The sequence below is a fragment of the Flavobacterium ustbae genome, assembly GCF_003946915.1.
GTDB lineage: Bacteria > Bacteroidota > Bacteroidia > Flavobacteriales > Flavobacteriaceae > Flavobacterium > Flavobacterium ustbae.
In genome coordinates this window covers 1-44,468 of sequence record NZ_RPOC01000025.1, presented here as the reverse complement: position 1 = coordinate 44,468, position 44,468 = coordinate 1, and the positions used below count along the sequence as shown (strand labels likewise).

Genomic DNA, 44,468 nt, shown 5'->3' with positions numbered 1-44,468 from the left:
AAAGCTGGCTGAAATGCTCGCAAAGTCACGAAGTCGCAAAGTTTGTTTCACGCAGATTCTGCAGATTTAAGCAGATCTAAAAGGATTTTTATAATAATCTGCGTAGATCTGCTCAGGTCTTTTCAAATCTGCGTGAAATATCTATGAACACATTTTAAGTTCGCAAAGCTTTAGGTAAAGCTGGCTGAAATGCTCGCAAAGTCACGAAGTCGCAAAGTTTGTTTCACGCAGATTCTGCAGATTTAAGCAGATCTAAAAGGATTTTTATAATAATCTGCGTAGATCTGATCAGATCTTTTCAAATCTGCGTGAAATATTTATGAACACATTTTAAGTTCGCAAAGCTTTGGGTAAAGCTGGCTGAAATGCTCGCAAAGTCACGAAAGTCGCGAAGTTTGTTTCACGCAGATTCTGCAGATTTAGGCAGATCTAAAAGGATTTTTATAATAATCTGCGTAGATCTGATCAGATCTTTTCAAATCTGCGTGAAATATCTATGAACACATTTTAAGTTCGCAAAGCTTTGGGCAAAGCTGGCTGAAATGCTCGCAAAGTCACGAAGTCGCAAAGTTTGTTTCACGCAGATTCTGCAGATTTAGGCAGATCTAAAAGGATTTTTATAATAATCTGCGTAGATCTGCTCAGATCTTTTCAAATCTGCGTGAAATATCTATGGACACATTTTAAGTTCGCAAAGCTTTGGGTAAAGCTGGCTGAAATGCTCGCAAAGTCACGAAAGTCGCGAAGTTTGTTTCACGTAGATTCTGCAGATTTAGGCAGATCTAAAAGGCTTTTAAATAATCTGCGTAGATCTGCTCAGATCTTTTCAAATCTGCGTGAAATATATTAGCTTTCTAAAAAGAACTTTGTGCCTTCGCGACTTTGCGCGATTAAAACTCTGCGTATTCTGCGTTAAAAAATAAGCACAAAGCTTTGCGAACTTTGCGTTTAAAATAAAAAAATCAGGTTTAGTATTGCTACTATTCCTGATTTTCTGAATTATAATTACCCTTTCTCTTTTATCATTTATCTTCTTCCTCTAAAGCCACCGCCGCCTCTAAAGCCGCCTCCGCCAAAGCCTCCTCCTCCGCCTCTTTGGACGTTTTGAAAGTGACGGCTTTGCGTTTCTCCTCGGTCTCTAGAAAAAGCAGAACGATCTAAATCGTGTGTTATGTCCGAATGTCCAGCTTCTCCAAGCGGTTTATCAGGATGTCCTAAAGTTTGATCTCCTTTCGGGAAATTATCTCTTTGGATTCCGTCACCAATTCTAGTTTCGCCACCTAAATTTTGGTTTGTTCTCGGCTGAATACGTTCTCCCGCCCCATTTGCTCCAAGTCCTTGATTCGGTTTATCGTGCTGAATTCTTTCTCCTGCTCCATCTGTACCAAGTCGCTGATTGCCTCTATTTTGAATTCCTTCTCCTGATTTTTTTGACGAACCTAAAGTTCCTGCCTGCGTCCAACCACCGTTTCCGTTGTTATAATGACTCCAGTTTCCGTTAGCATCTCTTTTGTACACATGTCCGTCGTGCCCTGCATAGAGATTGTTATTGGTATGAATAGTAGTTCCTCCGCCATGACGATGCGTAATTACACCTTCTTTTCCGCCAGAAGTCTCATAACCAATTGCAGTTCCTCGTCGCGTAGTAATATGCCCCGTCTGCGCCCATTGATTTCCGTTTGTAGCCGCAGAATGTCCCCATTGGGCATAGGCATTATGTCCTTGATTGGTTCTGGCATAATTTCCTGTCCACGGATTATAAGTGCTTGCCGCAGTACGGCCTCCATACCAGCCTTGCACACTTGCAGAACGTCCGTATCTTCCTGTTGCTGGATTATACCAAGCCGAAGTTCCTGCAGCACCATAAGGCCCATAAACGCGTCTTCCTGCTGCATAACCGCCAGTCCACGGATTGTAAACTGCTCCTCCTCCATATGCATAAGGCCAAGGTCGGTAAATTGGATACATTCCGCCGTAATACATATAAGGCGGATAATACCATCCTGTACCATACGTTAATATCGCACCAAATGTTGCGCCTATAATAAAAGCACCTAAATAACCCGCTGTCGAACTGCTTTCAACCGTTGTATCGGTCGTGGTCTGCGTTACATATGTCACATTGTATACAGGCGAACTTGGCGGAATTGTATAAATTTCTTTCGGAACAGAATCGGCTGTTTTCCAAGGTCCATTCGGACTAGTCGACATAAACCAAACGGCCTGAAAACATAAATAATACAAATCGCCTACTTTTACAATTTTCTCCTGAGTATTGCTTGCATATTGCATTTTAGTTCCTTCAATAGGTTTAAATTGAGGAGTTCCTCCATCATAAGTTACATTTACTTTTGCTTCGGCGTCCGATTTTTTCAAGATAGCAGTTGTTGGAACTTGAGATAACATTACAGCATCATTGGCTTCTTGCGTTCCAGGTACAGACGACAATACATTCGCACGTGGAGAATCTTTAGGTATTTTAGCAAAATCAGCAGGAAGGCTATTACTTGCGTACGTCCAAGGCCCTGTTAAGGCTTTAGATTTAAACCATCTTCCTGATAATAAAACATAATATTGCCCATCGGCTTCATCTGCAAAAACATCATTTTCGGTATTGTCAATATACATTAGTTTAGTTCCGTCAATTTTTACAAATTTCGGGTTTCCATTTACCGCAATCAATTCTGCTGGTTTATTGCTGTAGAAAACTTGTGGCGCTCCTCCAGAAGAAGGTGGCGGAATCATTTTAATTACATCATCAAAATTCTGTCCAGACGGCAAATTGCTAAAACCAGCGGGCAGTTTGGTCGTTTTTGTCCATTTGCCTTCAACACTTTTAGAAGTCAGCCAGATATTATCAACCAATAAATAATAATCTTTTCCTGCTTTATCAAAAAACAAATCCCAGTTGGTATTTACCACATATTGTATATCCGATTTATCAATAGGAACCAAAACAGGCTCGCCTTGCACAATAAGCAAAATCGACGGATTGGTGCTGTAAAAAATAGCAGGCGGATCATTTTTACCCGCAATTCCTTTAGCTGGGATTTTGTTATGGCTTAAATCGGCCAAAATGCGATCTACCGAAATAGGATCTCCGCTTTGAGGCAGTGTTTCTTTAAACAATTTTTCCATTTCAGGAACTTTCTTTTTGTCCAGAGCAGGAAAACGCACATCGGTTACCTGAAGATTTTTAATAAAAGCAGTTCGATTGTCCTTATCTACCAGTGTTTCAACCTTTATAGAAGCCACACCCAAAACCTGTTTCCCATCTTTTGGAGTCAGCGAAAAAGCCACACGAGCCATCAGTTCTTTAAAATCTTTCCAGTCGTCTACCTGAGGCTGATAATAAACCAGTTTTGTACCGTTATTTTCAGCTTCGCGAGGCCAGCCCCTGTCAGCGATCAATGCAGTGTCGGCACTATCAGATTTTTCCGTTTCTGTATTCAATTGATCTTTATCTTTTTTGCAGGAGAACAAAATGGTACTCAGACAAACTGCAATTAGTAGAAAAGCATTTCTCATAAATTTAAAAGTTAGATTATTCATTAAAAATTTATTCTTCCGGTCGTCTTATAAAATTGTTTTCTATAAAATTAAATTCATGGCATAAAAAAAACTAGTATTCAGTCGGTTACTTTGTTTCAGATTGTAATTTGAAACCAAATTGTGTGTAACTCCTCTTTTTTTTGTGCAGAATATTGATGTGCTATTGATATTTCTATACAGAAAATGTGACTTTACTAATTGCTCAGCGATCGAAGAAATGATCAAATGGAAAAATCTTATTGAAAGGAAATCATTCGGAATTCATAAAAAACCAATTATTTTCCTTTGACAAATTTCTAAATATAGCAGACAGACAAACTTAAAAAGTCCTTAAAAATATATTTTTCAAAAGTTTTTTATCCATAAAAACCTTATCTTACAGAACTGGAGCCGGTTCTGTTGGCCGTATCGGTATCTGCAATTAATTTTAAAAGCTAGCAAATGAAACACTTATTACAATGGACCATCATAATTCCGATTCTATCGTGGGCGCTGCTATTTACAGGATGGATTGAAAACAGCACTGTTTTTCAAATTATAGCAAGCATACTGCTTATTTTGAGCGTTATGTCAGCTGTTCATCATTCTGAAATTATTGCAGAACGTGTAGGAGAACCTTATGGAACTATTATTTTGGCTATTTCAATTACTGTAATTGAGGTTTCTATCATTATTTCGCTCATGCTTTCAGAAGGTACAAATGCTGTTTCTCTTGCGAGAGATACTGTTTACGCTGCAACAATGCTTATTCTAAACGGAATTATTGGTTTATGTCTTCTTATTGGAAGTCTCAAACATTACGAACAGAATTTTTCTACTTCTTCGGTAACGATTGGTTTGGTTTCTTTGATTTCTATTATTGTATTTACTTTAGTTTTTCCAACTTTTACAGAAAGTGTTCACGGTTCTTATTATTCAACACCACAACTTATTTTTGCTTCGATTGCTTGTTTGGTCATTTACGGTTCATTTTTATTTGCGCAAACCAAAGGCTATAGACAATATTTCTTAACTAATGGAGATGATGCAACCGAAAAATTGCATCCGATAGAAATTAACAATAAAACTTTTTATACCAGTTTAGTGTTTCTTCTTGTAAGTCTAGGAATCGTCGTTTTATTGGCAAAAACGCTATCACCTACTATAGAAACGATTATTGTAGGGTATAATCTTCCGAAATCTTTAGTTGGGGTAATTATTGCGATTATTATTTTATTGCCAGAAGCTATTGCCGCTATTATAGCCGCGCAGAAAAACAGACTGCAAACAAGCTTAAATTTGGCTCTAGGATCTGCCTTAGCCAGTATCGGATTAACAATTCCGAGTGTTGCTGCTGTCTGCATCGTTATGAAAATGCCTATTGTTTTAGGTCTCGACATTAAATCTATTGTATTATTGGCTTTGTCTGTTTTTACGGTTATGCTGTCTTTAAGCAAAGGCAAATCGAATATTGTGTATGGTGTTGTGCTTTTGGTGAATCTGTTTGCATTTATGTTTTTGATGATTTATCCTTAGCTCTAACATTTCTTTTTAAACACATAGAAACATAAATTTTATTCACTTCAAAAAAGAATAAAAAAAGAAACTCATTTCTAACACATAGCTACTATGTGAATTTATGTGAGTGAAACGCCTTATATGCAATCTAAATCTATGTTTCTATGTGTTAAATCATTCCGCTCAAAAAACTTTGTCAAAGTTTGAAACTTTGACAAAGTAGAACAAATTATATAAAACAAATCATAGATAAATTCGTTAATTGCCATTACTAGTATTATAACGATATAGCTTTATAAAGAGCTAAAAACAAACTAAATAAATGTATTTTCAACACATAAAAAAGTTTCACAATAAAGACCAAAAGTGAACTATTTTACTCCACCTTTTTCAGCATTTTTGCCTAACTTAGCGCTCTGCATTTTGAAATGTAAAAATTAAAACAACCATTGTTTTTCTGCAAAACATTGAACGAAAAAGCATTACTGTACTTTCTCTTACTTTTTTCTGCAAAAAACAGCTTTCTAATAATTTAGTTAATTAAAAACTATGAGCAAATTTGATTTTGGAATTGTAGGACTTGGTGTAATGGGCCGTAACCTACTTTTAAATATCGCCAGCAATAACTTCGCGGCTGCAGGTTTAGACTTAGACACCGAAAAGGTTAATTCTCTTCAACAAGAAGCCGATGCCAACCACACCATTGAAGCGACTACAGATGTAAAACATTTCGTTGAACTTATTCAGCAGCCAAGAGCGATTATGTTATTGGTTCCTGCGGGAAAACCTGTAGACAGCGCTATTGCTAGCTTACTGCCTCATTTAGATAAAGGAGACATTATTATTGACGGTGGAAACACTTATTTTACGGATACTGACAGAAGATTTTTAGAATTGTCTGAAAAGGGAATTCACTTCTTCGGAATGGGTATTTCGGGCGGTGAAAAAGGTGCAAGACGCGGACCAGCAATGATGCCGGGCGGCGATCAAAAAGCATACGAGAGACTTCGTCCTATTTTTGAAGCGATTGCGGCAAAAGTTGACGGAGAACCTTGCGTTGAATATCTTGGAAATGGTTCTGCTGGAAACTATGTAAAAATGGTTCATAACGGAATTGAATACGGAATCATGCAGTTAATTTCTGAGATTTATGATCTTATGAAAAGAGGTTATAATCTAGATGACGAAACGATTCAGAAAACTTTTGCTGAATGGAACGAAACGGATGATTTGAGATCGTATCTGATCGAAATCACTGGAAATATCTTAAAACAAAAAGACGAAGACGGAAGTCTTTTAATCAATAAAATTTCGGATTGGGCAAGATCTAAAGGTACAGGAAAATGGACTTCGCAAAACGCGATGGACTTACAAGTTCCGGTTCCAACAATCGACGCGGCAGTGAACATGCGCGATATGTCTAAAACTAAACCAGAAAGAATTGAAGCGGCTAAGAAATTAGTTTGGAATGCTAATGAAAGCAGTGTAAACGAAAGTGAAGCGATTGCGGCTCTAAAATCGGCTTTATACTTTTCTATTGTAGTGACTTACGCTCAAGGATTGGCTCAGCTTCACACAGCTTCTAAAGAATATAACTACGGATTAAACTTGGAAACGGTTGCTAAAATCTGGCGTGGCGGATGCATTATTCGTGCAACAATTTTAGAAGATTTTAGAAAAGCTTACGTTGCAAAAGCAGATTTACCAAACTTACTTTTAGACAGCGGAATTGCTTCAAAATTAACAGATAACCAAGCTGGAATGAGAGCTGTAATTCAGTTTGCTGTTCTGAAAGGATTACCAGTTGCAGGTTTAATGAATTCACTAGCTTATTTTGATGCTTACCGATCTGCTCAGTTACCAACCAATATGATTCAGGCACAACGTGATTATTTTGGAGCGCATACGTACGAGCGTATAGACAAAGAAGGCGTTTTCCATACACTATGGGCTGAATAAAAATACCAGAAAACAACACAACCACACAATGACTAAAAATAAAGTAAAGAATCCAACAATCATTGTTATTTTTGGAGGAACCGGAGATTTGGCAAAGAGAAAACTCTTTCCCGCTTTTCAAAATCTGTACCTTGACGGACGTATGTCTGAACAGTTCCAGATTATTGCTCTTGGAAGAGCAGAAAAAACCAATGAGGATTTTCGCAGTTATGTTTTAGAAAATCTAAACCTCTTTTCAAGAAAAAAAGGAATTGCTGACTCAGAAACAGAAAAATTCCTTTCGCATATCACGTATCACAGTCTTGATATTGACAAAGAGGAATCGTATATCGGGTTAAACGAAAAAATCAACAATTTTGATCTGGCTTTTGGCGAACGTGCCAACCGTCTTTTCTATCTTTCGATTACACCTTCTTTTATTTCCACAATTTCGAGTAATATCAAGAAGATTGGACTTGCGGCAAATCCGAAACAGGATCGTATTATTATCGAAAAACCTTTCGGTTACGATAAAGCTTCTGCAATTGAATTGAATGAAATGCTTTCACAGACTTTCAAAGAAGAACAGATTTATAGAATCGATCATTATTTAGGAAAAGAAACCGTTCAGAATATTTTGGCTTTCCGTTTTGGAAATTCGATGTTTGAGCCTTTATGGAGCCGTAATTTTATTGATTTCGTGCAAATTACCGTTGCAGAAGAAGTCGGCGTTGAAGAAAGAGGCGGATTCTACGAAGGTGTTGGTGCTTTGAAAGATATGATTCAGAATCACTTGCTTCAGATTTTATGTATGACGGCTATGGAAGCGCCTGCTTCTTTAAACGCTGATGACATTCGTAACAGGAAAGCAGATGTTTTAAAGTCAATTCGCCGTATCAAGCCAGAAGAAGTGTATCACTATATTGTGAGAGGTCAGTACGATGCTGGCGCAATAAAAGGCGTTCCGGTTCCGGGATACCGTCAAGACAAAGGCATTGCACCAGATTCTAATACAGAAACTTACGTAGCAATGAAAATCTATTTAGACAACTGGAGATGGCAGGGAATTCCGTTCTATTTGCGTTCAGGAAAAAGAATGGAAGAAAAACAGTCTTCGATTATAATTCAGTTTAAACCAGTGCCTCATTCTTCATTTTCTTATGGAAAAGAAGGCATGACACCAAACAGATTGATTATCAACATTCAGCCTTCTATGGACATTAAACTGCAGTTTATGACCAAAAAGCCAGGTTTGTCCATGTCTCTAAGACCTGCTGAAATGATTTTTGATTATTTCGCTTGTTCAACAATGTCACCAGAGGCCTACGAAACATTGATTGCAGATGCTTTATTAGGAGATCCTACTCTATTTATGCGTTGGGATCAGGTAGAAGAAGCCTGGGATGCAATTGATACGATTCAGCAAGTTTGGAAAACCGTTGCTCCAACCAATTTCCCAAATTACAAAGCAGGAAGCTGGGGACCTGAAGAAGCTGACGAATTGTTAGCGCGCCAAGGCCACAAATGGATTCCGAATACACAAACAAAAGAAGAAGTTTTAAATGATACAGATTTATAATAATACAGAACAAATTAATACTACAGCGGCAGATCTTTTTGTAGCAGTTGCAGAAAAAGCTATTGCTGCAAAAGGCAAATTTACAGCTGTTCTTACAGGAGGTTCTTCTCCTGCAGGAATTTATAAACTATTAGCATCCGATCACTACAAAAACAAAATTGACTGGAGTAAAGTGTATATTTTTTGGGGAGACGAAAGATGGGTTCCGCTTACTGATGATCTGAGTAATGCTAAAATGTCGTATTCAACCTTATTGAGCCACGTCCCTATTCCGCAGGAAAATATCTTCGAAATGTACAAAGACGGCGTTACGCCAGAAGAATATGCGGCAACTTACGAACAGACTATCAGAAAGATTCTGGGCGAAGAGGGAAAATTTGACCTGATTCTTTTAGGCATGGGCGACGACGGACACACGGCTTCTCTTTTCCCAGGCGAAGCAGTTTTAGAAGAACAAACCAAATGGGTTGACGCTTATTATTTAGCTCCACAGAAAATGTATCGCATCACGCTTACTGCACCATTAATCAACAAAGCAGAAAAAATTGTGGTTGTGGCTTTTGGAGAAAAGAAAATACATGCTTTGAAAGAAGTTACAAAAGGAGAATACAATCCGACTCTTTACCCAATGCAATTGATTAAACCAGTATCTGGCGAATTATTGTTTTTAGTAGACAAAGCTGCTGCGGGAACAAACTAAGAAATATTTTTATAATTATAGAAATTAAGGTTTATGCTGAAAAGTGTAAACCTTTTTTATTGTTGCAATTATAGTTTCACACAGATTTAAAAGATTGAAGCAGATTAAATTAGATAAATCAGCTAAATCTGCTAGATCTGCGGGAAACTCTTTCAGCCAAAGTTATGCGGAAAGTATAAGCATTTTTATCTTATTTTTTCTCTCGCAGATTTAGCAGATCTGGCAGATTAATTTTTAAAAAATCTGTGCTAATCTGCTTCAATCTTTCTAAAATCTGCGTGAAATAAAAAACACACAACACTGAAAAAAAAATATTTACAAAGAATATATTTCTTTTTATCTAAATTTGCATAATACCTCCTGTTCAAATCTATTGGCTATTCTCCCTTAACAGACTTTTATACGAATTATATAATTTCAAATCCAATTTTGCAATGAAATATAATTACTTCCTAATTGCTGTTTTTCTTCTTTTTGTTTGCTGCAAAGAAAAAAACACAAAACCCAAATCTGTTAAAGTTAATGCAACGCAAGGCTGCTACATTCCAAAAACGAATGACAAAGATTGGTATACACAAAATAAAAAAGCACCAAAATTTAAAGGACTTGATGGCATTTCGTTTAAAATTTCTACGAATAATCCAGAAGCGCAGAAATACTTCAGTCAGGGATTGATGCTGGCTTACGGTTTCAATCACGCCGAAGCCGCAAGATCATTTTACGAAGCCAGCCGTTTAGATCCGAACTGTGCTATGGCGCATTGGGGTTTTGCGTATGTTTTAGATCCGAATTATAATGGCGGAATGGAAGAAGATAATTTTCAGCGCGCTTATGATGCGGCTCAAAAAGCCAAAAAACTTGCTGCAAAATGCACGCCGAAAGAAATTGCTATGATTGATGCTTTGTCTGTACGTTACACAAAAAATCCCCCTGCAAACAGAAAACCTTTAGATACTGCTTATGCCGCTGCAATGAAAAAGGTACATCTCAAATTCTCTTCAGATCCTGATATTGGAACGCTTTACGCCGAATCTCTTATGAATCTTCATCCTTGGGATTTGTATGAAAAAGATACGGAGATTCCGAAAAAATGGACACCGCAAATATTAGCTATTTTAAACGAATTAATTAAAAAGAATCCGAAACATCCCAGTGCGCATCATTTTTTAGTTCACGCTGTAGAAGCTTCTGCACATCCAGAAAACGGACTCAAAAGTGCTAAATTGCTAGAAACATTGGTTCCGGGTTCGGGACATTTGGTACACATGCCTTCTCATATTTACATTCGCACAGGAGATTATCACGAAGGCACACTTTCCAATATTGAAGCCGTGAGAATTGATAGTCTTTACTCCACTACTTGTAATGCGCAAGGCGCTTATCCTCTAGCTTATTATCCGCATAACTATCATTTTTTAACGGCAACAGCAGCTTTAGAAGGAAATTCACAATTGGCTTGGAAATCGGCACTGACATTACAGCAACATATTTCGCCTAAAATTATGCGTGAAGCGGGCTGGGGAACTTTGCAGCATTATTATAGCATTCCGTATTATATAGCCGTAAAATTCTCAATGTGGGATAAGATTATGAAAATTCCACAACCTGAAAAAGATCTTGTTTATCCAAACTCAATCTGGCATTACGCCAAAGGAATGGCTTATCTTGGAAAAAAAGATATTGCTAATGCCGAAAAACAACTGGTTTTTCTTAACGAATTAGCCAAAGATCAAACTTTAAAAGAGATAACAATCTGGAATATCAACACTACGTACGATTTGGTTCAGATTGCCAATAACGTTCTCTCAGCAGGAATTGAAGCAAAAAAGAACAATTTAGATAAAGCAATTGCACTTTTAAACAAAGCATTAGAAATTGAAGATCGCTTAAATTACAACGAACCTCCCGATTGGTTTTTCTCTGTAAGACACTATTTAGGAGTCGTTTTGCTGAAAGCAGAAAAATATGCCGAAGCAGAAAAAATCTACAGACAAGATTTACAAACATTCCCAAAAAATGGCTTCGCCTTAATCGGACTTTACAATGCTCTATCTCAGCAGAAAAAAGAAAAAGAGGCTTTAAAAATTAAAACCTCTTTTGATGATTCTTGGCAATATGCGGATGTGAATATTGTGAGTTCTTCTAGTATTTTGGAGTGACAGCTTTTTACTTCTTTGATATCGCCACAATGCTTTATAAGAATATTTTTGCTGTATTAGAAACGATTGTTTGGTAATAAGGAATAAATCCTTTCTTTTTCAATGAATCTCGCTTTCTAATTGGCACATCATTTTCTAATATTTCTTTTGTCATCTTGAATTCAATTTTGAGTTCATTTTTTTTAAGTTTTTTTAAGTCATAACGATTAGTTGAAAAACATGTCTTAAAATTTAAAGAAAATGGTATGGTTACAACCCTTGAAGTCTTACTTTTTAAAAAAATAGCATTTTTTAAAGTTACATAATTTTTATAAAACTCATCAGATTTAATAAGCTCATCTTCTATACATTTGTTTTTTCTTGTTCCAATTGTTTTACTTACGAATCTCTCCCCTTTTAGTGACACTAATTTCCCATCATTATATATCAATGGTTTTAAAATCACACTTTTATTAAACTTTTCATTAAATGCAGAATAATTATAAGTTCTATTTGTATCAAGCGTGATATAATAATTTTTATGCGAATTATTTATTAGTCTAATATTTAACACTGAATCTTTCCCAGCATAAAAATCTTCTATGGCAAATTGAACATCGTCAACATTTTGCAATTTATTATCACAACTTATAAACAATAAACTAAAAAATAATATTATTAGTAATTTAAAATCCATTATTTACCTGTATTAAATGTTTGATAAGTCGAATTTAAGATTCCGTAACTTGGAGCCCCCCACGTTACGCAAAGTATTCACTTAATATCGTTGCGCAAATGTCTCCGACTTTGCGCTATTTTTCTTGACTTCTTAAACATTATCACTTCTAAAGTCTCTGACTTTAAACGATTCTAACTTGAGTTTATAAACAAATATTTATACCTATCTCAAAACCCAATACAAAAAACAGTCTCGCCTTTATTTACAGGCGGCGTACCAATTTTATACAAAATAATTCCAGTTGATGGTGATTTTACTTCCATTAAAACCTTTCCAAATTCGTCAGAAACAAAACCAATTTTATCGCCTTTTTTAATGTAATCTCCGCTTTTTAAAGTGCTATGAAAAATTCCGGAAATTTCTGCTTTTACATATCCCTGATTATCTAAATAAACAGCTGAAGGATTTTTTACAGAAGCTGTTCCGTTGCTATACATTTCCATGTAATTCAGCATATTATAAACTGCTTTTTTTATCAAATGCACCGATTCTGTCTGTACATTACCAAGTTTTCCGGCTTCGATGCTTAGCGCGGTTTTTCCGTTTTGTGAGGCTTGTTTAAACGCATATTTGGCAGGTTCTGTTTTCGTAATTGTGTACGGGTACGAAACAATATGATTAATTCCTGAAATCTCGGAAAGTTTAGCACTTAAAAGTGTCTTCTTTTCTTCTTCTGTATTGTTGTAATAGCAAACAAACGGAAGCAGATCTTCGTTGGCATCGCCTCCATGAATGTCTAGAAAAACATCTGATTGCGGAATAATCTCTTTGGTTATATAATTGGCAATCTGCTCTGTAATTGTCCCCGTTTCTGAACCTGGAAAAGCATTATTCAGGTTTTTATGATCTGCAGGATTTACAAATGGCGTTCTTCTATAAAACGACCCCACATTGGCGATTGGAACCACAACCAAAGTTCCATTTAATTTTTTCGGATCAATTTCTTTAAGTAATTCCTGCACGGCTGAAATTGGAGGATATTCATAACCGTGTATGCCAGCAATAATGGTAAAAACGGGCCCTTTTTCTTTTCCTGAGATAATAGTTACAGGCATATAATTATAAGGCGAGTCAGTTTTGAACTGAACCAAAGTATCTGTCCTTTTTCCGATATTTTCTTTTATGATTTTGTCTAGATTTTGTCCATAACCAATTATGGATAGCATTAGCATTAATTTTGTTCCGAAAAGCTTTAAGTGATTCACGCGGTATTATTTTTATTATAGGAAACAAAGTTCGTTTCCTTGCATTCTTGAAACGCAAAGATAAGGCTTTAACTAAAAAGAATCTCTAATATAAAAATTACACTAAAACAATTAGTCTATTCATTATGCTTGCAACTAATTCTCGACTAATTCAATATCCATGGTTTTAATCAAGCCTTCTTGAAAAGTATAAACGTGTTTCACCAATCCGTCAAACATCACATTTCCTTGCAAGTCTTTTACATTTTGATGAACTCGAACTTCAAGGCTTCCATTTTCTCTTTCGTCAAAACCAACTGGCTCTACTTTTGGATTAATCTCCGACCATTGCCTTGTCCAATATTGTCTTATTTCGTCGTGTCCAACAATGTATCCGCCTTCCCAAGCTTTAGACCATTGCACATCTTCCTGCATCGTAGCTAAACAATTATCGATATTTCTTTCGTTAAAAGCATTGTATGCTTTTGCGATTACTTCGTGAAATTGATTTGACATTTTGTAGTTTTAAATTATTGTACTAAGATAGTAATACTAACTTATTAATTAGAAAGTCAGTAAAAAATCAAAACCATAAAAACGAGCTCCAAATATTATCAAATTTTTAATTTTCATAGTTTTTAAAACAATTTTAAGAAACCTTACTTTTCAAATTACTATATTTGGCGCACTTTAAACAAAATAAATCCGCTTTTTAAGGAACAAAATTATAATTCCGTTGCACTGAATGAAATCTAAGAAGTTCATATATATCGTCTTATTATCGCTGCTTTGCTTTTTCAGAGGCACCGAGACTTATCAGCCGATTTATCACTTCAGCAACTGTATTACCTTAGATAGCGTTGCAGCAGACGATACTCAGATTTTTTCTTCCGATTGTTCTTCTACAAAAAATCTGGAAGTACATTATAAACTTAAAAAGAAAATAAAATCAAGAGCAACTACTTTAGAACAAAGTACGATCAAAGCTCCTTATTTTAGCAATTTAGTCAACTTTACACTTTACAAAAAAAGTTTAATATATGGTATAGCTTCTATATACCACATAGAAAGACATCCTCATCTTCATTTGTACCAGCTTTTCTAGGCTACAGGACTTAGTCGTTTTTATATTTCTAATTTTAGAACAATACCTCATTTGCTGATGCGATTGAGCAGTTATTGCTATAAAAACATTTTTTATTGCGGTACTTTTTCCAAAAACGAGTATTCGTAATCCTTTTATTTTCTAAATCCAAATTCATACTCCCTGTATTCACCAAGCAAGGGAGAATATCTATTTATTCAAAAATTCACCTAATGATGAGCATTTATAAAAATCCATTTCTTTTATGCACTTTGGCTTTATTCGTTTTAGTCTCGTGCGGAGATAAATTAAAAAAAGATTCTAACAACATAAAAACAGTACCTGTTTACAAGGTAACTTTAAAAGACACCATAGTTTCGAGCAAATTTGTTGCCGATGTGCATGCTAAAAACAATGTAGAAATTCACGTTCGTATTCCTGGTTTATTAGACAAAGTATACGTTAGCGAGGGACAAAAAGTAAAAAAAGGACAAGTTCTTTTCAAAATAAGTGACGTGGAGCTTCAAATTCAGCTTCTAAAGGCCGAAGCCGTTTACAAAAGCGCTAAAGCTGACTTAAGAATTGCAACTGTCGAATTGGAACAAGCACAAACGCTTTTCAATAAAAAAGTAATTGCAGACAAAGAATTAGAATTGTCTAAAGCAAAATATGAAGCCGCTTCTGCGAAAGTTGCCCATGCACTTGCAGAGAAAAAAGCAATAGATCAGCAGATTGGTTTTACCACAATCCGCGCGCCATTTGACGGAACTGTTGATAGAATTCCGTTTAAAGAAGGAAGTTTAGTTGAAAACGGTTCTTTACTGACAACTGTTTCTCAATTAGATGATGTGTATGCCTATTTCTCTATTCCAGAGAATACCTATTTCCAAATGATGGAAGACAAAACCTTAAACAAGCATGGAGATATTAAACTGGTATTGCCAAATGGAATGGTTTACGACCAAAAAGGAGAACTAAAAACGGCTGACGGAGAAATCGACAGGCAGACTGGTTCTATCCAATACAAAGCAAAATTTCACAATCCGCAAGGATTTATCAAACACGGAACTTCTGGAAAACTCATTATTTCAGAACCAAAAACCAATGCAATTTTAATTCCGCAGAAAGCTGTTTTTTCTATTCAAGACAAACAATATGTTTTTCGCGTGAACAAAGATGGAGTAGTTAAAATGACAAATGTTACAATTGAAACCACTCTAGATGATGTGTACATCTTAAATGACGGTCTAAAAAGCGACGACCTAATTGTACAAGAGGGTACACAATCATTGAGAGACGGCGATAAAATCAATATGAAACAAATATAGGTTTATCGACTTGTAAAACAGTTATTTAATTATTTATCTAAAAAATTTAAAATGATAGAGCTATTTATCAGAAGGAAAATATTGTCATTAATCATCTCGGTTATGATAGTCCTTTTGGGATTGCTGGCGTTGTTTCAGCTTCCCATCACCCAGTTCCCAGACATTGTACCACCGTCTGTAACCGTTACAGCAAAATATACAGGAGCAAATGCAGAGGTTTCGGCCAATGCCGTTGCCCTTCCGCTAGAAAGAGCCATAAATGGAGTTCCAGGAATGACGTATATGTCAACCGTAACTTCCAACGATGGTTTAACTTTAATTCAGGTTTTCTTTGAAGTAGGAACCGATCCCGATCTTGCCGCCGTAAACGTGCAAAACAGGGTAACGACAATTCTGGACGAACTTCCAGAAGAGGTTATTCGTGCTGGTGTTACGACCGAAAAAGAGGTAAACAGTATGTTGATGTACTTGAATATTACGAGTACCGACAAAACTCAGGATGAGCAGTTTATCTTCAACTTTACGGATATTAATATTCTTCAGGAATTAAAACGTATTGATGGTGTAGGTCGTGCCGAAATCATGGGGCAGAAAGAATATTCGATGCGTGTCTGGCTGGATCCAGAAAAGATGCTTTCGTATAATATTTCGGCTAATGAAGTGATTAATTCACTTCAAAAACAAAACATTTCTGCTGCACCCGGTAAAGTGGGTGAAGGTTCAGGACAAATGAACAATCAGCTTCAGTACGTAATTAAGTATGGGGGAAAATTCTTTGAACCAGAGCAGTATGAACAAATTCCGTTAAGATCTAATTCAGATGGAACAATTTTAAGATTAGTAGATATTTCTAAAATTGAATTTGGTGCGATGAGTTACGGAATGGTTTCTAAAACCGACGGAAAACCTTCTGCATCGATCATGTTGAAACAGCGTCCAGGTTCTAACGCTTCTGAAGTAATTGCAAGCGTAAAAGAAAAAATGGCCGAGCTGAAAGGATCTTCTTTCCCTCCAGGAATGGAATACAATATTGCGTATGACGTATCACGTTTCCTTGACGCTTCGATTCATGAAGTATTAAGAACTTTGGTAGAAGCCTTTATTTTAGTGGCATTTGTCGTTTTCCTTTTCCTTCAAGATTGGAGATCGACTTTGATTCCAGTTTTAGCGGTTCCTGTTGCGCTTATTGGTGCATTTACCTTTATGTCGATGATGGGATTCTCGATCAACTTATTGACGCTTTTCGCCTTAGTACTTTCGATCGGAATTGTGGTCGATAACGCGATTGTCGTTGTCGAAGCCGTTCACGTAAAAATATCCGAAGAACATATGTCACCAATGGACGCGACCATTAGTGCAATGAAAGAAATTACAGGTGCCGTTATTGCAATTACCATCGTAATGGCTGCAGTGTTTATTCCGGTAGCTTTCTTGAGCGGTCCGGTTGGAGTTTTCTACCGACAGTTCTCTTTAACGATGGCAATTAGTATCGTAATTTCAGGTATAAACGCTCTTACCCTTACTCCTGCCCTTTGTGCTATTATGCTGAAAGCGCACGACCCAAATAAAGAGAAAAAATCACTTTTAGACCGATTCTTCAACAGATTTAATCATTGGTTTGATAATATTACGTCAAAATACATCAAAGTATTAGTAAAATTTGCCGATCGAAACACGGTTACTGTTGGATTATTAGTGCTATTTTGTATCTTAACTTGGGGTACAACTCGATTTTTAGCATCTGGATTTATCCCAACAGAAGATCAGGGAATGGTGTATGTAAGTGTTACAACTCCGCAAGGAGCAACGGTAGAACGTACCGAAAAAGCTTTAGACGAAGTAACTAGAATTGCCAAAGGAATTCAAGGCGTTGATAATGTTACAACACTTGCCGGTTACAGCATTGTAACTGAAATCGCCGGAGCTTCGTACGGTATGGGAATGATCAATTTAAAAGATTGGAGCGAGCGTGATATTTCGGTAACCGAATTTATGGCCGAGCTTACAGAAAAAACAAAAAATATTAGCGATGCACAAATCGAGATTTTTGCTCCGCCAACCGTTCCTGGTTTTGGTAATACGAGTGGTTTCGAGCTTCGTTTATTGGACAAATCTGGAGGAAGCATTACCAATACCGATAAAGTAACGAAAGAATTTCTTAAAGAATTAAATGCTTCGCCAGAAATTCAGAACTCATTTTCGAGTTTTGATGCCACTTTCCCGCAATATTTAATTCATATCGATTACGATTTGGCGGCCAAAAAAGGCATTTCTGTAGACAATGCCATGAGTACTTTACAGACTATGTTAGGTTCTTTTTATGCGACCAATTTTATCCGTTTCTCTCAAATGTATAAAGTAATGGTTCAGGCAAGTCCGCAGTTTCGTCAAAATCCTGAAAGCATTTTGGATATGTATTTGAAAAATGATGCAGGCGAAATGGTTCCGTTTTCTACTTTCATTAGATTAGAAAGAGTTTACGGTCCAGAGGTTCTAACACGTTACAATATGTACATGTCGGCTATGATTAACGGTGAACCAGCTGAAGGTTATAGTTCAGGTGACGCGATTGCTGCTGTAGAAAGAATTGCTGCAGAAAAACTGCCAAGCCGTTTTGAATTGGAATGGTCTGGTATGACGCGTGAAGAGATTCTTTCGGGTAACCAAACGATATACATTTTTGGGCTGTGTATACTTTTTGTATACTTATTATTGGCCGCACAATACGAAAGTTTACTGCTTCCGTTCCCAGTATTGTTGAGTCTTCCAGTTGGAGTATTTGGGTCTTACCTAGCCCTTTTAATGGTCGGATTAGACAATAATATTTACGCGCAAGTAGCACTCGTCATGCTGATTGGTCTGCTCGCCAAAAATGCCATTCTGATTGTAGAATTTGCCATGGCGCAAAACAAACTCGGCCGAGATATTGTCGAAGCCGCTATTGAAGGAGCTAGACTACGTTTCCGTCCTATTTTGATGACTTCGTTCGCTTTCATTTCAGGATTGATTCCACTTTGTATTGCCTCTGGAGCGGGTGCAATTGGTAACCGTTCTATCGGAACAGCAGCTGCGGGAGGAATGTTAATCGGGACAGTATTTGGTCTTTTGATTATTCCTGGACTTTATATACTGTTTGCAAAATTGGAAAAACGAATGAGCAAATCTTAATGAGTTTTTATTTAAACACATAGAATCATAGGATATAGAAACCGTATAAAGGCGTTTCACTTAGTTTTAATTCACATAGCTACACTTTGTAAAAAACTTTGTAAAAGTTTGAAACTTTGACAAAGTTGATTGCGCAAAGCATGTGTAAAAAAATGATTTCAACGTTACAAACCCGACAGGTTTTAAAAACCTGTCGGGTTTAAAAACGCAAAGCTTTGACAAAGTTTATTCCACAAAGCTATGTGTTAGAAACGAGTTTCTTTCTAAACTCTTTTTGAGATAAAAAAATCTATGTTTCTATGTGTTTCAAAAAAATTTAGCAGACAAAACAAATAAATTGAAAAAATGAAAAACATACTAAATCAATATAAAAATACTGATGCGATAAGGACAACCAAAAGTGCCGTTATAATTACGGGAATTTTACTTTTGACTGCTTGTTCTGCACCAAAAGTCAGTGACAAATTAGACGCAGCAAAGCTTCCAGAAAATTTTGACACAAAAACAAAAGAAGCTGTAAGTGGGACTACGCCTTTTATTCCGTTAAAAACAGAAACTTTTTTCAAGGATGAGAAATTAGACGCATTGCTAAAAAAAGCAGTTGCCAAGAATCCTGATTATTTAATTATGCAAGAAAGAATTTTAATTGCCAATTCGCATTTAAAAGTGGCCAAACTGGCTCTTCTTCCTTCTTTAGATCTTGTGGCTGATGCTTCTGGAACGCACTACGGAAAATATACAATGGACGGAGTTGGTAATTATGACACTAATTTTTCTCAGAATATTACCGAAAGACAGAGAATTAACGAAGATGTTACACCTAACTTGTTTTTAGGAGCTAAAGTTTCTTGGGAAGCTGACATTTGGGGAAAATTGAGCAATCGTAAAAAAGCCGCGCAACAGCGATTTTTTGCTTCTCAGCAAGGAATGCGTTTGTTACAGACACGCCTTTTAGGAGATGTTGCCGATTTGTATTTCAAATTAATTGCTTTAGACAAACAAGCTGCCATTTACGATGATAACTTAAAAACGCAGGAAAGAGCATTAGATATCGTTTCTGCTCAAAGATCTGTTGGAAAAGCAACTGAATTGGCTGTACAACAATTTAATGCGCAAAACAGTAACATTCATGCAGAGGCTTCAGAGTTAAAACTAAGCATCGATCAGACCGAAAAAGCTTTATTGACACTTTTGGGCGAATACGGCGGAAAAATCGACAGAAGCGGTGATTTCTTGTCTGGACGTTTAGAAGTTTTAAACCAAAAAATAAGCGTAGATTCTATTATTCACAAAAGACCAGATGTATCTGAAGCGTATTTCGAATTATTGGCAAGTAACGCCGATGCAAAATCGGCGCGTGCGGCATTTTTCCCAACTGTAAATTTGGGCGGATATGCAGGTTTTAATTCGTTTTCGTTCAATACTTTATTTGATGCAGGATCGTTCGCTTGGCAATTATTGGGCGGATTGACAGCGCCTGTTTTCAACAAAGGTCAAATCAAACAGGATTTTTTTGTTTCAAATAAAAGACAGGAAATCTCATTTATTCAATATCAAAATACAGTTACAACAGCTTTTAACGAATTAAGTGCTTTACTGCACAGAAATCAAGCTTATCAAGATGTTTTAAAACATAAATTGGATGAAATTGACCATCTCGAAATTGCCGTAAATGTCTCAAATGATCTGTATTTGAGCGGTTATGCCAATTACTTGGAAATCATTAACGCGCAAAAAAATAAATTGGAGGCCGAACTGGACTTTGTAGACATCCAGCTTCGAAATGCAAACTCACAAGTATTGCTGTATAAAGCTCTAGGCGGAGGAATAAATTAGTTTATATGTTGGTCAAAAATCGCTTCTGTTTATAATAGCTCATCGCAGAGGTTGTTTTATATCCCATTTCTTAATCGAAATGGGATTTTTTTATTAAAATAACTCTCATTTCCCGTTTACTTTTTACCTTTATTCTAAAATACTAAAATTCCATTGATGGATATTTCCAAAATTCTTGACCTTATTTACGAACTTCCCGATCAATCCAAATTGGCGTTGCAAAATAATGTTTCCGAAATTGCTTTCCCGAAAGGGCATATTTTGTTAAAAGCTAACAAAATAGAATCGAATATTTATTTTATAAAAAAAGGATTGGTAAGAGCGTATGTGGAGCGAGATAATGAAGTTACTTTTTGGTTTGGAAAAGAAGGCGAAACTATTATTTCTATGAAGAGTTATGTAGAAGATCAGCCTGGATATGAAAACATTGAACTTTTGGAAGATTGCGAATTGTACGAACTCAAAACGGAAAACCTAAGAAAACTTTTTAATGAAGATGTGCATATAGCCAATTGGGGAAGAAAATTTGCAGAAAAAGAATTGATTAAAACCGAAGAACGTTTGATCTCCAAACAATTTAAAAATGCTTCTGAAAGATACTTAGAATTAATGAAAGATCATCCTGTACTGCTTCAAAGGGTACAATTAGGGCATATTGCTTCTTATTTGGGAATTACACAAGTCAGTTTGAGCAGAATACGTGCTGAGTTAAAATAACCAATTGAGAAATCTTCCTTCAATCCTACCTTTCAGATTATTTTAATCTTAGCAAATCTGCTTTAATCTGTGTAAATCTGCGTGAAAAATCTATACGCAAAAAATATTTCACGCTCCCGATAGCTATCGGGAATAAAAAATTTTAGCAGACTAAATTGGATTTTGCTATTGATTGAAACTGACTAAAATAATTTCATTTTTTATCATTTGTTAAATTATTTTAGATTTCCATAAAAGAACTTTGCACCATAAAATTTTAACTATATGAACTGGATTATCTTAATCATTGCAGGCTTGTTCGAAGTTGCCTTCGCCTCATGTCTCGGAAAAGCAAAAGAAACAACAGGAACCGAAATGTACTATTGGTATATTGGTTTCTTCATATCACTAACGGTTAGTATGCTGTTACTAATGAAAGCTACAGAAACGCTTCCGCTTGGAACTGCTTATGCTGTCTGGACTGGAATTGGAGCTGTCGGAACCGTTCTGGTCGGAATCTTTGTTTTTAAAGAACCTGCTGCTTTCTGGAGATTGTTCTTCTTAGCAACTCTAGTTGGTTCTATTGTTGGTTTAAAAGCGGTTTCGCACTAAAAATATATTTTTATTTCAGGTTTCAAGTTTCACGTTACTCAACTTAACTTGAAACTTTTAAAATTGTTACATTCAACTTTGTCAAAGTTAAAACCTTTGACAAAGTTTTTTTGTTTTTAAACACATAGAAACATAGATTATTCTCTCCAAAAAAAGGAAATTGAAAGAAACTAGTTTCTAACACATAGCTGTTGGCTTTTCAGAACTTTGACAAAGCTTATCCACTGCATATAGAACATAGCCCAAGGTTTCAACCTTGGGTACGTTAAGATCATAAATATCGTTATTGATATTCATTGCGTACCCAAGGTTGAAACCTTGGGCTATGTTTAAAAATTGGGAGTAATAATACAATTTCTATTCTCTATTCTCTATTCTCTATTCTCTATTCTCTATTCTCTATTCTCTATTCTCTATTTTCTATTTTCTATTTTCTATTTTCTATTTTCCTAATTATCTAATTCAAAAACAACTAATGCATTTTACGCATCACATGATAAAAAAATAGCATTTTATCACATTATTTCCTCTTCTATCTTTGTCAAAAATTAAAGCCTAAAATTAAAATGACATTCAGCCATTCCATTAAATCTTTTGACGAATTAACCAATCACGAAATGTACAATATGCTTCGTTTAAGAAGCGATGTTTTTGTTGTAGAGCAAAACTGCCCTTATCTTGATTTAGACAATAAAGACCAAAAAGGTTTTCATTTATTGTATTTTGTTGATAATGAATTAGCAGGCGTGACGCGTTTGCTTCCTTCTGGAATTTCTTATAATGAAATTTCTATTGGAAGAGTAGTTATTGCGCGAACTCACCGCGGATTGGGTTTAGGCAAAAAACTGATGGAAGCTTCTATAGCAGGCTGTGAAGAAAAGTTTGGAAAAGCACCAATCAGAATCAGTGCGCAATATCATTTATCTCAATTTTATCAATCGCTCGGATTTGCCGAACAAGGAGAAGTTTATGATGAAGACGGAATTCCGCATATCGAAATGTTACGTGCATAAGTTTAGGGAATAATCAGTTTCAAAACATTGGCCAACACAGGATTATGGTCTTCGGTTCTCCAATTAATGTACAAATCGGTTTCTAAAGGAAGTTTGATAAATCGGATTCCCGGAATCTCATGAAAAAGATACGAATCGGGTAAAATTCCAATTCCGAGCCCTTTTCGAACCAAAGCAATAATAGAAGAGCCAAATTCAGAATGAAGATATACTTCTGGAGCATTTTCTAAAGAATGGAATAACCTTCTGATGAGATCGCTGTAACTGCTTCCTTCATCATTAGTTGGCAAAATAAACTTTTGCGATCCAAGTGTTTCTTTCGTCAGATCTTCTGGAGTTTGATACGGATGATCTTCGGGAACCACAATAGCTAAATGATCGGTATAGATTTTTTTAGACTGAATATCTTTGGCATTATTAATATCTCTGGTTATGGCTAGATCTATTTTATAGTTACGGAGAAAATCCTGCTGGTTTTCGTAAAGAACTTGAACCAATTTGATTTTAAGTTTCGGAAAAGCATCAGAAATACGGGATAAAATATCGGGCATAAGAGAGGCCGAAATAGAATCAGGATGAGAAATGGTAATCGTACCGCTCTCCCCTAACTGAATCTGGCGGGCAGATTGATGAATAAATTCTAATTTACTCAATTCTACCTCCCATTTTTCTTTTAAGAATTGACCAGCCGCCGTAAGTTTGACATTGCGTTTATTCCGTTCAAAAAGTTGGACGCCAAGCTGATTCTCCAAAGATTGAATCTGACGACTAAGTGCTGATTGTGTAATATTCATTTTTCCGGCAGTATTCCAGAAATGAAGTTCGCGTGATAACGCTAGAAAATATTTAATCTGCTGTAAATCCATTGATGCAATTTACGCATTTATTAAGAATGAAAAAGAGCTTTTAATGCATTAAAGCTTAATTTTTTTAACACATAGAATCATAGGATATTGAACACGCAGATAGGCGTTTCACTTATTTAAAAAAACATAGCAAACTTGCAAACCTGTCAGGTTTTGTAACTAAAAATAAATACGATGAACAATCTAAAAATAACCAAAGCAGCAATTGATGACGTTTTAAAACTTCAATCGATTGGCAGACAAACTTTTTCTGAGACCTTTGCCGATGTAAACAGCGAAGAAAACATGAAAAAATATCTAGACGAAAGCTTTGCTACAGCAAAACTGAGTGCCGAATTAAATAATGCTTCTTCCTATTTTTATTTAGCCGTTTTAGATGAAAAAATCGTTGGCTATTTGAAATTGAATACAGGAAATGCCCAAACGGAAAAAGAAGATTTAAACGCCTTAGAAATTGAACGCATTTATGTAGCAAAGGAATTTCACGGCAAAAAAGTTGCGCAGACTTTGTACGCACAAGCAGAAAAAATCGCCGAAGAAATTAAAGCAAAATATATGTGGTTGGGCGTTTGGGAAAAGAATTTCAGAGCGGTAAGTTTCTATACTAAAAATGGTTTTGTGCAATTTGACACGCATATTTTTAGATTAGGAGACGACGAGCAAACCGATTTAATGATGAAAAAAACATTGCTTTAAAATACAATTTTCAAAATGGAAAAAAGACGGCTTTTATTGTTTTTATTAATTCTTGGAACAGCATTTTGGGGAGTTTCTTACTCGGTTACCAAAATGGCTATTGGCGATTATTCTCTTAATATCTTTTTATTTTATCGGTTCCTGCTGGCTGTAGCGGTACTGAGCATTGTTTTTTGGAAATACGTTAAAAATATCAATCGAGAAGCCATCAAAACAGGTTTTGTATTGGCGGTTCCTATGTTTTTGGGCATTCAGTTGCAGACTACTGCCCTCAAATATACAGATGCTTCGCAATGTTCTTTTATTGCAGGGCTGACGGTAATTATTATTCCGATGCTGAAATTAGCCGTTTATAGAACCAATACACCGCTAAAGATCTGGATTGCGGCTCTGACTGCTTTAACAGGATTATTTATTATTGCCATAACAGATAAATTTACCATAAATATTGGCGATTTATTTACGATTTCTGGCGCATTTGCCTTTGCCGTTTATCTGATTTCGGTCGAAAAACATTCGGCTGCTAAAAATCTTTTGTATTCTATCGTTCCAATGTTTGCTTTTTGTGCCTTATTTACTTTTTGTATTGCACTTACGGATTCGCAGGCGGTTTGGTTCCCTAAAAATGATACGTTTTGGCTTGGTGCCGTTTATTGCGGTTTGTTTTCTACGGCTTTTATGTATACGGTTTCCAATATTTCTCAGCGTTACTTATCTGCAGAACGTGTGGCGGTAATTTATTTGTTCGAACCAGTATTTGGTGCAATTGGAGCTTTCTTTATTTTGGGAGAAAATCTTTCTTGGCGCTTGCTTTTGGGAGGAACTTTGATTTTTTCGGCCACTATTATTTCAGAAGTGAATTTTAAAAGCCGAAAGATTAAAACTGTTGAATAAAAATCATATTTTCTTTCTCGCAGATTTTTTTAAAACATAGAAACATAGTTTACTGGACGTACCATAAGCTCCCAAAGTTAAAACTTTGGGCTATGTTCTATATGACATGTGAAAACTTTGTCAAAGTTCTAACGAAGAAATCGTCAACTACAGCTATGTGTTAGAAACTAGTTTCTTTCAACTTACTTTTCGAGAACAAAAAAATCTATGTTTCTATGTGTTTAAAAAAAATCTATTTTCTATTTTCTATTTTCTATTTTCTATTTTCTATTTTCTATAAAATAAAAAACTCTATCAATGTTTGTTCTGATAGAGTTTTTTTTGTCTTTTAGATTGGTAAAAGCTTGTCTTGGGGATCACAAGGAAAATAGACAATAATATCGGTACCTTTACCAGGTTTTCCTTGCGCATAAATATCTCCACCAATAGCCTGCATAATTTTTTTACACAAAGCAAGTCCTATTCCCGAACCTGTATATTGTTCTTGAGGATGGAGTTTGGTAAAGATTTTAAAAATCGATTTTTCATACTGGGCTTCAAAACCAATTCCGTTATCCGAAAAGCGAACCCAATGACAATAGACTTTAAAAAGATTGCTAATGATTACTGGTTCCTGAGAAGCCGTAATAGTAATTTTTGGCGTTCTCTCTGGAGAAGCATATTTTAAAGAATTCTGAATAATATTGGTAAACAGTTGTTTCATCAGAAAAACTACAGCATGAACCTCTGGTAGTTTTTGGTATTCTACTACAGCATTACTTTCTGCAATAGTTTCACTCATTTCCTTAAGAACAGCCTGCAGCGCTTCATTTAAATCTACAGTGTCCAATGTATCTCTGTTATTTTTTATACGAGTATATTTTAGAATATCTTCTAATAATCCGCTCATTCTATTGGCAGATTTTGAAACTCGTTCTAAAGAATTGGAAATCGATTCTGTAGAAATAACATCTAACTCAGAAAGCATTTTTGAAGTAATCAGCTGAATTTTACGCAAAGGTTCTTGCAAATCATGTGTACTAATCCAGTTGATATTTTCTAGTTCAGAATTTGTTTCTTTTAATATTTCGCTTTGGTTTCGGTACTTTTCTTCTTCTTCGCTCAACATAATCAGAATAAGCTGATTTTGTAGCGTATGAGCATACTGAGCTGCTGCATTAATTTCGTACGACCTCCAGATATTACTTTGATTGTTTACAATCTGTTTCCAAATATTAAATGAATTTCTAGGATGAAGCCCTTTATCGTCTTTTACAATGCTTTTTTCAGGATCTCCTCCCCAATGAATTTCAGATATAGTTTCTGGTCTATACCACACAATATGATCATTATTGCCAAGTGAGTGATAAATAATTCCAGCAAAATTTTCATCTGAAGCAAATTCTGGAAAATGATCGCTTATTTTATTGGTATAGAATACTTCAGTTGTATTCTTTTCAACAATCTTTTCAATTAATTTAAAAATTTGCTCATCAGATGGTGTCAAACCATTTTTATAGATTTTATTTCTAGAAATGATGGACACTCCTGCAGCATTAGCAATTTCTAATAGCTGTGGCGAACCAATTATAGTCTCTATCGATTTTTGTAAAATAGGCAAGTCTAATGCATTTAATTGCTCTAATGCCAAAATGGTTTTCTGAGCGCTTAAATATTCATCATTAGATTGTCTAATATCAATTTGAGAAGTTATAAACTGACCTTGAAGTTTGGCTGCCAATCTAATTTCTGGCGAAATATTTTTTTCAGAATAATGATGACAGGCTATTAAGCCCCACAATTTGTCATGATGAATAAGAGAAATTGTCAATGTTGCGCCAACTCCAATATTTTTTAGATATTCTACGTGAATTGGAGAAGTGCTTCTAAGAATTGAAAGGCTTAAATCGAGATTTTTTCCTTCCTTATCATCTACGGTATAAATTGGAACTGGTTCATAATTAATATCCACAATCAATCTAAGCTGATTTCTAATATACAATTCGCGCGCTTGAGCTGGAATATCGGTATGCGGATAATGCAGTCCTAAAAAAGGTTCCAAATCTTCTCGGCAATCTTCTGCAAATACTTCTCCATTATATTGCTCGTCAAAACGGTAAATCATTACACGGTCATAACCCGTTATTTCGCGCGTTCCCTTTGCCACAAGAGCGCATAAATCTTTAAGTGATTTAGTTTTATTCATCTGGCTTACAAACTGAATCGTCTGTTTATAAGCGTCAGCTAATTTCTCTCTATCAGCAAACAATAATTCGGCTTCGAGAATATATATAGTATTACTGAGATGGATATTAATTTGGAATAATTTTCCAAGTATTTCGATCTCAAGCGGAAAAGCATCCTGAACTTCGTCTCCAGTTATATAAGCTAATATTTCGTTCTGAGCGACAAAACCAAAAATTTCAGAAAAGGGTTTTCCTAACATCTGAGTGTGGGAAATATCAAAATAAACAGAAACATTTTCTGTGCAAAAATCTATTTTCCAAGATTGGGTTATACCAAGCAAAAATCCATGCGGCTGAATTTTTCCTGGAATGTGTATGGGTTCGTGTTCACAATTGGTCAAAGTAACCAAGTCACGATTAACAATGTCTTTTATTTTCATTTTCTACCTGCGGTCAAAATGCTTATATATGCTATCAAAAGCAAATACAGCGCCTTCTATAATTTCATCTCCACAATTATTTTCCTGTTCGTAAGTGGCTACGAAATTCAAAAATAATTTCCAAAAACTTCCTGTTCTATCTCCGTAACCATTAAAGTACGAAACGCCTTTATCTCCTGAAAGTTCAGGAAACTTAGAAACATTTTTCAGGATAAAGCGTCCTCCAAGTGTTGAACCTTCAACAACATATAAAATTCCCAATGCAAAAGGTGTTGAGATTTTTTCTGTTTGAAAAACTTTCTCCGAATTTATTTTTTTTGAATTTAAAAATAAAAGATCGTCTTCTATAAGATGTTTCTTTCTTCTTTGTTCCAAATCTTCAATTAATTCAGAAAAAAAAGGAAATATAAGTCCCTCTGTATCGTTGTGCACATCGTGCATTAAACTCAAATAATAACTGTAATCTTCTATTTTCATGTCTGGCGACATAATTGACATTGAGACTGGAAGCTCTTCTAATCTCCTATGAGAATCAGATGTTTGTGTTTTTAAATCACTAAGAAAATTAGAAGCAATACTAGAAGCTGAATCTATATTCATTTGTTGTACTATTATTTATCTACGAGAGTCAATTGGCAACTTCTCATTCACAAATTTAAAAAAAAAATAATAACAGTATGTTAAAACGTATTTCCAATAAAATTCAATTAATTTTCCATTAATTTTCAATCAGACAAATCTCAAAAACAGTTTTATTATTTTCATTTTTATGCGAAATATAGCCGCCGTGTGCTTCTATGATATTTTTAGATAAAGTCAATCCAATTCCAGCTCCTTCGGTTCTTGTAGTGTAAAAAGGAAGGAAAATTTTATCTTCAATTTCTTTTTCAATCCCTTTTCCGTTGTCGGTAATTCGAATAAAAATGCGGTTATTTTTGGCTTCTGCCGAAATCGAAATTTGTTTCAAAGCATTGTTTTCTACTGCATAAATCGAATTTGTAAATAAATTAATCAGCACTTGTTCTGTCTGTTGCGAGTCAATATTTATAAAATAATTTTGAGAAACGGTATTCATTACTTCAATATTATTTTTCTTAAAAAGCGGATTCATAATTAGAATACTGTTTTCAATCAGTTGCTGTAGATCTGCTTTTTCTTTTTTGGGAGACGGAAGCATGGCCAGCTTTCGATAACCTTCGACAAATTTCTGCAAATGATCGCTTCGTCTCAGCATCGTTTGCACGCTGTGTTTGATATCTTCTAAATCTTCTGTCGAAAGCGCATCTTGTTCTACCAAATCTTCAAGATTCTGGCAAATGGAACGAATTGGCGTTATAGAATTCAGTAATTCATGCGAAATCACTTTCATCAAATTAATCCACGCATCTTTTTCTTTTTTCTCAACCACATTCTGAATCGAATCTAACAGAACAATAAAATAATCCTGTCCAAAAATCTCGGTTCGCGAAGCCTGCAAAACAAATGTCTGTTTGCTCTGTTCATCTATACTGATTTCGATTGACGTTTTGATTTCATGAAAATCATCTTCTTCAATAATTTCGCATAATGCTGGCAATTGATTTTTAAGATATTTCCATTTTGAAACTTTCGATACATTAAAATGGCTCGAAAAATAGTCATTCATCAAAAAAATGCTCCAATCGGCTTCTTGTTTCTGCAAAATAACGACGCCCGATTCTATATTATTTAAAATAGAACGATAAATTATATCTCTCGTAACCTGTTCATTTTGTTTGCTTTTCAATGTTTCATACAAAGTAAACAAATCATTATAAGTGCTATTAAATTTGTGTTTCGAAAAATCGGAACTAAAATCATCCTGCAAAATCGAAGAAATGGTTTTATTGTAAACCAAAACTAGATTTCGAACATAAAAATACATTTCGCGCGCGAGCAGAAAAACCATGCAAAGGCCAAATATTCCGGTAAACAGCAAACCGATTCGAAAGAAATAAAGCGACAATTCAATTCCGACAACGATAAAAATCAGCCTCAGAAAAAGAAGTTTATAAGTTTGTAAAGTCCTCAACATATTAGCCAATATTGATATTAAATTTTTCTAAACGTCTGTACAGCGCACCTCTTGATAAGCCTAATTCTTCAGCCGTTTTGCTAATATTATTATTGTTTTTAAGAAGTGCTTTTTCAACCGCCGCTTTTTCGACAGAAGAAAGCTGAATATCATCTGGATTTTCGTCGTAAGGCGTTATGATTTCCAAATCCAAATCAGAAACGGTGATTGTGTTGTTTTCGCAAAGAATAACAGCGCGTTCAATCTTATTTTCCATTTCTCGAATGTTTCCATTCCAAGCGTGTTTTTCAATTTGTTCCAAGACTTTTTTATCAAAAGTAATTTCGTCTCGGCTGTATTTTTCAATCATTTTATCCAAAAGATATTCGGCAAGCGGAATTTTATCTCCATGTCTTTCTCTTAATGGAGGCAAAATAATTTCCATCGTGTTTATGCGATAATACAAGTCTTCGCGGAAGTTTTTGTCTGCAACTTCTAGTTTAAGATTCAAATTGGTTGCAGTAATAATACGCACATTCAAAGGTCTTGCTTTTGTTTCTCCCAATCTCGTAACTGTTTTCGTTTGAATAACCTGCAATAATTTTGATTGTAAATGAAGTGGAACATTTCCTATTTCGTCTAAGAAAATAGTTCCATTCTGCGACATTTCAAAACGTCCAGCAGTATCAGTTTTCGCGTCGGTAAAAGCACCTTTGGCGTAGCCAAACAATTCACTTTCGAAAATATTCGAGTTTAAAGAACCTAAATCGACCGCAACAAACGGCTGATTTTTCCTTTCGGATTGTGTGTGAATATGATGTGCGAGAACAAATTTTCCAGTTCCATTTTCACCCAAAATCAAAACATTAGCATCGGTCTTCGCTACTTTATCGGCTAGAGAATAGGCTTTTTTAATAATCTCAGAATTGCCAATAAAAAATTCATCTTTTATTTCGACTTCCTTATTTTTCTTCTGTTCTTTTCTCGCTTTATATACTGCTTGTTTTACAGATTCTAGGAGTTTTTTATTTTCCCAAGGTTTCAAAATATAATCAAAAGCGCCCGATTTTAAGCCTTCTACAGCTGTTTCTACTTTTCCAAAAGCCGTCATTAAAATCACAACTGTTTTTGGCGAAAGCGTTTTAATTTCTTTCAGCAGATATAAGCCTTCTCTCCCATCTTCAAAACCCAATCTATAATTCATGTCTAACAAAACGACATCGATGGCATTTTTCGACAATAATTCCACAATATTTTTCGGATTATTGAGCGTAAAAATGTTCTCAAAATACTTTTTCAAATAGACTTTTGATGCAAAAAGAATGTCTTCCTGATCGTCGATGATTAAAATTGAGGCGTTGGTCTTTTTCATTATTGTTCAGTTTTGGACGAAAGGTGTCCATTAATGGACAGTTCAATTTTATTTCGAAAAACAAACCCTTAAAAACAAGCCGTTTAGAAGGTTTAATTTATTGGCACGAAAATCACATTAGAACTTGTAAATCATTAATAATTAACAGCTTTCGGAAGTAAAAATAACAAAATAAATAGCGATTACACATTGTTAACATTTTAAAACCTAAAAAATAAAACAACTAAAATTATTCTTTTTTATGTCATCCAATTATCCAACAATTAAATCTAACTGGTTATCAAAATTTTATTTAAGTTTCCTCGCAATCGTAGGCGGAGTAAACGCTTTGCTTTTTGTGATACTACCAATTTTACCTTACCGCCTTACAAAGTTTATAAATACCACTGGAATGCTTGCTTTGCTATTCGCAATTCTATTCTCTCTTATATTTTCATTTTATTGGAATTACAAAGAAAAAAATAGAACCATAAATTCTGAGAAATACAAAACTATACTGATAACATTATTGCGTTTTTGGATTGCTTTTCATGTCTGCATTTTTGGTTTTGAAAAGATAATCGATGTTAATTTCTCCTTTTCTTATCATATAAATGATTCTTTAGCCAATACACTTACAGGTCAAGAACTTACTTGGAAATATTATGGATATTCATACGGACTTTCGGTTATAGTCGCAATACTGCAAATTGCTGGAGGTATTGCATTATTATTCAAACGATCTATTTTACTCGGATTATTGCTACTAATGCCCGTAATGTTCAATATTTTACTAATTAATCTATTTTATAATATTGGCCCAATTACTTGTTTTACTTCTATACTAATTATGTTGGGATTAACTTATTTGATATGGCAGTATAAAGAAAATATAATTGTTTTATTTCGTTCTCAGAGAATGATTTCTTCTATAATAAAAAGTAAAATATTGCGAGTTTTGGCGCGTGTTTTATGCATCATAATTCCTTGTCTTTTTGTACTTTATTATAGTCATCAAGTTCAGCTTTCTAAAAGATATTTTGGAAAATGGAAAGTAGAAAATATGTCTCGAAACGGTAAAATGATTCCTGAAAAAGCCTGGGAAAAAGATAGTTCTGCTTGGAAAACTATTTATATTGAAGAAAGAGAAAAGATTTTCTTCTGTCCGAATCCAAATATCTATGTCGACAGTGCCTCAATCTACATGAAATATCGCTTTGATGATGTAAAAAACACCTTTAAAGTGATTTCATATGAAAGAAACTTGCAAAATCCAGATACAATTCCTGTTCAAATTAATAATTTCGACAACAAATCGATGCAATGGAAAATGGTATTGTATAAAGACACAATCAGAATGCAATTAAAAAAAATCAAATAATAAATCATCAATCAAAAATTAAACAGTCAATTATGATTACCATTACAAAACTTTCAAAAGTATTTAGAACTGAAGAATTAGAAACCAGCGCCTTAAGCGAAATTTCGTTAACGATCAATCAAGGCGATTTTGTTTCTATTATGGGACCGTCTGGAAGCGGAAAATCAACTTTGTTAAACATTATCGGACTTCTTGATAGTGCTTCGAGCGGAAGTTACAGGCTTCTTGAACAAGAAATGGTTGGTTTGAAAGAGAAACAAAAATCGCAAGCCAGAAAAGAAAACATCGGATTCGTCTTCCAGAATTTCAATTTAATTGATGAATTATCGGTTTTTGATAATATCGAACTGCCTTTAATCTACAATAATGTTCCTTCTGCCGAAAGAAAATCTCGTGTAAATGATATCGCTAAAATTCTAGGCATTGCACATCGATTGAAGCATTTTCCACAACAGCTTTCTGGCGGACAGCAGCAGCGTGTAGCCGTGGCAAGAGCTTTAATCAATAATCCGAAAATTATTCTAGCCGATGAGCCTACAGGAAATTTGGACAGTAGAAACGGAAATGAAGTAATGGAATTGCTAACCGATCTTCACGCCAGCGGATCGACGATCCTGATGGTAACGCACTCTGATTATGATGCATCTTTTTCTCAGAAAACCATTTTTATGAAAGATGGTGCTATTCTGTCTGAAAAAGTAAATCATAGAAATGTAGATGTTTTGGTAAATTCTAAGTACTAAAATCATGTTTAAAAATTGGACAAACATATTTATTTATCACATAAAGAATAACAAATTCTTTACTGTGCTAAACATATTAGGCTTAAGTATTGGAATTGCAGGTTTAATTTTTGCGATTCTATACTGGAACGACGAACATTCTTATAACGAATGGATTCCTGAAAATGAGAAAATGTTCATCGTTATGAATGATCTTGGAGAAGGAAATGTATGGGCAACAAACTCTGCTATTACAGCTCCAATTTTGAAATCAACCACATCTTACCTGGAAAATTATTGTTATTTCTATACTGCTTATTCAAAAGAAATCATACAATATAACGGCAAGACAGAATTGGTTGAAAAAATATTTTCGGCTCAAAATAGTTTCTTTTCGTTTTTTCCATTTGAATTTAAATACGGAAATGCAAAAAATGCATTGTCAAATCCTCAAAGTATTGTTCTTTCAGAAGAAACTGCTTACAGATTATTTAAGAATGAAAATCCGGTAGGTAAACAAGTAAGATATACTGAAAAAACATTTACAGTTCACGGCGTGTATCGATTAAATGAGAAATCGGCAGTGATGCCAAATGCCATTACAAACGAAATAAATGAAGACCTGAAAAGACTTAAAGATCACTGGGGCTTTAATTTTGGCTTGATTTTAAAACTAAAAAATCATCGTGATGCACCATTAATAGTCAAAAATCTGAATCAAATATTTCTTGAACGAAATTATAAAAAACAGGCCAGAAATGAAGGTATGACACTTGATGCCTTTATTAAAAAGTTTGGAGAACCAATAAAGGCAAAGGTACTTCCTCTTAAAAATTCAAGGCTTTACAAAGGAAACTATCCATTTCCTGACGGCACAGGAAATCTTCAGTTTTTACAAATATTGATGGGTTTATCAGCATTAATATTAGTCTTATCAATTGTAAACTACATTAATTTAGCCACCGCAAATGCCATAAAAAGAGCCAAAGAAGTTGGCGTCAGAAAAATTATTGGCGCTACTAAATCTCAAATTATTGCACAGTTTGTTTTTGAAACTTTTTTAATAACGCTCTTTTCTTGTTTGTTAGCACTTGTAATTGTTGAGATTTCATTACCGTTCTACAATCAGTTTTTAAACAAAAATTTAATATTACTTGGATCTCAATTTTATGTGCAACTGGTTCTAATCTTTTTACTTGTAATTATTGTTGCCGGAATTTTTCCAGCAGTTTACATCTCAAATTTTAAAGTTTTAAACGTTTTAAAAGGAAATTATTCGCGTAGTAAAAGCGGTATCTGGATTAGAAATAGCATGCTTGTACTACAATTTGCGATAGCCACATTTTTTATTATCGGATCTTTCATCGTTTACCAGCAAGTTAATTTTATGGTACAAAAAGAATTAGGTTTTAATGGCTCTCAGGTATTGAATATTGCTTTTAAAGAGAAAAATGGAAAAGGTCAATTTGAACGATATAAAGCCATTCAACAGGAAATGCAGAAAATAAAAGGCGTCGAGGCCGTTTCGGCTGGAGCCTTTTCTATTGGAGAAAGTGAAAATTCATGGGCTGGACTGCATTACAAAAATAATCCGGAAGTCATCATTCAGCAAATTGGTTTTGATTTTGGAATGCTTGAAATGTTGGATATCAAAGTAATAAAAGGAAGAGCACTTACAGATAAACTTGCTTCTGATACTATTTCTAATGTTTTGCTGAATGAAGCTGCTGCCAAGACCCTAAATGAAAAAAATCCTTTAAATAAGATAATAGACTGGCAAGGAGAAAAATACAGAGTTGTCGGAGTTGTAAATAACTTCCATTATTTTGGTTTAGAAAGCCAGATTAGCCCAATGATTTTATTTCATATCAATGCTCAGAAATGGACACAAAAAGAAATAAGGAATATTTCTGTAAAGCTTTCGCCAAAAGACATGGAAACCACGATTGCAGAACTTAAAAAATTCTGGTCTAAAAAAGTAGATTCTGAATATCCTTTTGAATATAATTTTGTAGATAAAAACTTTGCACGAACCTATAAAAAGTACGAAGATCAAAGAAACTTATTTGGTTTACTAAATGTTGTTGTGATCTTAATAGCCCTTTTCGGATTGTTTGCCCTCGCCTCTTTTTCTATGGAAAGAAGATTGCGCGAAATTGCCATTAGAAAAACACTTGGTGCCGAAACCAATATTTTGCTGAAAGAATTGTCTAAACAGTATGTGATTTTCTGTATAATCGGTTTTGTAACCGGAATTATTCCTGCTTATTTATTACTACACAAATGGCTCGAAAACTTTGCCTTTCGCATTGATATTCCAGCTTTACCATTTTTTATCGCTTTTCTTTCGCTATTATTTTTAACGCTTACGATTGTTTTAGCAAAAGCCTACCAAGTAACCAAAGTTGATGTTTTGAAATACTTGAAATATGAGTGATGTAGCTTTTTAACGCAAAATACGCAAAGTATTTTCTCAAAGATTAGATGTAGAGACGCACTGCAGTGCGTCTAACGTTTGTAATATAATTGCGTAAAGACGCAAAAGTTTTGTCTCAAAAATTGGATGTAGAGACGCACTGCAGTGCGTCTAACGTTTGCAATATAATCTCGCAAAGACGCAAAGTTTTGTTTCACGCAGATTTAAAAAAAGATTTAAGCAGATCTAAACAGATTTTTTAGATTTTATAATAATCTGTTTAGATCTGTAAAATCTGCGTGAAACCAATCTTATAAAAATTTACACATCTTCTCTATTCTCTATTCTCTATTTTCTATTCTCTATTTTCTATTTTCTATTTTCAAATTATCTAATTGACTAATTATCTAATTATCTAATTCTCTACTCCTTCTTAGTAAAACCCTTTCTAGTCATTTCTCCCCAACCTTTGGTTCCCATAATTTTTTCTTTGTAGCCAATTAAAGAAGCATAAACCGTAAGCGGATGAAAATAAAATGGTTCTATAAAAGCCGCCATCAACAATTTAAAAAAGTCGGCTTGTTTTGGGTATTTGTGATACGTTTTTTCTTCACTGTACAACGCGATAACCGAAAATAAAACGGCAAAGGAATACACAAAAAAGAGCAGTAAAAAGAAGAAATGCCAGTTTAACAATCCGAATACAATAAAGACCACAGTTATGACAAGGCCTATAAATTCGATTCCAGGCGCTAGAAACTCAAATAACGTCCAATACGGCACACTCAGCATTCCTAACAATTTGTATTTCGGATTCAGGAACATTCTGCGGTGAATACTTAAGGTTTCTATAGTTCCTCTCATCCATCGAGAACGCTGTTTTTTGAATATCTTAAAATCTTCTGGAGCTTCTGTCCAGCAAAGCGGATCTGGAATATAACTTACCGAATAAGGCAATTTGTTATCAAGCATATAGCGACGCATTCTCACGATAAGTTCCATATCTTCGCCAACTGTTTTAGTGCTGTAACCGCCAGAAAGTATCGCGATTTCTTTATCAAAAGCACCAAAAGCACCGCTGATTAGCAATAATCCGTCCAATTTTCCCCAAGCCATTCTTCCTAAAAGGAAAGCTCTCAAATATTCTAAAACCTGAATTCTTGATAGCATTACATCTGGAACATTCACTTCGACCAAACGTCCGTTCTTAATTATGCATTGATTGGCAATTCGAACTACTCCACCTGTTGCAATAATTCGGTTTCCGTAGGATTCTAAAAATGGTTTTGCCAATTTTAAAAGCGAATCTTTGTCTAAAATACAATCGACATCAATACAAACCACATACGGATTTTGAGCAATATTAAGTCCGACATTTAACGCATCGGCTTTGCCTCCATTTTCTTTGTCAACCACAATCAGTTTTTTGAAAGCCGCGTTTTTGGAAGTGTAAATTCCTCTAATTTTTTTGGTTTCAATTTTCGGATGAAAATCTAAATCGGTCAAAACAAGATCGTAAGTTTTGGTCAAGATTTCCATCGAATTGTCCTTACTTCCATCATTTACCACAATGACCTGATAGTTATTATAATTTAGCGAAAGCAATGATTTTACATTTTCTTCGATTGTCAAACCTTCGTTATAAGCAGGCGCAATAAGTGACAGTTTTGGCGCAAATTCGCTCGTTAAAAGCACATCATAATCAACAAAACTGTTGCGTTTAAGGTATCTTCTAAGCTCTTTTGTAGAAAGGTAAGCCAAGATTAAATAAGAAGACATGATTAGTATGGCGTACCCAAGTATAAGGAGTATATATACATCCAAAAACCATGTTATTTCTGTATTAAAAAAAGTCATTTTCTTATAAGATTATGCTGTTAACGTCTGTAAAATACTCTGTGCTTCGTATTTTATAATGGTATTGGTTGTCTGAGCAGCCAATTGTGCTACATGAGGAACTTTCTGTGATAATTTTAGTTCTTTAATGAGCTTTAATCCAAGCGTAATTACGGTTGTATTTTGAGACTCCAATAAATGTTCTATTCCTTCGGTATCGCCAACATCGTGTTTTTTGAAAGCGGCAATAATATTGAGTTGCATCCAATCGTCAATAGGGTCTGAATGTTCAACTAAATATTTGATGCTCTCAGTTCCCTCCAACTTTATGCAGGCGTTTAAGGCTACAATCTTTAATGTTTTCTTTCTGGCTTTAGAAAAAGTAATAATCAGATCAAATGCTTCACTGATATTAAACTCTGCCAATTCAGTAATTCCTTTACATTTTATTTCCCATTTCAGGCTTTTCAGTTTTTTGAAGGAATATTTTATGAGTCCAGAATCTTTATAAAACTGTTCGAGTTTTTGGGCATAAACACCTTCGTAATTCTTATGCAGATTGATAAGCGATTCGGTTAAAACTTCTCTAAAAAATGAAGTGTCAAAAAGCACTAGAAAATTTTTATCTTCTTTGATGCTGGAAAACGAAACATCTTCAAAAATAACAGCCGACATAACTTTGTCAATCATTGCGCTGTATTCTTTTCTCAGTCGTTCTCTTTTTATTTTCCTGTTCCTGCTGGCAACAATAGTAAGATACAGAACGAATGACGCAGCGACAAACACGTAAATGGAGAAAGTAAGAAAAGGCACTTCCCAACCACCGTTTTTATATAGTTCCCAGATTTCTGTCATCTTAAAAACGTTTCGTTACGATAAACTGCACATTAAATCTATTTCTGTATTCTCCTGGTACATATTCTTCGTATTCGTAAAGAAAAATAGGTCGTACAAAAAATGAATCGCCAAAACGGTGCTGATACTGGATTCCTGCGCGATAGGCTTTTAGAGGCTGTGTAAAACTATTGTATAGATACAAATATGGTACATTTCCGTATTGCAATTCCAATCTAATAAGACGTTCTTTTTCTTCGTTTACGCGCTGTACGCTTAAAACATGAGAAAACAATTCGTTAGAAACATCATAGTAAGGTCTGTATGCAAAACTATAAATTCCAGCATTGTAAGCAACCTGACCAGTAAGTAGCGCTATATCGTCGGTATCAAAATGCATAAATCTTGTTCCAAGAGAAAAATCAAATTTTTTCTGTGGTTTAAAATAGTATTCTAAGCCTACTTTTGCCATCGGAAATATTGTTTCTCCAGTAGAAAATCCAGCGTTTGCATACAAATAGCTTTTATTTGAAAAGGTCTGATAGAAATCAGTTTCAAATAACATTTGGGTATCATTGCTTATGTTTCCAATATTTGCCCTTCCGACAATTGCCGATTTACTGAATTTATGCGAATACTCTACATAGCCGTAATGAAACGGAGATTGCCCAGGATCTGATGTTGAAACATTGAGGTAAGAAGCCGAAACGGCATTTTTTGCCTTGCGCCCAATCAATGTGCGAATTCCTCTAAAAGCTTGTGTGCTATTATCAATAAACGTAGCTTTTTCTATTAAATCTAACGCTTCCTGATCTCGGTTTAGTTTTTCTAGACAGGTAACTTTAATCCACAAAACATCAACAGATTTTGGATCGATAGCAAGATATTTATCACAGTAAGAAATACATTTTTCATAATCTTCTGTCCAGAAATAAACATTTACAAGCGCCTGCAAAGCTTCTGGATTCGGATTATTGCGGTCTGCCATTGGAGACAGTATTTCTATAGCTTTTTTATAGTCTTTTTTCCAGCTGTAAATGCGTCCGGCATACGTCTGTATATCTTCATTTTCAGGATATTTGGCGCGCAAAGGTTCAATAAGCGATAGGGCTTTATCGTAATTTTCTTTTTCAACCTCGAGCTTCACAATTGCCAAAGTTTCGTCTATATTGATTTCTTGTGCAATTGCGACAGAAGAAATAAAAAATAGGAAAATAGAATAATAGATAAACTTCATTAGATTCTGGTTTTTAGCAGTTTATTAATTCTCACTAAAAGTACGGCCGGGCTTACAGGTTTGGCTATAAATTCATTTGCTCCAATGTCAAAAGAATCCAACTCGGTCTGTTCCACGCCCGAAGAAGTCAATATAATGACAGGAATATCAGATTTAAGATTCTCTCTAACGTGTTGCGTAATTTCCATTCCGCTCACGCCTGGCATGTTTATGTCGGTTAATATTAAATCGTAGTTTTCTTTTTCGATGGCTTCCAAAGCCTCTTTTCCATCAGAAAACTGGTCAACACTAAATCCTTTCGACTCTAAGAAAAAAGATAACGATTTGCGTAGGATATCATTATCTTCGGCTAAAATAATTCTCATTCTTTATTTTTTTATCTGGGGAAAACTTAAATTATAACGTCATTTATGGTAAAGCTATTGCTTATTTACCTTATATCATAACTCTTTTAAAATTTTAACGACTTCATCAATTCCAGAGCTGTAAATATTCATTTTATCTGCAGTTTCGGCTGTAAACTTTCCTTTTAACGCTTCTTCTTCAATAACAGTAAGACAGTCGCTCAAATCATTTAGCATAAAAATATCCATGCTTGATTTCATATTATGCGCCAGTTTTTTTACATTTTGATAATCGACATTTTTAAAAGCTTCTGCTAACTGTTCGGACTGATTCGGAATTTTTTCAACAAAAAGGTCAATCATATCTTTTCTAAACTCAGGATCTCCGCACGCCATTTCGTCCAAAAATGACATATCTATAATCCTTTTCTGCTGCATGTCTCCGCCTGGCTTCATTACCGTTTTTATGGCCTTTAAAAGAACCGATTGCTTAAAAGGTTTTGGCACATATGCATTCATTCCAACTTTATAACACAGCTCTTGTTCTCCCACTAGAGAATGCGCAGTCATGGCAATAATTGGAATATTCGAATTCATCTCACATCGAATATATTCTGTGGTTTGGTAACCATCTTTAACCGGCATTTGCAAGTCCATTAAAACCAAATCATATTCATTTTTCGATAAAAGTTCGATGCCTTCTTCTCCATTTTGCGCAATATCCAACTCAAATCCAAAATTATTAATTACGCTCTTTGCAAGCTTTTGGTTTAAAACATTGTCTTCGCAAAGCAAAATTTTAAGGTTTCCTAAATCATTTTTAGAAATAGTTTTTATCGCCATTTCTGCAGAATCTGTTTTTTTATACGAAAGAATAAAGAAAAACTCCGAACCACGGTTTACCTTACTTTTTACATGAACTTCTCCTTTTTGGAGTTCCACAAGCTGTTTTACAATATTAAGACCAAGTCCAGTACCGCCAAATTTTCGCGTTGTGCTTTCTTCGCCCTGCGTAAACCGTTCAAAAATAGTTCCGATTTTGTTCTCTGGTATTCCGACTCCAGTATCTTTCACAGAAAATTTAAGCGAATAACTTTCATCTGTTTCGTCTACTTTTTTTACAGAAACCGTTACTTCTCCTTCGCTTGTAAATTTAAGCGAATTCCCGATCAGGTTTACGAGTATCTGATTCAATCTTCCTTGATCGCCAATGACCATATCGGGCATTTCGGCATCTAGAAAGAGATTAAATTCGACATCTTTCTGTGCTTTTACTTTCAATAAATTATAGACATGTTTGAGTGTTTTCTTTAAATTAAATGGTTCTGATTCTATCGGTAAACTTCCTGATTCAATTTTAGAAAGATCCAAAATATCGTTTACAATAAGGAGTAAATTCTCGCCCGCAATCTGAACACTTTCGATATAATCGTGCTGTGTCTCGTTGAGTTCGCTTTGCGCTAATAAATCTGTAAAACCAATAATCGCATTTAAAGGCGTTCTAATTTCGTGGCTCATATTGGCCAAGAAACTGTCTCTTGCTAAAACTGCACGTTCCGCAATTTTTCGCTGTACATATAACTGTTTGTTTTTTGTACCTAATTCCAGCTGAGCGATAACGTGTTTGGCTATAATAGACAGTGCATTTCGCTGATTATCATTCAGTTCTTTCACCACATGATCAACGGCGCACAAAGTTCCAATATTGTAACCGTCTGGTGTTGTTAGTGGCACACCGGCATAAAATCGTACATTAAAACCGCCGGTAACATTTGGATCGTCTTTAAACGTTTCATTTTTATGTGTATCGTTAATTTCTACAATTTTGGTGTCTAAAATAGTGTAATTGCAAAAAGAAATTTCTCGAGGAACCTCAGAAACCCCTATTCCAATCTCAGATTTAAACCATTGTCTGTCTTCATCAATAAAAGAAATATGGGCAATTGGCACACCACAGATATACGAAACTAGTCTTGTAGCATCATCAAAAGCATCATCTGGAAGTGTATCAAGTATATTATAGCGTTTAAGGGCAGCTAAACGTTGAAGTTCGTTTTCTGGAATGGGGTAATTCTTATTCATTTTTAAGGCGGTAAAAGTGCATAAAGATAAGGCAAAATTAGTCTAAAGTCCTTATTTTTTTTAGTTCTTAGTACTTAGTTTTTTTTAGCACTTAGCTTTTAGTACTTAGTCCTTAGCTCTTTTAGCTTTGTGTATTGTACTTTGCGCTATGTACTTTATACTCTGCGCTAAGTACTATTGACTAAGGACTAAAAACTAAGTACTAAAAGCTAAGGACTAAAAGCTAAGAACTAAAGCCCTAAAATCCTATTAAGCTCAAGTGTCGTATCTCCATCTGAAAGTGCTTTTGGAGCTTTGGCTAATTTTTCGGCTAAAAATTTAGTGGTTATAGGTTTTAGATTCTTAAACAGTCCGATTCTATTTAGTGCTTTAATAATATTCACAGAAATCTTTTCGCCCCAGCGATCTGAATTTTCGCGAATAAGCGGTCCAGGCCTGAAAATGATATATTGCGAAAAATGAAGACCTTGTAGATAATCTTCTAATTTTCCTTTCATCATCGAATAAAATACACTGCTTTTCGCTGAAGCGCCATACGATGAAACCAAAACCAAAGAATGCACATTATTTTGTCTGGCAACAGAGGCAAATGAAGCTGGAATATCAAAATCGATTTTCCATTGCTTTTCTTTTGAGCCTGCGTCTTTTAAAGTTGTTCCGATACAGGAAAAAAGGACATCTCCTGCAATTAAATCCTGAAACGAATTCACATCTGAAAAATCAACAATATGTTCTGTGAGTTTTGGATGGGATTTTCCTGTCGAACGTCTTACAAAGATGGAAACCGCTTCGTAATCATTGCTTTCTAAAAGCAAATTAACCAACTCTTTTCCCGTCGCGCCTGTTGCTCCAATAACTAATGCTTTCATGATTCATGGATTTTAATAGTAAATATAATTCTTTTGTTTTAAATAATTTTTTAATAAAAGCTACTGATAGTTATGATCTCCAAAATCTGCTAGATCTGCGAGAATAATTTTCTCCCGCAGATCTAGAAGATTGTTCGTTTTATTTAATTAATTATGGGATAAAAAAAAAACTCTTTACTATAAAAGCAAAGAATTTATAGCATATAATTCCCACCACAGATATGTAACCCCGAAGGGTCATACTCAAATTGCTACATAAAATCTATAAATATTTGAATGCTTGGATTCTTTAATTACCCCAACTTGTTATTTTTTAGAAAAAAATAACACTTTATAAGACAATAATTACTTTTATAAAATGTTTATATATAAAAGATTATGATGCATCTAATCTGTAAAACAATACCCTCAAGATTAATTTAAAAGAAAACATGAAAAAAATATTTTTGATACTTGCCTTTACCTCTTTTTCACTGCACAGTTTTGCTCAGGAATTGGATAATAAATTCAAAAAAATTCCCACCAAAGAACCAGCTGCAAAAGAAACTATTCCGCCAAAAGAAGAAGCTCCAAAGGAAAATCCGCCTGCGCCAATAGAAAAACCAGCGCCACTTCAGGTTAATCCAGACGAACTATTTAAAGACACCAACCTTTACAAACCAGAAGCAAACGTTGAAGGTATTTTCTATAGAAGAAATCAGTTTCTAGGAAATATCAACACAACAGCCGCGACTTCTACGGTTATGTACCGTGATGCCGCTTTTGTAGACGGCGATAAAGTAAAAGTATATTTAAACGATAAAGTAATTGAACCTGAAGTTTTATTAAACGGCGATTTTAAAAGTGTAAAAATCAACTTAGTAAAAGGAATTAATAAAATTGATATTGAAGCCTTAAACGAAGGTTTTGCTTCTCCAAATACAGCCGAATTCAAAGTTTATGATGACAAAGGCCAAGTTATTTCGTCAAGCGAATGGAATGTTGGTACGGGCTACAAAGCTGTTATTGTATTAGTTAAAGAATAAATTTCCCGACGACAAATCGTTTAAAATCATAAAAAACAATTAAAACTGCTGACTTCAGCAGTTTTTTTCTTGTATATATGTAGTTAACTACGTAGTTTTGTACATAATTTTAGATTTTAGATTTTAGATTTTAGATTTTAGATTTTAGATTTTAGATTTTAGATTTTAGATTTTAGATTTTAGATTTTAGATTTTAGATTTTAGATTTTAGATT

General features: G+C 34.8%; 33 protein-coding genes. 18 read left to right on the top strand and 15 right to left on the bottom strand.

The features are described from left to right. Positions 1–1,026: 1,026 nt before the first annotated feature. On the bottom strand, positions 1,027–3,528 hold the full coding sequence (locus EG814_RS20115; RefSeq protein ID WP_235831019.1) for a hypothetical protein: 2,502 nt from the start codon (positions 3,526–3,528) through the stop codon (positions 1,027–1,029). A gap of 465 nt (positions 3,529–3,993) precedes the next feature. Here EG814_RS20115 and EG814_RS20110 point away from each other — a divergent pair, with 465 nt between their 5' ends. From EG814_RS20110 to EG814_RS20090, 5 genes are all read left to right on the top strand, one after another. After that, the gene (locus EG814_RS20110; RefSeq protein WP_125723664.1) at positions 3,994–5,067 is read left to right on the top strand and encodes a calcium:proton antiporter; all 1,074 of its coding nucleotides are present in this window, start codon (positions 3,994–3,996) and stop codon (positions 5,065–5,067) included. A 531-nt stretch (positions 5,068–5,598) separates the two neighbouring features. Continuing rightward, a complete protein-coding gene (gene gndA / locus EG814_RS20105) occupies positions 5,599–7,008 on the top strand; it encodes an NADP-dependent phosphogluconate dehydrogenase (protein ID WP_125723663.1) in 1,410 nt (469 codons plus the stop codon). A 28-nt stretch (positions 7,009–7,036) separates the two neighbouring features. Next, positions 7,037–8,566, top strand: a complete 1,530-nt coding sequence (gene zwf, locus EG814_RS20100; protein WP_125723662.1) for a glucose-6-phosphate dehydrogenase — start codon at positions 7,037–7,039, stop codon at positions 8,564–8,566. Continuing rightward, on the top strand, positions 8,550–9,266 hold the full coding sequence (pgl, locus tag EG814_RS20095) for a 6-phosphogluconolactonase (protein ID WP_125723661.1): 717 nt from the start codon (positions 8,550–8,552) through the stop codon (positions 9,264–9,266). The genes zwf and pgl overlap by 17 nt, the downstream gene beginning before the upstream one ends. Positions 9,267–9,700: 434 nt before the next feature. After that, positions 9,701–11,425, top strand: a complete 1,725-nt coding sequence (locus tag EG814_RS20090; RefSeq protein ID WP_125723660.1) for a tetratricopeptide repeat protein — start codon at positions 9,701–9,703, stop codon at positions 11,423–11,425. Positions 11,426–11,459: 34 nt separating this feature from the next. On the opposite strand, the gene EG814_RS20085 is transcribed toward EG814_RS20090, so the two are convergent. From EG814_RS20085 to EG814_RS20075, 3 genes are all read right to left on the bottom strand, one after another. Then, positions 11,460–12,101 (bottom strand): hypothetical protein, encoded by a 642-nt coding sequence (locus EG814_RS20085; RefSeq protein WP_125723659.1) that lies wholly within the window; start codon positions 12,099–12,101, stop codon positions 11,460–11,462. A 209-nt stretch (positions 12,102–12,310) separates the two neighbouring features. Beyond that, a complete protein-coding gene (locus EG814_RS20080; protein ID WP_235831018.1) occupies positions 12,311–13,309 on the bottom strand; it encodes a succinylglutamate desuccinylase/aspartoacylase family protein in 999 nt (332 codons plus the stop codon). A gap of 174 nt (positions 13,310–13,483) precedes the next feature. Next, positions 13,484–13,843, bottom strand: coding sequence for a nuclear transport factor 2 family protein (locus EG814_RS20075; RefSeq protein ID WP_125723658.1), 360 nt, complete (start codon positions 13,841–13,843; stop codon positions 13,484–13,486). Between the two features lie 229 nt (positions 13,844–14,072). On the opposite strand from EG814_RS20075, the gene EG814_RS20070 reads away from it, so the two are divergent. The 7 genes from EG814_RS20070 (at position 14,073) to EG814_RS20040 (ending at position 23,064) form a co-directional block, all read left to right on the top strand. Continuing rightward, a complete protein-coding gene (locus tag EG814_RS20070) occupies positions 14,073–14,432 on the top strand; it encodes a hypothetical protein (protein WP_125723657.1) in 360 nt (119 codons plus the stop codon). A 212-nt stretch (positions 14,433–14,644) separates the two neighbouring features. Further along, positions 14,645–15,739: an efflux RND transporter periplasmic adaptor subunit gene (locus EG814_RS20065; RefSeq protein ID WP_235831017.1), complete on the top strand. Its 1,095-nt coding sequence runs from the start codon at positions 14,645–14,647 to the stop codon at positions 15,737–15,739. A gap of 51 nt (positions 15,740–15,790) precedes the next feature. Beyond that, positions 15,791–18,907 (top strand): efflux RND transporter permease subunit, encoded by a 3,117-nt coding sequence (locus EG814_RS20060; protein ID WP_125723656.1) that lies wholly within the window; start codon positions 15,791–15,793, stop codon positions 18,905–18,907. Positions 18,908–19,252: 345 nt separating this feature from the next. Beyond that, positions 19,253–20,743 (top strand): TolC family protein, encoded by a 1,491-nt coding sequence (locus tag EG814_RS20055; RefSeq protein ID WP_125723655.1) that lies wholly within the window; start codon positions 19,253–19,255, stop codon positions 20,741–20,743. A 156-nt stretch (positions 20,744–20,899) separates the two neighbouring features. Continuing rightward, positions 20,900–21,460, top strand: a complete 561-nt coding sequence (locus EG814_RS20050; protein ID WP_125723654.1) for a Crp/Fnr family transcriptional regulator — start codon at positions 20,900–20,902, stop codon at positions 21,458–21,460. A gap of 264 nt (positions 21,461–21,724) precedes the next feature. After that, positions 21,725–22,051, top strand: coding sequence for a DMT family transporter (locus EG814_RS20045; protein ID WP_125723653.1), 327 nt, complete (start codon positions 21,725–21,727; stop codon positions 22,049–22,051). Between the two features lie 566 nt (positions 22,052–22,617). Next, positions 22,618–23,064, top strand: a complete 447-nt coding sequence (locus tag EG814_RS20040; protein ID WP_125723652.1) for a GNAT family N-acetyltransferase — start codon at positions 22,618–22,620, stop codon at positions 23,062–23,064. Positions 23,065–23,066: 2 nt separating this feature from the next. Here the strand turns inward: EG814_RS20040 and EG814_RS20035 are convergent, their stop codons facing one another. After that, complete coding sequence (locus EG814_RS20035) at positions 23,067–23,930, bottom strand: LysR family transcriptional regulator (protein ID WP_125723651.1); 864 nt, start codon at positions 23,928–23,930, stop codon at positions 23,067–23,069. 174 nt (positions 23,931–24,104) lie between these two features. Here EG814_RS20035 and EG814_RS20030 point away from each other — a divergent pair, with 174 nt between their 5' ends. Together EG814_RS20030 and EG814_RS20025 are read left to right on the top strand one after the other, a co-directional pair. After that, on the top strand, positions 24,105–24,626 hold the full coding sequence (locus EG814_RS20030; RefSeq protein ID WP_125723650.1) for a GNAT family N-acetyltransferase: 522 nt from the start codon (positions 24,105–24,107) through the stop codon (positions 24,624–24,626). 15 nt (positions 24,627–24,641) lie between these two features. Further along, a complete protein-coding gene (locus EG814_RS20025) occupies positions 24,642–25,520 on the top strand; it encodes a DMT family transporter (protein ID WP_125723649.1) in 879 nt (292 codons plus the stop codon). A gap of 328 nt (positions 25,521–25,848) precedes the next feature. On the opposite strand, the gene EG814_RS20020 is transcribed toward EG814_RS20025, so the two are convergent. The 4 genes from EG814_RS20020 to EG814_RS20005 all read right to left on the bottom strand — a co-directional run bounded on the left by EG814_RS20020 (position 25,849) and on the right by EG814_RS20005 (position 31,529). Continuing rightward, positions 25,849–28,125, bottom strand: coding sequence for an ATP-binding protein (locus tag EG814_RS20020; RefSeq protein ID WP_125723648.1), 2,277 nt, complete (start codon positions 28,123–28,125; stop codon positions 25,849–25,851). 3 nt (positions 28,126–28,128) lie between these two features. After that, positions 28,129–28,725, bottom strand: coding sequence for a biliverdin-producing heme oxygenase (locus tag EG814_RS20015; protein WP_125723647.1), 597 nt, complete (start codon positions 28,723–28,725; stop codon positions 28,129–28,131). 118 nt (positions 28,726–28,843) lie between these two features. Continuing rightward, positions 28,844–30,178 carry a sensor histidine kinase gene (locus tag EG814_RS20010; RefSeq protein ID WP_125723646.1) on the bottom strand — a complete coding sequence of 445 codons (1,335 nt, stop codon included), beginning with the start codon at positions 30,176–30,178 and terminating at the stop codon, positions 28,844–28,846. A gap of 1 nt (position 30,179) precedes the next feature. After that, positions 30,180–31,529, bottom strand: coding sequence for a sigma-54-dependent transcriptional regulator (locus EG814_RS20005; protein WP_125723645.1), 1,350 nt, complete (start codon positions 31,527–31,529; stop codon positions 30,180–30,182). Between the two features lie 241 nt (positions 31,530–31,770). On the opposite strand from EG814_RS20005, the gene EG814_RS20000 reads away from it, so the two are divergent. The 3 genes from EG814_RS20000 (at position 31,771) to EG814_RS19990 (ending at position 36,048) form a co-directional block, all read left to right on the top strand. Then, positions 31,771–32,889: a hypothetical protein gene (locus tag EG814_RS20000; protein WP_125723644.1), complete on the top strand. Its 1,119-nt coding sequence runs from the start codon at positions 31,771–31,773 to the stop codon at positions 32,887–32,889. Positions 32,890–32,921: 32 nt separating this feature from the next. Further along, entirely contained in the window at positions 32,922–33,632 is a 711-nt protein-coding gene (locus tag EG814_RS19995; protein WP_125723643.1) for an ABC transporter ATP-binding protein, read from the top strand. Positions 33,633–33,696: 64 nt separating this feature from the next. After that, the gene (locus EG814_RS19990) at positions 33,697–36,048 is read left to right on the top strand and encodes an ABC transporter permease (RefSeq protein WP_317133054.1); all 2,352 of its coding nucleotides are present in this window, start codon (positions 33,697–33,699) and stop codon (positions 36,046–36,048) included. Between the two features lie 402 nt (positions 36,049–36,450). Here EG814_RS19990 and EG814_RS19985 read toward each other — a convergent pair whose 3' ends face one another. From EG814_RS19985 to EG814_RS19960, 6 genes are all read right to left on the bottom strand, one after another. Beyond that, the gene (locus EG814_RS19985) at positions 36,451–37,884 is read right to left on the bottom strand and encodes a glycosyltransferase family 2 protein (protein WP_125723641.1); all 1,434 of its coding nucleotides are present in this window, start codon (positions 37,882–37,884) and stop codon (positions 36,451–36,453) included. Positions 37,885–37,896: 12 nt separating this feature from the next. Continuing rightward, a complete protein-coding gene (locus tag EG814_RS19980; RefSeq protein ID WP_125723640.1) occupies positions 37,897–38,718 on the bottom strand; it encodes a hypothetical protein in 822 nt (273 codons plus the stop codon). Position 38,719: 1 nt separating this feature from the next. Further along, the gene (locus tag EG814_RS19975; RefSeq protein WP_125723639.1) at positions 38,720–39,934 is read right to left on the bottom strand and encodes a YaiO family outer membrane beta-barrel protein; all 1,215 of its coding nucleotides are present in this window, start codon (positions 39,932–39,934) and stop codon (positions 38,720–38,722) included. Continuing rightward, positions 39,934–40,299: a response regulator transcription factor gene (locus EG814_RS19970; RefSeq protein ID WP_125723638.1), complete on the bottom strand. Its 366-nt coding sequence runs from the start codon at positions 40,297–40,299 to the stop codon at positions 39,934–39,936. The genes EG814_RS19975 and EG814_RS19970 overlap by 1 nt, the downstream gene beginning before the upstream one ends. A 75-nt stretch (positions 40,300–40,374) precedes the next feature. Then, on the bottom strand, positions 40,375–42,360 hold the full coding sequence (locus EG814_RS19965; protein ID WP_125723637.1) for a GAF domain-containing hybrid sensor histidine kinase/response regulator: 1,986 nt from the start codon (positions 42,358–42,360) through the stop codon (positions 40,375–40,377). Between the two features lie 230 nt (positions 42,361–42,590). Continuing rightward, the gene (locus tag EG814_RS19960; protein ID WP_125723636.1) at positions 42,591–43,229 is read right to left on the bottom strand and encodes an NAD(P)H-binding protein; all 639 of its coding nucleotides are present in this window, start codon (positions 43,227–43,229) and stop codon (positions 42,591–42,593) included. A gap of 431 nt (positions 43,230–43,660) precedes the next feature. Here EG814_RS19960 and EG814_RS19955 point away from each other — a divergent pair, with 431 nt between their 5' ends. Further along, positions 43,661–44,254 (top strand): hypothetical protein, encoded by a 594-nt coding sequence (locus EG814_RS19955; protein WP_125723635.1) that lies wholly within the window; start codon positions 43,661–43,663, stop codon positions 44,252–44,254. Positions 44,255–44,468 lie beyond the last annotated feature (214 nt).

Excerpts from the sequence above, each read along its gene's own strand:
- EG814_RS20050 (WP_125723654.1), top strand. The coding sequence starts at position 20,900 with ATGGATATTTCCAAAATTCTTGACCTTATTTACGAACTTCCCGATCAA.
- EG814_RS20035 (WP_125723651.1), bottom strand. The coding sequence starts at position 23,930 with ATGGATTTACAGCAGATTAAATATTTTCTAGCGTTATCACGCGAACTT.
- pgl (WP_125723661.1), top strand. The coding sequence starts at position 8,550 with ATGATACAGATTTATAATAATACAGAACAAATTAATACTACAGCGGCA.
- EG814_RS20025 (WP_125723649.1), top strand. The coding sequence starts at position 24,642 with ATGGAAAAAAGACGGCTTTTATTGTTTTTATTAATTCTTGGAACAGCA.
- EG814_RS19995 (WP_125723643.1), top strand. The coding sequence starts at position 32,922 with ATGATTACCATTACAAAACTTTCAAAAGTATTTAGAACTGAAGAATTA.
- EG814_RS19975 (WP_125723639.1), bottom strand. The coding sequence starts at position 39,934 with ATGAAGTTTATCTATTATTCTATTTTCCTATTTTTTATTTCTTCTGTC.
- EG814_RS19980 (WP_125723640.1), bottom strand. The coding sequence starts at position 38,718 with ATGACAGAAATCTGGGAACTATATAAAAACGGTGGTTGGGAAGTGCCT.
- EG814_RS20010 (WP_125723646.1), bottom strand. The coding sequence starts at position 30,178 with ATGTTGAGGACTTTACAAACTTATAAACTTCTTTTTCTGAGGCTGATT.
- EG814_RS20110 (WP_125723664.1), top strand. The coding sequence starts at position 3,994 with ATGAAACACTTATTACAATGGACCATCATAATTCCGATTCTATCGTGG.
- EG814_RS20040 (WP_125723652.1), top strand. The coding sequence starts at position 22,618 with ATGACATTCAGCCATTCCATTAAATCTTTTGACGAATTAACCAATCAC.
- EG814_RS20085 (WP_125723659.1), bottom strand. The coding sequence starts at position 12,101 with ATGGATTTTAAATTACTAATAATATTATTTTTTAGTTTATTGTTTATA.
- EG814_RS20005 (WP_125723645.1), bottom strand. The coding sequence starts at position 31,529 with ATGAAAAAGACCAACGCCTCAATTTTAATCATCGACGATCAGGAAGAC.
- EG814_RS20065 (WP_235831017.1), top strand. The coding sequence starts at position 14,645 with ATGATGAGCATTTATAAAAATCCATTTCTTTTATGCACTTTGGCTTTA.
- EG814_RS20080 (WP_235831018.1), bottom strand. The coding sequence starts at position 13,309 with ATGCTATCCATAATTGGTTATGGACAAAATCTAGACAAAATCATAAAA.
- EG814_RS19965 (WP_125723637.1), bottom strand. The coding sequence starts at position 42,360 with ATGAATAAGAATTACCCCATTCCAGAAAACGAACTTCAACGTTTAGCT.
- EG814_RS20070 (WP_125723657.1), top strand. The coding sequence starts at position 14,073 with ATGAAATCTAAGAAGTTCATATATATCGTCTTATTATCGCTGCTTTGC.
- EG814_RS20020 (WP_125723648.1), bottom strand. The coding sequence starts at position 28,125 with ATGAAAATAAAAGACATTGTTAATCGTGACTTGGTTACTTTGACCAAT.
- zwf (WP_125723662.1), top strand. The coding sequence starts at position 7,037 with ATGACTAAAAATAAAGTAAAGAATCCAACAATCATTGTTATTTTTGGA.
- EG814_RS19970 (WP_125723638.1), bottom strand. The coding sequence starts at position 40,299 with ATGAGAATTATTTTAGCCGAAGATAATGATATCCTACGCAAATCGTTA.
- EG814_RS20000 (WP_125723644.1), top strand. The coding sequence starts at position 31,771 with ATGTCATCCAATTATCCAACAATTAAATCTAACTGGTTATCAAAATTT.
- EG814_RS19960 (WP_125723636.1), bottom strand. The coding sequence starts at position 43,229 with ATGAAAGCATTAGTTATTGGAGCAACAGGCGCGACGGGAAAAGAGTTG.
- EG814_RS19985 (WP_125723641.1), bottom strand. The coding sequence starts at position 37,884 with ATGACTTTTTTTAATACAGAAATAACATGGTTTTTGGATGTATATATA.
- EG814_RS20055 (WP_125723655.1), top strand. The coding sequence starts at position 19,253 with ATGAAAAACATACTAAATCAATATAAAAATACTGATGCGATAAGGACA.
- EG814_RS20015 (WP_125723647.1), bottom strand. The coding sequence starts at position 28,725 with ATGAATATAGATTCAGCTTCTAGTATTGCTTCTAATTTTCTTAGTGAT.
- EG814_RS20090 (WP_125723660.1), top strand. The coding sequence starts at position 9,701 with ATGAAATATAATTACTTCCTAATTGCTGTTTTTCTTCTTTTTGTTTGC.
- EG814_RS20030 (WP_125723650.1), top strand. The coding sequence starts at position 24,105 with ATGAACAATCTAAAAATAACCAAAGCAGCAATTGATGACGTTTTAAAA.
- EG814_RS20060 (WP_125723656.1), top strand. The coding sequence starts at position 15,791 with ATGATAGAGCTATTTATCAGAAGGAAAATATTGTCATTAATCATCTCG.
- EG814_RS20115 (WP_235831019.1), bottom strand. The coding sequence starts at position 3,528 with ATGAGAAATGCTTTTCTACTAATTGCAGTTTGTCTGAGTACCATTTTG.
- EG814_RS19955 (WP_125723635.1), top strand. The coding sequence starts at position 43,661 with ATGAAAAAAATATTTTTGATACTTGCCTTTACCTCTTTTTCACTGCAC.
- EG814_RS20045 (WP_125723653.1), top strand. The coding sequence starts at position 21,725 with ATGAACTGGATTATCTTAATCATTGCAGGCTTGTTCGAAGTTGCCTTC.
- gndA (WP_125723663.1), top strand. The coding sequence starts at position 5,599 with ATGAGCAAATTTGATTTTGGAATTGTAGGACTTGGTGTAATGGGCCGT.
- EG814_RS20075 (WP_125723658.1), bottom strand. The coding sequence starts at position 13,843 with ATGTCAAATCAATTTCACGAAGTAATCGCAAAAGCATACAATGCTTTT.